The organism is Escherichia sp. Lx600-2 (genome assembly GCF_036662595.1).
GTDB lineage: Bacteria > Pseudomonadota > Gammaproteobacteria > Enterobacterales > Enterobacteriaceae > Escherichia > Escherichia coli.
Genome location: NZ_JAYQWM010000017.1, coordinates 1 through 56809, shown reverse-complemented (window position 1 = coordinate 56809; position 56809 = coordinate 1). Strand labels below are relative to the sequence as shown.

Genomic DNA, 56809 nt, shown 5'->3' with positions numbered 1-56809 from the left:
TGGCGGATGCACTGGCGAAATTCCTGAAAATTCATGCCCGTGAAGTCAGCTTTGCTGGGCAAAAAGACAAACATGCTGTTACAGAACAGTGGTTATGCGCTCGCGTGCCGGGCAAGGAAATGCCCGATCTGAGCGCCTTTCAATTGGAAGGCTGCCAGGTGCTGGAGTATACGCGGCACAAGCGCAAGCTGCGTTTAGGGGCGCTGAAAGGTAACGCCTTTACCCTGGTTCTGCGCGAAGTGAGCAATCGCGATGACGTTGAACAACGTCTGATCGATATTTGCGTAAAAGGTGTACCGAACTACTTCGGTGCCCAACGTTTTGGGATTGGCGGTAGCAACTTGCAGGGCGCGCTGCGCTGGGCGCAAACCAATACTCCGGTGCGCGATCGCAATAAACGGAGTTTTTGGTTGTCGGCAGCCCGCAGTGCGTTGTTTAATCAGATTGTTGCTGAGCGCCTCAAAAAAGCAGACGTTAATCAAGTTGTTGACGGCGATGCGCTACAATTAGCCGGACGTGGTAGCTGGTTTGTAGCAACCACCGAAGAACTGGCGGAATTACAGCGTCGCGTCAACGATAAAGAGCTGATGATAACAGCCGCATTGCCGGGCAGTGGCGAATGGGGAACTCAGCGTGAAGCGCTGGCATTCGAACAAGCAGCTGTCGCCGCAGAAACTGAATTACAAGCTTTACTGGTGCGCGAAAAAGTTGAAGCCGCGCGCAGAGCGATGCTGCTGTATCCGCAACAATTAAGCTGGAATTGGTGGGATGACGTCACCGTAGAGATCCGTTTCTGGCTTCCGGCGGGTAGTTTTGCAACCAGCGTTGTCAGGGAACTTATCAACACAACAGGTGATTATGCGCATATTGCTGAGTAATGATGACGGGGTACATGCACCCGGTATACAAACGCTGGCGAAAGCCTTGCGTGAGTTTGCTGACGTTCAGGTGGTCGCCCCCGATCGTAACCGCAGCGGCGCTTCAAATTCTCTGACACTGGAATCCTCCCTGCGCACGTTTACCTTTGAAAATGGTGATATTGCTGTGCAAATGGGAACCCCGACCGATTGTGTCTATCTTGGCGTGAATGCTCTGATGCGTCCGCGCCCGGACATTGTTGTGTCCGGAATTAACGCCGGGCCGAATCTGGGGGATGATGTTATTTATTCCGGTACGGTAGCCGCCGCGATGGAAGGCCGTCATTTAGGTTTTCCGGCGCTTGCCGTCTCGCTTGACGGGCATAAACATTACGACACTGCCGCGGCGGTAACCTGTTCAATTTTGCGCGCACTGTGTAAAGAGCCGCTGCGCACCGGACGTATTCTTAATATTAACGTTCCGGATTTACCATTGGATCAAATCAAAGGTATTCGCGTGACGCGCTGCGGTACACGACATCCGGCAGATCAGGTGATCCCGCAGCAAGATCCGCGCGGCAATACGCTGTACTGGATTGGCCCGCCGGGCGGTAAATGTGATGCCGGTCCGGGGACCGATTTTGCTGCGGTAGATGAGGGCTATGTTTCCATCACGCCGCTGCATGTGGATTTAACTGCGCATAGCGCGCAAGATGTGGTTTCAGACTGGTTAAACAGCGTGGGAGTTGGCACGCAATGGTAAGCAGACGCGTACAAGCACTTCTGGATCAATTACGTGCGCAAGGTATTCAGGATGAGCAGGTGCTGAATGCACTTGCTGCCGTGCCGCGTGAAAAATTCGTTGATGAAGCGTTTGAACAAAAAGCCTGGGACAATATCGCCTTGCCGATAGGTCAGGGGCAGACAATTTCGCAGCCGTATATGGTGGCGCGAATGACCGAATTACTCGAGCTGACGCCGCAGTCGCGGGTGCTGGAAATTGGCACCGGTTCGGGATATCAAACGGCAATCCTGGCGCATCTTGTCCAGCATGTTTGCTCGGTCGAACGGATTAAAGGTTTGCAGTGGCAGGCGCGTCGCCGCCTGAAAAATCTTGATTTACATAATGTTTCAACCCGTCATGGCGATGGATGGCAAGGTTGGCAGGCACGTGCGCCGTTTGACGCTATCATTGTTACGGCGGCACCGCCGGAAATTCCAACTGCGCTAATGACGCAGCTGGACGAAGGCGGGATTCTCGTCTTACCCGTAGGGGAGGAGCACCAGTATTTGAAACGGGTGCGTCGTCGGGGAGGCGAATTTATTATCGATACCGTGGAGGCCGTGCGCTTTGTCCCTTTAGTGAAGGGTGAGCTGGCTTAAAACGTGAGGAAATACCTGGATTTTTCCTGGTTATTTTGCCGCAGGTCAGCGTATCGTGAACATCTTTTCCAGTGTTCAGTATGGTGCCTTGCACGGTAATTATGTCACTGGTTATTAACCAATTTTTCCTGGGGGATAAATGAGCGCGGGAAGCCCAAAATTCACCGTTCGCCGCATTGCGGCTTTGTCACTGGTTTCGCTATGGCTGGCAGGCTGTTCTGACACTTCAAATCCACCGGCACCGGTCAGCTCCGTTAATGGCAATGCGCCTGCAAATACCAATTCTGGTATGTTGATTACGCCGCCGCCGAAAATGGGGACGACGTCTACAGCCCAGCAACCGCAAATTCAGCCGGTACAGCAGCCACAAATTCAGGCTACTCAACAACCGCAAATCCAGCCAGTGCAGCCAGTAGCTCAGCAGCCGGTACAGATGGAAAACGGACGCATCGTCTATAACCGTCAGTATGGGAACATTCCGAAAGGCAGTTATAGCGGCAGTACCTATACCGTGAAAAAAGGCGACACACTTTTCTATATCGCCTGGATTACTGGCAACGATTTCCGTGACCTTGCTCAGCGCAACAATATTCAGGCACCATACGCGCTGAACGTCGGTCAGACCTTACAGGTGGGTAATGCTTCCGGTACGCCAATCACTGGCGGAAATGCCATTACCCAGGCCGACGCAGCAGAGCAAGGAGTTGTGATCAAGCCTGCACAAAATTCCACCGTTGCTGTTGCGTCGCAACCGACAATTACGTATTCTGAGTCTTCGGGTGAACAGAGTGCTAACAAAATGTTGCCGAACAACAAGCCAACTGCGACCACGGTCACAGCGCCTGTAACGGTACCAACAGCAAGCACAACCGAGCCGACTGTCAGCAGTACATCAACCAGTACGCCTATCTCCACCTGGCGCTGGCCGACTGAGGGCAAAGTGATCGAAACCTTTGGCGCTTCTGAGGGGGGCAACAAGGGGATTGATATCGCAGGCAGCAAAGGACAGGCAATTATCGCGACCGCAGATGGCCGCGTTGTTTATGCCGGTAACGCGCTGCGCGGCTACGGTAATCTGATTATCATCAAACATAATGATGATTACCTGAGTGCCTACGCCCATAACGACACAATGCTGGTCCGGGAACAACAAGAAGTGAAGGCGGGGCAAAAAATAGCAACCATGGGTAGCACCGGAACCAGTTCAACACGCTTGCATTTTGAAATTCGTTACAAGGGGAAATCCGTAAACCCGCTGCGTTATTTGCCGCAGCGATAAATCGGCGGAACCAGGCTTTTGCTTGAATGTTCCGTCAAGGGATCACGGGTAGGAGCCACCTTATGAGTCAGAATACGCTGAAAGTTCATGATTTAAATGAAGATGCGGAATTTGATGAGAACGGAGTTGAGGTTTTTGACGAAAAGGCCTTAGTAGAAGAGGAACCCAGTGATAACGATTTGGCCGAAGAGGAACTGTTATCGCAGGGAGCCACACAGCGTGTGTTGGACGCGACTCAGCTTTACCTTGGTGAGATTGGTTATTCACCACTGTTAACGGCCGAAGAAGAAGTTTATTTTGCGCGTCGCGCACTGCGTGGAGATGTCGCCTCTCGCCGCCGGATGATCGAGAGTAACTTGCGTCTGGTGGTAAAAATTGCCCGCCGTTATGGCAATCGTGGTCTGGCGTTGCTGGACCTTATCGAAGAGGGCAACCTGGGGCTGATCCGCGCGGTAGAGAAGTTTGACCCGGAACGTGGTTTCCGCTTCTCAACATACGCAACCTGGTGGATTCGCCAGACGATTGAACGGGCGATTATGAACCAAACCCGTACTATTCGTTTGCCGATTCACATCGTAAAGGAGCTGAACGTTTACCTGCGAACCGCACGTGAGTTGTCCCATAAGCTGGACCATGAACCAAGTGCGGAAGAGATCGCAGAGCAACTGGATAAGCCAGTTGATGACGTCAGCCGTATGCTTCGTCTTAACGAGCGCATTACCTCGGTAGACACCCCGCTGGGTGGTGATTCCGAAAAAGCGTTGCTGGACATCCTGGCCGATGAAAAAGAGAACGGTCCGGAAGATACCACGCAAGATGACGATATGAAGCAGAGCATCGTCAAATGGCTGTTCGAACTGAACGCCAAACAGCGTGAAGTGCTGGCACGTCGATTCGGTTTGCTTGGGTACGAAGCGGCAACACTGGAAGATGTAGGTCGTGAAATTGGCCTCACCCGTGAACGTGTTCGCCAGATTCAGGTTGAAGGCCTGCGCCGTTTGCGCGAAATCCTGCAAACGCAGGGGCTGAATATCGAAGCGCTGTTCCGCGAATAAGTAAGCATCTGTCAGAAAGGCCAGTCTCAAGCGAGGCTGGCCTTTTTTCTTTTGTTTGGGAAGCATGTGTTTTTGTCGCCTGGATAAGACACGTCAGCGTCCTACCCGGCAATTTGCATCCTATGTGTTCATCATCTTGCGCACCAGCTGCATAAACAGCTCCTGCTCTTCTGCACTCAAACGCCCCAAAAATTCCTCATCCACGCTGTCACCAATCGGTATCGCCGCAGCAAGTATCTTTTCTCCTTCGGCAGTCAGCCAGACAAAGCGTCGCCGCTTATCAGCGGCGTCATGTTCACGTCTGACTAAGCCACGATTTTCCATTCTTGCCAACATTTCTGCCAGCGTTGCTTTGGTGCTGACTGCTGCTTCTATCAGTGCCACCTGTTCGATACCAGGCTTATCAGCAATGGCACGCATCACCGCATACTGTGGTTTGGTCAGGTCAGGTAACTCGTGCTGCCAGCGAGATGTGTGCTGCTGAAAAAGCTGTCGTAACTGATGGAACGCTTTATTTCGTAACGCCATGTAAACTCCGGGCAAACTATCTGCCGCTATCATAGCGGTTTTTCAGTGACGAAGGGGATGTTGTTACTTTTCAGTGCTTGCCGCAATGAGAACAGAGGCGTATTTTAATAATAACGTTCGTATACGAACAATTAAGAGAGTAAGCAATGAAACTGATCGTCGGGATGACAGGGGCTACCGGTGCGCCTCTTGGTGTGGCATTACTGCAAGCGCTGCAGGAGATGCCGAATATCGAGACTCATCTGGTGATGTCGAAGTGGGCGAAAACCACCATTGAACTGGAAACGCCTTACAGCGCCCGCGATGTTGCTGCCCTCGCTGACTTCAGCCATAACCCGGCGGATCAGGCGGCGACCATCTCCTCAGGTTCCTTTCGTACCGACGGCATGATCGTTATTCCGTGCAGTATGAAAACGCTCGCCGGTATCCGCGCTGGTTACGCCGATGGCCTGGTAGGGCGCGCGGCGGACGTCGTGCTCAAAGAAGGCCGCAAACTGGTACTGGTGCCGCGTGAAATGCCGCTTAACACCATCCATCTCGAAAATATGCTCGCACTTTCACGCATGGGCGTGGCGATGGTGCCGCCGATGCCTGCCTTTTATAACCATCCCGAAACGGTAGATGACATTGTCCACCACGTGGTAGCCCGCGTGCTGGATCAATTTGGCCTTGAACATCCCTACGCCAGGCGCTGGCAAGGATTGCCGCAGGCCCGGAATTTTTCTCAGGAGAATGAATAATGGCATTTGATGATTTACGCAGCTTTTTACAGGCGCTTGATGACCACGGCCAGTTACTGAAAATCAGCGAAGAGGTGAACGCGGAACCGGATCTGGCTGCCGCTGCCAACGCCACCGGGCGTATCGGCGATGGTGCACCGGCGCTGTGGTTTGATAATATTCGCGGTTTTACCGATGCCCGCGTGGCGATGAATACCATCGGTTCCTGGCAGAACCACGCGATTTCCTTGGGCCTGCCGCCAAACACCCCGGTTAAAAAACAGATTGATGAGTTTATCCGCCGCTGGGATAACTTCCCGATTGCCCCGGAGCGCCGCGCCAATCCAGCCTGGGCGCAGAACACCGTCGATGGTGACGAGATTAATCTGTTCGATATCCTGCCGCTGTTTCGTTTAAACGACGGTGATGGCGGTTTCTATCTCGACAAAGCGTGCGTGGTTTCCCGCGATCCGCTCGACCCGGATAACTTCGGCAAGCAGAACGTCGGCATCTACCGCATGGAAGTGAAGGGCAAGCGTAAGCTCGGCCTGCAACCGGTGCCGATGCACGATATCGCCCTGCATCTGCATAAAGCAGAAGAGCGCGGTGAAGATCTGCCGATTGCGATCACGCTCGGTAACGATCCGATCATCACGCTGATGGGGGCCACGCCGCTGAAATACGATCAGTCTGAGTATGAAATGGCAGGCGCGCTGCGTGAAAGCTCGTACCCGATCGCCACCGCCCCGCTGACCGGTTTTGATGTGCCGTGGGGTTCAGAAGCGATCCTCGAAGGGGTCATCGAAAGCCGTAAACGCGAAATCGAAGGGCCGTTCGGTGAGTTTACCGGACACTACTCCGGCGGGCGTAACATGACCGTGGTGCGCATCGATAAAGTCTCTTACCGCACCAGGCCGATTTTCGAATCGCTGTACCTCGGCATGCCGTGGACCGAAATCGACTACCTGATGGGGCCAGCCACCTGCGTACCGCTATATCAACAACTGAAAGCCGAGTTCCCGGAAGTGCAGGCGGTAAACGCCATGTACACCCACGGCCTGCTGGCGATTATCTCCACCAAAAAACGCTACGGCGGCTTTGCCCGCGCGGTGGGCCTGCGCGCGATGACCACGCCGCACGGTCTGGGCTACGTGAAGATGGTGATTATGGTCGATGAAGACGTTGATCCGTTCAACCTGCCGCAGGTGATGTGGGCGCTCTCCTCGAAAGTGAACCCGGCAGGGGATTTGGTGCAGTTGCCGAATATGTCCGTGCTGGAACTCGACCCTGGCTCAAGCCCGGCGGGGATCACCGACAAGCTGATTATCGACGCCACCACGCCTGTCGCCCCGGACAACCGTGGTCACTACAGCCAGCCGGTGGTGGATTTGCCGGAAACCAAAGCCTGGGCTGAAAAACTGACCGCTATGCTGGCTGCACGTAAATAAGGAGAAGAAGATGATTTGTCCACGTTGTGCCGATGAACAGATTGAAGTGATGGCGAAATCGCCGGTGAAAGATGTCTGGACGGTATATCAGTGCCAGCATTGCCTTTATACCTGGCGCGATACCGAACCGCTGCGCCGTACCAGCCGCGAACATTATCCCGAAGCGTTCCGCATGACGCAGAAAGATATTGATGACGCGCCAATGGTGCCGAGCATTCCGCCGCTGCTGGCGGCAGATAAGCGCTAAATAAAAGGTCCGATGCTCATCGGACCTTTTTATTAAGGTCAAATTACCGCCCATACGCACCAGGTAATTAAGAATCCGGTAAAACCGAGAATGGTCGTTAACACTGTCTAGGTTTTCAGACCGTCTGCTACCGACAATCCCAGATATTTGGTCACAATCCAGAACCCTGAGTCATTAATATGTGACGCACCAAGCCCACCAAAGCAGGCTGCCAGCGTCACCAATACGCACTGAATCGGATTCAATCCCATCACCGCTTCTGAGAGTAACCCGCCGGTTGTCAGTATTGCTACGGTTGCTGACCCCTGCGATGCACGCAGCGCCAGTGAAATAATAAATGCGGCTGGTAACAGAGGCAGGTCAATCATTTGTAACATGTTGGCAAGGGCTTTGCCGACGCCCGATTCCACCAGCACTTTGCCAAATACCCCTCCAGCACCAGTAACCAAAATCACTACCGCCGCAGTAGGAAGCGCTGAGCCCATAATGTCGCTGGTGTGTTGTAAGCTCCAGCCGCGACGTAAAGCCAATAACCAGAATGCCAGCACCAGCGCAATCATTAGAGCTACCATTGGTGAGCCGATCAGCTGTAGCGTACCAAGCAGGGGATGCGAAGGCGGCATCAGTGTTGCGGAAACCGTACCCGCCATGATAATCGCGATAGGAATAACAATTAGCGAGGTGACCAGCGCGACGCCCGGTGGATTTATTTTATCGCTTAATTTTGTCGCGCCTTCCTCACTGGCCGGAGCCAGTTGCATCTGTTCCAGTACTTCCACCGACATCGCATATTGGCGCTTATTGATTATTTTCGCTGCAAAGTAGCCAACAATCCCTACGGGAATAGAAATCGCAATACCGATGATGGTTAGCCAGCCGATGTCTGCGTGGAGTAACCCTGCTGCGGCGACAGGGCCTGGATGCGGCGGTACCGCCACATGTACAGTTAGCATGATCCCAGCGACAGGCAGGCCAAATTTGAGTGGCGATATTTTGGCAACCTTGGCAAAACCGTAAATGATTGGCGCAAGAATAATAAAGCCGACATCAAAGAAGACGGGAATACCGAGGAAGAACGCTGCCAGAGTCAGCGCAGCGATAGTTCGTTTGTCACCTAACTTGCGACTGAAATAATTAGCCAGTGACTCTGCACCACCAGAGTGTTCGATCATACGCCCCAGCATAGCGCCCAGACCAATAATAATAGTGACGGAACCAAGCACACCGCCCATCCCGGCGATCATCACTTTACCCACTTCGCCCGCCGGTATACCCGCCGCAAGTGCGACTAACAGGCTGACGAGGAGCAGAGCAACGAATGGTTGTACCTTTGCCTTGATGACCAGCAGCAACAGCATGATTACGCCAGTTAACGCAATGCATAACAATGTAATTGTGGACATGGGAAACCCTGTCTGAAAGTTATAGTTAACCTACCCCATCCGTAGATGGGGGGATGTATGGGTACGTTGTAATTAGGGATTTAACGAATTAGCGCCAGGCGTCAAACCAGCCAAGTCCTTCTTCGGTGAGGCCACGAGGTTTATATTCACAACCGATCCAGCCCTGATATCCCACCTCATCGAACAGGCGGAACAGCCACGGATAGTTGATTTCTCCATCGTCCGGTTCATGTCGATCAGGTAGTCCGGCAATTTGTACGTGCGCATATTTCCCGGCGTAGTCGCGGATTAAATGCGTCAGGTTGCCATCTACTTTTTGCGCATGAAAAGTATCTAGTTGAATAAACACGTTATCTCGCGCAACTTCTTCAACAATAGCCAGTGCCTGATACTGGCTGGAGAAGAGATAATGAGGCTTAATGCCGGGGCTGAGTGCTTCAACTAATATTCGCTTGCCGTGTGGCGCAAAGCGGTCGGCAGCGTAGCGGAGATTATCGATAAATACTGCCCGGTACCGTTCAGCATCTTCGGCAGCGGGCACGACGCCTGCCATTACATGGACTTGTTCACAATTGAGCGCCAATGCATATTCCAGTGCCAGGTCGATGTCTGCGTGTGCTTCGTGCTCACGTCCGGGAAGGGCGGATAATCCCCATTCCCCCGCATTAATATCTCCGGGAGCGGTATTGAACAGCGCCAGTGTCAGATGGTTTTGCTCCAGTTGCTTTTGGATTTGCAGGGTGGAGTAGTTATAGGGAAACAGAAATTCCACAGCATCGAACCCGGCTTTTCGCGCTGCGGCGAAGCGTTCAATAAAAGGCACTTCGGTGAACATCATGGATAAATTAGCTGCAAAACGAGGCATTGCATTAATTCCTTAATTCCGCAATTTCACCTGCGGTCAGATAACGGATCGGGCGGTCACCGAGAATAAAAATCAGCTTTGCCGTTTCCTCCAGCTCTTCCATATTGTTGGCGGCTTCTTGCAGGCTTTCACCGCAAACCACTGGGCCATGATTTGCCAGTAAAAAAGCCTGATTGTCTGCTGCCAGTTCCGCCAGATCCTGTGCGATGCGTTTATCGCCCGGTCGGTAATAAGGCACCAGCGGGACATTTCCCATCCGCATCACCACGTATGGTGTGAACGGACGAATAACGTTGCTGCTGTCCAGCCCTTGCAGGCAGGAAAGCGCCGTCGACCATGTGCTGTGCAAATGCACCACCGCTTTACAGCGCGGATTGTTGCGATACAGCGCCAGATGAAAGAGCACCTCTTTCGAGGGTTTGTCACCACTTAACCATTCGCCATCCGCGGCGACTTTGGAAAGCCGCTGCGGCTCGAGATTGCCCAGGCATGAACCTGTCGGTGTCGCCAGTAAATTCCCGTCAGGTAAAAGCAGCGACAGATTGCCAGCCGAACCGGTTGCATAGCCGCGCTGAAAGAATGAACTGGCAATCCGCGTCATCTCCTCTCGCAAAGACTGCTCTACTTTTGCGAAATCGCTCATGATAAAAACTCTCTTTGGGCTCGTGAAAAAAAGGCTTCATCACCGAAGTTGCCAGATTTAAGGGCGAGTGAGACAGGCTTATCCAGTGCGTTTACCCACGGCACGCCGGGGGAAATGGTTGGGCCAATATGAAACCCTTTTATTCCCAGGCTCTGTGTGACTACGCCGGAGGTCTCACCGCCTGCGACAATAAAGCGTGTCACGCCTTCCGCTGCTAACCGCGCCGCTAGTTGAGAAAACAGTGTTTCTACTGCCTGACTGGCTTTTTGTGCACCGTATTGCTGTTGAATTGCTGCCAATGCGTCAGTGCTGGCGGTGGCAAAAACCAGTGGAGCAAGTACACTTTCCTGGCCCAGAACCCACTCTGCCAGTTCGTGTGCATAAGCGGCCAGAGTTTCAATTGAGAGGCAGCGTGCCACATCAACTTCACGGGCTGGTGCAATTTGACGGTAATGTGCCACCTGGCGGTTGGTCATTTGAGAGCATGAACCGGAGAGCACTACGCCGCGCCCAGCGAGCGGATGCCCTGCTTTGCGAGCCTGGTTACCGTTTTCTTGCGCCCACTGCCGGGCCAGGCCAATCGCCAGACCAGAACCGCCCGTTACCAGTGGGGCATCGCGCAAGGCTTCTCCCTGAATTTCCAGATGGTGTTCGGCCAGCGCATCAAGCACCGCGTAGCGGTAGCCCTCTTGCTGTAAGCGAGCCAGCTCTTGACGAACGGCATCCACACCTTGTTCGAAAACATGTGCCGAAACGACGCCGCAGCGCCCTGTGGATTGCGCTTCAACCAGACGGGGAAGATAGCTGTCGGTCATGGGATTTACCGGGTGATGGCGCATCCCGGATTCGGCCAGCAGTTGATTCATTACGAACAAATACCCCTGATAAACCGTACGTCCGTTGACCGGCAGGGCCGGAGAGAAGACCGTAAACGGCGTGTCGAGAGCATCCATTAATGCATCGGTAACCGGGCCGATATTACCTTTAGCCGTACTGTCGAAAGTAGAGCAGTATTTGAAATAGATCTGTTTGCAACCTTGCTGTTGCAACCAGCTCAGAGCCGCCAGCGATTGCTGTGTGGCTTCAACCACCGGACAGGAACGCGTTTTCAGGCTGATCACCAGTGCGTCGATTGCTTCCGGCATTTTACCTGTTGGAACACCGTTAATTTGTACCGTTGGTAGACCGTTTTCCACCAGAAAACTGGCGATATCCGTCGCGCCGGTAAAATCATCGGCGATAACGCCAATCTTGATCATGATTTCGCTCCCGGTAGAGTGATGCCAGAGAAAATCTTGATAACTGCGCTATCGTCTTCTTTCCCGTAACCCGCGTTACTGGCGCTGGTGAACATATTCAATGCTGTTGAGGCCAATGGCAGCGGGAAGTGCAGGGCTTTGGCTGTATCGGCAACCAGACCAAGATCCTTAACAAAAATATCGACGGCTGAATGCGGGGTGTAATCGCCATCCACCACATGACGCATCCGGTTTTCGAACATCCAGGAATTTCCGGCGGCATTGGTCACGACGTCATACATCACATCCAGCGGGATCCCCGCACGGGCTGCAAGTGCCATCGCTTCGGCTCCGGCAGCAATATGTACGCCCGCTAACAACTGGTGAATAATTTTTACGGTCGAACCTAGTCCCGGTTCTGCACCTATGCGATAAACTTTTCCGGCAACGGCTTCCAGCACGGGTGCCAGTCGTTCAAAGGCAATATCGCTACCGGAGGCCATGACAGTCATTTCACCGTTAGCGGCTTTTACTGCACCACCAGAAACTGGCGCATCCAGCATTTCCAGATCGAATCCAGCCAGAGCGGTAGCAATTTCTTGCGCATCAGCACTAGCGATAGTGGAAGAAACCATTACTGCCGTACCGGGTTTCAGATGTTGTGCAACGCCTGTTTCACCAAACAGCACCTGTTTAACCTGGGCCGCATTGACCACCAGCACCAGCAGAGCGTCCAGTTTTTCGGCAAACGTCGCGGCGTTATCAGAAACCCCGCAAGCACCTGCCTCTTTCAACGTAGCGCAGGCATTGCTGTTCAGGTCTGCGCCCCAGGTAGAAAGACCTGCGCGGACACATGACAGTGCTGCTCCCATTCCCATTGACCCTAAGCCAACGATACCGACATGAAACTCAGATCCCGTTTTCATCTGCTCTCATTGTTAATTTAAGTGATATTTTGTTTGATATTGTGAATATAAGCGCTGGAAGATAACGATATGGTGAGCTGATTCACAAAAATTAACATTGTGTGTTATTTTATGTGAACTAAGCGTTAGTTGCGCCGCGCACGTTTCGCAGGCAAATAGCGTAGAATGTCAGCAGGACAAAGGAAGGAGCAAAAGTTGATACCCGTAGAGCGTCGCCAAATCATCCTTGAGATGGTAGCTGAAAAAGGCATTGTCAGTATTGCTGAACTAACGGACAGAATGAATGTGTCACATATGACCATTCGTCGGGATTTACAAAAACTGGAGCAGCAGGGAGCCGTTGTGCTGGTATCCGGAGGCGTCCAGTCTCCGGGACGCGTGGCGCATGAACCTTCTCATCAGGTAAAAACTGCGCTGGCAATGACGCAAAAAGCGGCTATTGGCAAGCTGGCGGCAAGTCTTGTTCAGCCGGGAAGTTGTATCTATCTGGATGCGGGAACGACCACGTTAGCGATAGCACAGCATCTGATTCACATGGAGTCACTGACTGTGGTCACAAACGATTTCGTTATTGCGGACTACTTGCTCGACAACAGTAATTGCACAATTATTCACACTGGCGGTGCAGTGTGTCGGGAAAACCGTTCCTGTGTCGGGGAAGCCGCTGCGACCATGCTGCGCAGCCTGATGATTGATCAGGCTTTTATTTCTGCATCGTCATGGAGTTTGCGGGGGATTTCTACGCCAGCGGAAGATAAAGTCACGGTGAAACGGGCGATTGCCAGTGCCAGCCGCCAGCGAGTTTTGGTCTGTGATGCGACGAAATATGGTCAGGTGGCGACATGGCTGGCGTTACCATTAAGCGAGTTTGATCAGATTATTACAGACGACGGTTTGCCGGAGAGTGCCAGTCGCGCGCTGGCGAAGCAGGATCTCTCTTTGCTGGTAGCGAAAAATGAATAATGGCCTGCAATAACACCGGGTTACTCATGCTTCACAGAAGAAGCATGAGACTACTTTATTTTATAAAATGACAGCCGCCCGCTTTTCGGCGATCCGGTATCAATATAAATCTGGTTAGCGAACGTCTGAATGTTATCAAGCATCATATGTCCAAATATAAAATAATCAGCGCCGTTTATTTGTTGTAACTCGCCATTAAGAGATTTCTGCACACGATCAACAGGCCAAAGTAATTCGCTCTCCGCTATTTGTCCGCCAAAGAGATATTCATTGCCCGGATAATCCGCATGTGCGATGACATATTTTATAATGTCGTTGGTAATTTCAATAATATGTGGAAGTTGATGAAATTTCAGCAATAGACCTATAGCTTCTTTTTGTTCCATATCATTTAACTCAAAGAACCAGTCACCACCGCTGGCAAGCCACATATTGCCATCGCCGGTCGCGAACGCATCCAGCGCCATTGCTTCGTGGTTGCCTTTAACGGAGATAAACCAGGGCTGGTTTAGCAGGCGCAGGACGTCAAGACTCTCCGGCCCACGATCAATATTATCGCCGACAGAAATAAGTAAGTCGGTTTCGGGGAAAAAAGAGAGTTGATGTAAGCGGGATTGTAATAACTGATATTCACCATGAATATCACCAACGACCCATATATGGCGATAGTGATGGGCATTGATTTTTTGATAGCGTGTAGATGGCATGGTTTTACCCTGTAAAATAAACTTTCCTATTATACAGGGTATTTTTATTTGATTCGTCAGCTGTAGATAATATTCCCGATAGTATTTTTCTATCGGGAATTGTTATTACACCAGACTCTTCAAGCGATAAATCCATTCCAGCGCCTGACGCGGAGTTAGTGAATCCGGGTCGAGATTTTCCAGAGCTTCGACCGCTGGCGAGGTTTCTTCCGGTACTGACAGCAAAGACATTTGCGTACCATCCACTTGTGTAGCGGCGGCGTTCGGCGAAATACTTTCCAGCTCACGCAGTTTTTGCCGTGCGCGCTTAATCACCTCTTTTGGCACGCCCGCCAGAGCTGCAACCGCCAGGCCGTAGCTTTTGCTCGCCGCGCCATCCTGCACGCTATGCATAAAGGCAATGGTGTCGCCGTGCTCCAGTGCATCGAGATGCACGTTGGCGACGCCTTCCATTTTCTCCGGTAACTGGGTCAGCTCGAAATAGTGGGTAGCAAACAGCGTCAATGCCTTAATCTTATTCGCCAGATTTTCCGCGCACGCCCATGCCAGTGACAGACCATCGTAAGTGGACGTTCCACGCCCGATCTCATCCATTAACACCAGACTGTATTCGGTGGCGTTATGTAAAATATTGGCGGTTTCGGTCATTTCCACCATAAAGGTTGAACGCCCGGATGCCAGATCATCCGCTGCCCCTACGCGGGTAAAGATGCGATCGATAGGTCCAATCTCAACTTTTTGTGCCGGTACATAGCTGCCGATGTAGGCCATCAGCGCAATCAGTGCGGTCTGGCGCATATAGGTACTTTTACCGCCCATATTCGGACCGGTAATGATCAACATGCGACGCTGTGGCGACAGGTTCAGCGGGTTGGCGATAAACGGCTCATTCAGCACCTGTTCAACCACCGGATGGCGGCCTTCGGTGATGCGAATACCCGGTTTATCAATAAAAGTCGGGCAGGTGTAGTTCAGGGTATAGGCCCGCTCCGCCAGGTTAACCAGCACATCAAGTTCTGCCAGCGCGCTTGCGCTCTGTTGCAACGCTTCCAGATGCGGCAACAGCAGGTCGAACAGCTCTTCATAAAGCTGTTTTTCCAGTGCCAGTGCTTTGCCTTTTGAGGTGAGAACTTTATCTTCGTACTCTTTTAGCTCTGGAATAATGTAGCGCTCGGCATTTTTCAGCGTCTGGCGACGCATGTAGTTGATGGGGGCCAGATGGCTTTGTCCACGGCTGATCTGAATGTAATAACCATGCACCGCGTTAAATCCGACTTTCAGCGTGTCCAGGCCGGTACGTTCACGCTCGCGGATTTCCAGACGCTCCAGATAATCGGTCGCGCCGTCAGCCAGCGCCCGCCACTCATCCAGCTCTTCGTTATAGCCCGGTGCGATAACACCACCGTCGCGTACCAGCACTGGTGGTGTGTCGATGATTGCCCGCTCCAGCAGATCGCGCAGTTCGGCAAACTCGCCCATCTTCTCACGCAGCGCCTGTACCGGTGCACTATCGACATTTTCTAACTGCGCGCGCAGTTCCGGCAGTTGCTGGAAAGCATGGCGCATACGGGCCAGATCGCGCGGGCGAGCAGTACGCAACGCCAGACGCGCCAGAATACGTTCCAGATCGCCCACCTGACGCAGTACCGGCTGTAACTCGGCGGTGAAATCCTGCAATGCGCCAATAGTTTGCTGGCGCTCAAGCAACACGCGGGTATCGCGCACTGGCATATGCAGCCAGCGTTTCAGCATACGGCTGCCCATCGGCGTGACGGTGCAGTCGAGCACAGAAGCCAGCGTATTTTCCGCACCACCCGCCAGGTTCTGGGTGATTTCCAGATTACGACGCGTCGCGGCATCCATAATGATGCTGTCCTGCTCACGTTCCATGGTGATGGAACGAATATGCGGCAGAGTCGTACGTTGGGTATCTTTCGCATACTGCAACAGACAACCGGCAGCACAAAGTCCGCGCGGCGCGTTCTCGACGCCAAAACCGACCAGATCGCGGGTCCCAAATTGCAGATTCAACTGCTGGCGCGCGGTGTCGATTTCAAACTCCCACAGCGGGCGACGGCGCAGGCCGCGACGGCCTTCAATTAACGACATTTCAGCAAAATCTTCTGCATACAGCAATTCCGCAGGATTAGTGCGTTGCAGTTCTGCCGCCATCGTTTCCCGGTCAGCCGGTTCGCTCAGGCGAAAACGCCCGGAGCTGATATCCAGCGTCGCGTAGCCGAAACCTTTGCTGTCCTGCCAGATAGCCGCCAGCAGGTTGTCCTGACGCTCCTGCAACAGGGCTTCATCGCTGATGGTGCCTGGCGTAACGATACGCACAACTTTGCGCTCAACCGGACCTTTGCTGGTCGCCGGATCGCCAATTTGTTCGCAGATGGCAACGGACTCGCCCTGATTCACCAGTTTGGCGAGGTAGTTTTCCACCGCATGGTAGGGAATCCCCGCCATCGGGATCGGCTCTCCCGCCGAAGCACCGCGTTTGGTCAGTGAAATATCCAGCAGTTGCGACGCGCGTTTTGCGTCGTCATAAAACAGTTCATAAAAATCACCCATCCGGTAAAACAGCAGGATCTCGGGATGCTGGGCTTTCAGCTTGAGATACTGCTGCATCATGGGCGTATGGGCGTCGAAATTTTCTATTGCACTCATGGGGTTATGTCCGGTTCCCTGATATTAAATGGGGTGTGATGGTTTTTATTTTCGTTGTAATCACATAAGGCGCACATGATACCGGAGTTAATCATTTCAGGGGAAGAAGCGAACGGCGAGTTCTTGATGCTGGTTCCGGGAAAGATGCTGTTTTGCAGCTTTTGCGTGATGCTTATGAAGCAAGTACGCAAAATTGTATCGGTTGGCTAACCCTTCTTCTTTAGAGTCATAGTGCCCTTTAAGATTAAGTTGTAATATAAATGCATCTTAATGAGGTGGAGGCAGTATGTCCGGCAAGCGTATCTCTCGTGAAAAACTGACGATTAAAAAAATGATCGATCTTTATCAAGCGAAATGCCCGCAGGCGTCAGCGGAGCCGGAGCATTACGAGGCGTTGTTTGTTTACGCGCAAAAGCGGCTGGATAAATGTGTGTTCGGCGAAGAGAAGCCAGCCTGTAAGCAGTGTCCGGTGCACTGTTACCAGCCTGCAAAGCGTGAAGAGATGAAACAGATTATGCGTTGGGCCGGGCCGAGAATGCTGTGGCGTCATCCGATCTTAACCGTGCGTCATCTCATCGATGACAAGCGTCCGGTGCCGGAGTTGCCAGAAAAATATCGTCCAAAGAAATAAATCTGCCGGAGAGCCATACTCTCCGGCAAATAAGGCGCTTACGCTTTGGTAGCAATCAGGATTGCTGATGCTTTGATCAACGCAATAACGCGTGAGCCAGTGGTAAGTTTCATTTCATCCTGACTTTCATTTGTTACCACTGCCACAATTTCAAAACCCGCATCCGTTTTGATATGGACAGTGGCGTTCACTGCGCCTTCGGTGATTGTCGACACGCTGCCAGCAAACTGGTTGCGAGCAGAGAATTTCAGTCCACAGTCTTCCGTGGCCAGCGTTACCCACGGGGCTTTAATCAGGGCAATCGCTTCTTTCCCTTTTGCCAGCCCCAGAGCCTGTTGGCTGCTGTGTGTAACAATCGCCACCAGTTTTGCACCACCTGCCAGCGTCAGTTCTACTTCGTCATTCACCGCGCCCATTGCTACTGCGCTAACTGTTCCGGTTAATTGATTTCTTGCTGAAACTGCCATACTGCCTCCTTTCATTGAATGTTGATCGAGTATAACCACATCTGTTAAATCAATGCCGATTTATCAATTCCCAGTCGCTTCATCCGTGACAGCAGGGTCGTGCGTTTCAGCCCCAGACGTTGCGCAGCGCCTTTAGGCCCGGCAACCACGCCGTTAGTTTCTTTCAGCACGCGAACAATCAACTGATATTCATCTTCGCCCTCCTGAGCGACAACCGTTGCGGCAGGCGGCGTTTCAGGCTCCGGTAAAGCAATATCTGGCAATGACAGCTGCAGCACGTTGCCGCGTGTTAGCAATACCGCGCGCTCAATGACGTTTTCCAGTTCGCGTACGTTACCCGGCCACTCCATGTTGCTCAAGGTGCGCAGCGTCTCGGCAGGAATGCTGTCGATATTGCGCCCCAGACGACGGGCAATTTTGAAGGTAAAGGCTTTCGCCAGCAGCGGAATATCTTCCGGACGCTCGCGTAGTGGCGGCAGGTGGATCGGAAATACGTTCAGGCGGTAATAGAGATCGCTACGGAACTCTCGGTCGGCGACCATTTTTTTCAGATCGCGGTTAGTCGCGGCGATTAGACGCACGTCCGTCTGAATGATTTTGTTGCTGCCGAGGCGTTCAAACTCCTGTTCCTGCAATACACGCAGCAACTTCGGCTGTAACTCCAGTGGCATATCGCCCACTTCGTCGAGGAACAGGGAGCTTTTATCCGCCAGTTCAAAACGACCGATACGCTGGACGCTGGCACCAGTAAAAGCCCCACGTTCATGACCAAACAGATCGCTCTCCAGCAATCCGGCAGGCATCGCCGCGCAGTTCATTTTGACCATGCGGCGATTATTACGCCCACTGAGATTATGGATAGCACGGGCAATCAGCTCTTTACCCGTGCCAGTTTCACCGAGGATCAGCACGGTACTGTCACTTTGCGCCACCATTTCAACTTGTTTAAGCACGCTGTACATGGCTTCGCTGCGGCCAATAATCTCGCCAAATTCACTATCAACATTGTTGAGCTGCTCGGTCAGGGCGAGGTTTTCATCAACCAGCCGTTCTTTCAGACGATGGATTTCCTGATAGGCGAGGGCGTTATCGACAGCGATTGCCACACGTTCGGCAATCTGGCGCAGTAAATTCAGATTGGTAGTGGTAAACACTTTCTCTTCACATTGCGCCAGTTTCAGCACGCCCAGCATGGTGTCGCCAGACATCAGCGGTAACAGGCACAAGGTTTGAATCTGGTTGCCCCAGGTATCGAACAACATGCGTTCATAGGGGGCTAAATCATCCCGCTCGTGGAGATTAATCAGCAGCATCTCTTTACTTTTGAACACGCGTTCGGTGAGGGTTCCGGCTTCATCGACTTCGCTCTGTTCGTGGGCGGGATGCTGTTTATCAAGATAGTGAGTGGAGTAGATGTTGAGTTTGTTTTTACGGTGGCTGCGTAAGACGATACTGATATCGTCAATATCGAAATAGTAATGGATTTCTTTGGCGACTTCGCTGACCAGTTCGTCCATATCCAGGCGGGAAAGCACCGCGTTGGTGATGGCGACCAGGATGCGGAAGTTATCGCGTTCCCGGCATAACAACTCATAGTCGACATTGTTAACGACGCGACTCTGGATTTGTTCGGTGACGACAGAAACGATCTGCGTAAATGTTTGCAGACGATTGAACTCTTTTTCGCTCCAGGGGCGATCGTCATAACGAATAAATTCACAGCCACCAAAAATATGCCCTTCCGCCGCCAGTGGCATCAGGCAATAGTGAGCAAATTTTGGGTATAGCCCACCTGCGGCCAGCTGCGGCCAGGTTTCACAAAATTCTTCGTAACTGCAATGCAGCGTATCAGGGCGCGACAAAATGCTGCGTACCGGACCGTGTGCCAGAACAGTTTCGTCTTCATATTTAATGGGGGTGTCTTTTTCACGCGATGCGTAATAAGACGCACGTTGAGTCTGCGCTTGCCACAACACAATAGCCGCGTTGTCGGCGAGCGCAGAACGCTTTACCAGTTGCGAAAGAGCCTCACACAGCGAGGCCAGATCGGGCTGCTGCAATAGTGTCCGAGTGATGTCGAACAACCCTTGCTGTCCGAGATCACTCATCGGTGTATATGACATTTTGTTCTTCCAGGAAAGCACCGCAAAGCGGTGCAAAAGGTCATTGACTAACTATAGGAGATTTAGAATTTTATTAGCATATACGCGGAAGCGGTTCGGCGTGTGGTAAATCGAGGGTTCGTTTCACGCCATACAGACCGGCAAGACGAACACCTTTACGTTCCACCACTTCACCAATCAGCGCCGCGTCTTTCCCCAGTGGATGGGAATGTAACGCTGCCAGCACTTGCTCTGCCGCGTTGCGTTCAACGGCGATCACCAGTTTGCCTTCGTTGGCAAAGTTCAGGGCGTCCAGTCCCAGCAATTCGCAAACGCCGCGCACGGCAGGTTTAACCGGCAGCGCTGATTCAGAAATTTCAATACCGCAACCGCAGGCTGCCGCGAACTCATGAACCACCGCGTTTACACCACCACGGGTGGCATCACGCAGCGCTTTCACGCCGGGAATGTCACGCAGCGTCTGAATAAGGGGCGTCAGCACCGCGCAGTCGCTGACCAGTTCGCCATCCAGCCCCAGCTGCTCACGCAGGTTAAGGATAGTCGCCCCGTGGTCGCCGAGTGTACCGCTAACCAGCAATACATCGCCTGCGGTTAGCGTCTGTGCGCCCCAGTGAATATTCACCGGAATTGCGCCCATGCCCGCGGTGTTGATAAACAGTTTATCTGCCGCGCCGCGCTGCACCACTTTAGTATCGCCAGTAACGATGGCAATGCCTGCCGTGCGGGCGGTTTCTGCCATGCTGGTCACTACGGCTTTCAGTGTCTCCATCGGCAATCCTTCTTCGAGGATAAAGCCACAGGAGAGATAGCGCGGAATGGCACCACTGACCGCAACGTCATTGGCTGTGCCGCAAATCGCCAGCTTGCCGATATTACCGCCAGGGAAGAACAGCGGGTCAATAACGTAACTGTCGGTGGAGAACGCCAGACGGTCGCCTTCCGCTATCAGTTGCGCCAGATCAAGACGTGCCTGATCTTCCTGCTCTGCCAGCCACGGGTTGGCAAAGGCTTCCAAAAACAGGCTGTTGATTAATTGCTGCATCGCCTGGCCGCCGCTGCCGTGGGCGAGTTGGATATTATTCACGCTTCACTCTCCTGCTGACGATACTGATACCACGCGGCGCACGCTCCTTCGGAGGAGACCATCAGTGCACCAAATGCGGTTTGAGGATTACAGGTGTTACCAAACAGCGGGCATTGATGCGGCTTACATTTGCCCGTTAATACCTCACCACAACGCGCGCGCGGGTCATCGCAGACCTGCTGCGGTGCCGGGCGGAAATGTGCTTCGGCATCGAATCGTTGATAATCCGGCGTCAGGTGCACGCCAGAAGATTCAATCACGCCTAAGCCGCGCCATTCGCTGTCGCCGTTGACACAGAACACATCGGCAATCGCCTGTTGCGCCAGCAGGTTACCGGCATCCGGTACCACCCGACGATACTGATTCTCTACCTTGCTGTGGGCCGCTATTTTCTGCTCCACCAGCATCACCACGCCTTGCAGTAGATCAAGGGGTTCGAAACCAGCGACCACCAGCGGACGATGAAAATCGCTGGCGATAAAATTATAGGCATCAGTGCCGATAACCATACTAACGTGCCCCGGCGCGAGGAACGCGTCGATACCGTTATTCGGCTGTTCCAGCAAACTGCGAAGCGTCGGGATAAGCGTAATGTGCTGGCAGAAGAAGTAAAAATTCTGCACATCACGCGCTTTCGCCTGTTGCAGAGTGATAGCGGTGGTCGGCATGGTGGTTTCAAAACCTAAGCCGAAGAACACCACTTTGCGGGTTGGATTCTCCTGCGCCAGTTTCAACGCATCCATCGGCGAGTAAACGATACGCACATCGGCACCGCGTGCTTTTGCCTGCAACAGCGATCCCTGTTTCCCTGGTACGCGCATGGCGTCGCCAAAGGTACAGAAGATGACTTCCGGATGGCTGGCAATCTCCACGCAGGTGTCGATTCTACCCATCGGCAGTACGCACACCGGGCAACCCGGACCGTGGATAAACTCAACGTTTTCCGGCAGTAACTGGTCGAGGCCGAATTTAAAGATAGCGTGAGTATGACCGCCACACACTTCCATAATCCGCAGAGGGCGTTCGGCTGTGTAAGAGAGATGTGAAGCACGTTCGCGCAGATGCTCAATTAACTGCATCACCTGTTCCGGCGCGCGATATTCATCAACAAAACGCATTATTTTTCCTCGCCATACAACAGCGCGCCGACATCCGGCTCAACGTCAAACATGTTTTGTAAGGCGTCGAGAGTGTCGCGTGCTTCGGCTTCATTAATTACGCTCATGGCAAAGCCAACGTGAACCAGTACCCACTGGCCCACGCGCGGCTGACCGTTTTCATCGCAGCTGCCGACTAACGTTAAATCGACATCGCGCTGAATGCCGCAGACGTCGACTTTCGCCTGGTTACCGTCAATGGTGCGGATCTGGCCGGGAACGCCTATGCACATCGCTGTGTCTCCAGCCAGTTCAGCCACTGGTCCATCCCTTCGCCGCTGGTGGCGGAAATAAGGATGATTTCAATTTCTGGATTGACTTCGCGGGCGCAGGCGATGCACTTCTCAACGTCAAAGTTGAGATACGGCAACAGGTCAACTTTGTTGAGCAGCATCAGCGAGGCGGCGGCAAACATATGCGGATATTTCAGCGGTTTGTCTTCACCTTCGGTAACGGAAAGCACCGCCACTTTGTGTTTTTCACCGAGATCGAAGCTCGCCGGGCATACGAGGTTGCCAACGTTTTCGATAAACAGAATACCGTTATCGTCCAGTGGCAGGCGCGGTGCGGCGTCAGCAATCATCTGTGCGTCAAGATGGCAGCCTTTACCGGTATTCACCTGAATCGCTGGTGTGCCGGTAGCGCGAATGCGTGCGGCATCGTTCACGGTTTGCTGGTCACCTTCAATAACCGCGCACGGAACACTGTCTTTCAGGCGCATTAAGGTTTCCGTCAGCAGGGTGGTTTTACCGGAACCAGGGCTGGAAACCAGGTTGAGCACCAGTTGCTTGCGGGCAGCAAAGCGCGCGCGGTTGCGTTCAGCCAGACGGTTGTTTTTGTCCAGCACGTCAATTTCGACTTCCAGCATCCGGCGCTGGCTCATGCCCGGTGCGTGAGTGCCCGCTTCGCCATGACCGTAATGCAGGTCGCCTTCTTCAGTCTGGCTGGGGATAAATTCAGGCGCTTTAATGCCGGTGATTTTCATCTTCGGGCGTGCCGCCGGGGCAAATGGCGCGCTACGAAACGCGGAATGAGGGTTATGTTCATCACCCTCGATATACAGGTTGCCTTCACCGCAACCGCATGTTGTACACATCGCTCACTCCTGGTCTATTTCTATCCGCCGAATCTGTAAACCGTCGTCTGCCACAATCTGTAGCATGTCACCATGACACTGTGGACAGCGGCGGACGCGCTGGGTCAGTAGCGTCACATACTGTTGGCATGTTTCACACCAGCATTCGGCCTCTTGTTCTTCGAGGTGCAGTTTACAACCTTCCGCCACGCTGCCGCGGCAAACCAGATCAAAACAAAAGGCAAGAGAGCTGGTTTCGACACAAGAAAATGCGCCAATTTTGAGCCAGACCCCAGTTACGCGTTTTGCGCCGTGTTTTGCGGCCTGCTGTTCGATCAATTCCAGTGCCCGTTGGCAGAGGGTTATTTCGTGCATATCGCCTCCCATTAACTATTGCCAGCTACAAGCAATAATTGTGCCAGTGTTGATTATCCCTGCAGTGAATAATGTCGATGATGTCGAAATGACACGTCGACACGGCGACGAAATTCACCAAAATCTTAAAAATCGCTTTAATAACAATAAATTAAAAGTTGGCACAAAAAATGCTTAAAGCTGGCATCTCTGTTAAACGGGTAACCTGACAATGACTATTTGGGAAATAAGCGAGAAAGCCGATTACATCGCACAGCGGCATCGTCGCCTACAGGACCAGTGGCACATCTACTGCAATTCGCTGGTTCAGGGGATCACGTTATCGAAAGCGCGCCTGCATCACGCCATGAGCTGCGCGCCGGACAAAGAACTCTGTTTCGTCCTTTTTGAACATTTTCGTATTTACGTCACCCTGGCGGATGGCTTTAACAGCCACACCATCGAGTATTACGTCGAAACAAAAGATGGCGAAGACAAACAGCGGATTGCGCAGGCGCAACTGAGCATTGACGGCATGATTGATGGCAAGGTCAACATCCGCGATCGCGAACAGGTTCTGGAACACTATCTCGAAAAAATCGCTGGCGTTTACGACAGCTTATACACCGCCATTGAAAACAATGTGCCGGTGAATTTAAGCCAACTGGTAAAGGGACAAAGCCCGGCAGCATGAGCTGAGGCTTTGCCCGTTTTGCAGGCGTTACGCCTGTTTGGGGATGGGCGTGTCGATGAGTGTCGAAAATGACATTTCATCGGCATGTTTTCGTCAAAAATGACAATCACCTGAGGAATGCCTGGTGAATCGTTTTGTAATTGCTGACTCCACGCTCTGTATCGGTTGCCACACTTGTGAGGCCGCCTGTTCAGAGACGCATCGCCAGCACGGCCTGCAATCAATGCCGCGCCTGAGAGTGATGCTCAATGAAAAAGAATCTGCGCCGCAGCTCTGTCACCACTGTGAAGATGCACCCTGCGCGGTGGTCTGCCCGGTTAACGCCATCACCCGCGTTGATGGGGCCGTGCAGTTGAATGAAAGTCTGTGCGTAAGCTGCAAACTGTGCGGCATCGCCTGCCCGTTTGGCGCAATCGAATTTTCCGGCAGCCGTCCGCTGGATATTCCGGCAAACGCCAATACCCCGAAAGCGCCACCGGCACCGCCTGCTCCGGCGCGTGTCAGCACATTGCTTGACTGGGTGCCAGGTATTCGCGCGATCGCCGTCAAATGTGACCTTTGTAGCTTTGATGAACAAGGTCCGGCCTGCGTGCGGATGTGCCCGACTAAAGCCCTGCATCTGGTGGATAACACCGATATCGCCCGCGTCAGCAAACGTAAGCGTGAGCTGACCTTTAACACGGACTTTGGCGATCTCACCTTGTTTCAGCAGGCTCAAAGTGGAGAGGCTAAATGAGCGCAATTTCCCTGATCAATAGCGGCGTGGCGTGGTTTGTCGCCGCCGCTGTTCTGGCATTTCTCTTTTCTTTTCAAAAGGCGCTAAGCGGCTGGATAGCCGGAATTGGCGGCGCGGTTGGTAGTCTGTATACGGCAGCAGCGGGCTTCACAGTACTGACTGGCGCGGTTGGCGTGAGCGGTGCGCTGTCGCTGGTAAGCTACGATGTGCAAATCTCTCCGCTTAACGCGATTTGGCTGATTACGCTCGGTCTGTGCGGTCTGTTTGTCAGCCTCTACAACATTGACTGGCATCGCCACGCGCAGGTGAAGTGCAACGGCTTGCAGATCAATATGTTGATGGCTGCCGCCGTCTGCGCCGTCATCGCCAGCAACCTCGGCATGTTCGTGGTAATGGCTGAAGTCATGGCCTTGTGTGCGGTGTTCCTCACCAACAACAGCAAAGAGGGCAAACTGTGGTTTGCGCTGGGGCGTCTTGGCACTCTGCTGCTGGCGATTGCTTGCTGGCTGCTGTGGCAGCGTTACGGCACGCTGGATCTGCGCCTGCTGGATATGCGTATGCAACAGCTGCCGCTCGGTTCCGATATCTGGCTGCTCGGTGTGATTGGCTTTGGCCTGCTGGCCGGGATTATTCCGCTGCACGGCTGGGTGCCGCAGGCACATGCGAACGCCTCTGCGCCAGCTGCCGCGTTGTTTTCTACGGTAGTCATGAAAATTGGCCTGCTGGGCATTTTAACCCTGTCGCTGCTGGGTGGTAATGCACCGCTGTGGTGGGGGATCGCGCTGCTGGTGCTCGGTATGATCACCGCGTTCGTCGGTGGTCTGTATGCGCTGATGGAGCATAACATCCAGCGTCTACTGGCTTACCACACCCTGGAAAATATCGGCATTATCCTGCTGGGGCTGGGCGCTGGCGTAACGGGTATCGCGCTCGAACAACCGGCGCTGATTGCTCTTGGCCTGGTCGGTGGTCTGTACCATCTGCTTAACCATAGCCTGTTCAAAAGCGTACTGTTCCTCGGGGCGGGGAGCGTCTGGTTCCGTACCGGTCATCGCGATATCGAAAAACTCGGTGGTATTGGCAAGAAAATGCCGGTTATCTCCATCGCCATGTTAGTCGGGTTGATGGCAATGGCTGCGCTGCCGCCGCTGAACGGGTTTGCCGGGGAATGGGTTATCTATCAATCCTTTTTCAAACTGAGCAATAGTGGCGCGTTTGTTGCACGTCTGCTGGGGCCGCTGCTCGCTGTGGGGCTGGCAATTACCGGTGCGCTGGCGGTTATGTGTATGGCGAAAGTCTATGGCGTCACGTTCCTCGGCGCGCCGCGTACCAAAGAAGCCGAAAACGCCACCTGTGCGCCGCTCCTGATGAGCGTAAGCGTAGTGGCACTGGCGATTTGCTGCGTAATTGGCGGTGTTGCTGCGCCGTGGCTGCTGCCGATGCTGTCTGCTGCTGTACCTCTGCCGCTGGAGCCTGCTAACACCACCGTTTCTCAACCGATGATCACGTTGCTGCTGATTGCCTGCCCGCTGCTGCCATTCATCATTATGGCGATTTGCAAAGGCGATCGTTTGCCATCGCGTTCCCGCGGTGCGGCCTGGGTGTGCGGTTACGACCACGAAAAATCAATGGTGATTACCGCTCACGGTTTTGCCATGCCGGTGAAACAGGCGTTTGCGCCGGTGCTGAAACTGCGCAAATGGCTGAATCCGGTGTCGCTGGTGCCGGGCTGGCAGTGCGAGGGGAGTGCGTTGCTGTTCCGCCGGATGGCGCTGGTTGAACTGGCGGTACTGGTGGTGATTATTGTTTCACGAGGAGCCTGAGAATGAGTGTTTTATATCCGTTAATTCAGGCGCTGGTGTTATTTGCCGTTGCGCCGCTGCTCTCCGGTATAACCCGCGTGGCGCGCGCCCGCTTGCATAACCGTCGCGGGCCGGGCGTGTTGCAGGAGTATCGCGACATTATCAAACTGCTGGGGCGTCAGAGCGTTGGCCCGGATGCCTCCGGCTGGGTGTTCCGCCTGACGCCGTATGTGATGGTGGGCGTCATGCTGACTATCGCTACTGCGCTGCCGGTGGTGACCGTTGGTTCTCCGCTGCCGCAACTGGGCGATTTGATCACCTTACTGTATCTCTTTGCCATCGCGCGTTTCTTCTTTGCCATTTCCGGTCTGGATACCGGTAGCCCGTTTACTGCTATCGGCGCGAGCCGTGAAGCGATGCTTGGCGTGCTGGTCGAACCGATGCTGCTGCTTGGTCTGTGGGTTGCCGCACAGGTTGCCGGTTCCACCAACATCAGCAACATCACCGACACCGTTTATCACTGGCCGCTGAGCCAGAGCATCCCGCTGGTGCTGGCGCTTTGTGCCTGTGCGTTCGCCACTTTTATCGAAATGGGAAAACTGCCGTTCGACCTGGCGGAAGCCGAGCAGGAGTTGCAGGAAGGTCCGCTCTCTGAGTACAGCGGCAGCGGCTTTGGCGTCATGAAATGGGGTATCAGCCTGAAACAGTTGGTGGTGCTGCAGATGTTCGTCGGGGTGTTTATTCCGTGGGGACAAATGGAAACCTTCACCGTCGGTGGGCTGCTGCTGGCGTTGGTGATTGCCATCGTCAAACTGGTGGTCGGCGTCCTGGTTATCGCGCTGTTCGAAAACAGCATGGCCCGTCTGCGTCTTGATATTACTCCGCGCATTACCTGGGCTGGGTTTGGCTTTGCATTTTTAGCGTTCGTCTCCTTGCTGGCGGCGTGATTAAAGAGAGTTTGAGCATGTCTGAAGAAAAATTAGGTCAACATTATCTCGCCGCGCTGAATGAGGCATTTCCGGGCGTCGTGCTGGACCACGCCTGGCAGACCAAAGATCAGCTGACTGTCACCGTAAAGGTGAACTACCTGCCGGAAGTGGTGGAGTTTCTTTACTACAAACAGGGTGGCTGGCTGTCGGTACTGTTTGGTAACGACGAACGCAAACTGAATGGTCATTACGCCGTTTATTACGTGCTGTCGATGGAGAAGGGCACCAAGTGTTGGGTAACGGTTCGCGTCGAAGTTGATGCCAACAAACCGGAGTATCCGTCCGTGACGCCGCGCGTTCCGGCGGCGGTGTGGGGCGAGCGCGAAGTGCGCGATATGTACGGTTTGATTCCGGTAGGGCTGCCGGATGAACGCCGTCTGGTGCTGCCGGATGACTGGCCGGATGAACTTTATCCGCTGCGTAAAGACAGCATGGATTATCGTCAACGTCCGGCACCGACCACCGATGCTGAAACCTACGAGTTCATCAACGAACTGGGCGACAAGAAAAACAACGTCGTGCCGATTGGTCCGCTGCACGTCACTTCTGACGAACCGGGTCACTTCCGTCTGTTCGTCGATGGCGAAAACATTATCGACGCCGACTACCGTCTGTTCTACGTCCATCGCGGCATGGAAAAACTGGCGGAAACCCGCATGGGTTATAACGAAGTGACCTTCCTCTCTGACCGTGTGTGCGGGATCTGCGGCTTTGCTCACAGCACCGCCTACACCACGTCGGTGGAAAACGCGATGGGTATTCAGGTGCCAGAACGTGCGCAGATGATCCGCGCCATTCTGCTGGAGGTGGAACGCCTGCACTCGCATCTGCTCAACCTCGGCCTCGCCTGCCACTTTACCGGCTTCGACTCCGGCTTTATGCAGTTCTTCCGCGTGCGTGAAACCTCCATGAAAATGGCAGAGATCCTTACCGGTGCGCGTAAAACCTACGGCCTGAACCTGATCGGCGGGATTCGTCGCGATCTGCTGAAAGATGACATGATCCAGACCCGTCAACTGGCGCAACAGATGCGTCGTGAAGTGCAGGAGCTGGTGGATGTGCTGCTGAGTACGCCGAACATGGAACAGCGCACTGTCGGCATTGGTCGTCTGGACCCGGAAATCGCTCGCGACTTCAGTAACGTTGGCCCGATGGTCCGCGCCAGCGGTCACGCCCGCGATACTCGCGCCGATCACCCGTTTGTTGGTTATGGCTTGCTGCCAATGGAAGTCCACAGCGAGCAGGGCTGCGACGTTATTTCCCGTCTGAAAGTGCGTATCAACGAAGTCTATACCGCGCTGAACATGATCGACTACGGTCTGGATAACCTGCCGGGTGACCCGCTGATGGTGGAAGGCTTTACCTACATTCCGCACCGCTTTGCGCTGGGCTTTGCCGAAGCGCCGCGCGGCGACGATATCCACTGGAGCATGACCGGCGACAACCAGAAGCTGTACCGCTGGCGCTGCCGTGCCGCGACTTACGCGAACTGGCCGACCCTGCGCTACATGCTGCGTGGCAATACCGTTTCCGATGCGCCGCTGATTATCGGTAGCCTCGACCCTTGCTACTCCTGTACCGACCGCATGACCGTGGTCGATGTGCGTAAGAAGAAGAGCAAAGTGGTGCCGTACAAAGAACTCGAGCGTTACAGCATTGAGCGTAAAAACTCGCCGCTGAAATAAGGAATCGCCATGTTTACCTTTATCAAAAAAGTCATCAAAACCGGCACGGCGACCTCGTCTTATCCGCTGGAGCCGATTGCGGTTGATAAAAACTTCCGTGGTAAGCCAGAGCAGAACCCGCAGCAGTGCATCGGCTGCGCGGCCTGCGTCAATGCCTGCCCGTCAAACGCCTTAACGGTTGAAACTGATCTCGCCACAGGAGAGCTTGCGTGGGAGTTTAATCTCGGGCGTTGCATCTTCTGTGGACGCTGCGAAGAAGTTTGCCCGACGGCGGCGATCAAACTGTCGCAAGAGTACGAACTGGCGGTGTGGAAGAAAGAAGACTTCCTGCAACAGTCCCGCTTCGCGCTGTGTAACTGCCGCGTCTGCAATCGTCCTTTCGCCGTTCAGAAAGAGATCGACTACGCCATTGCGCTGCTTAAGCACAACGGCGACAGCCGCGCGGAAAACCACCGCGAAAGCTTTGAGACTTGCCCGGAATGTAAGCGCCAGAAATGCCTAGTGCCGTCCGACCGTATTGAACTGACTCGCCATATGAAAGAGGCCATCTGATGAGCAATTTATTAGGCCCCCGTGACGCCAACGGCATTCCGGTCCCGATGACGGTGGATGAATCCATCGCCAGTATGAAGGCGTCGTTACTGAAAAAAATCAAACGCTCTGCCTACGTTTACCGCGTGGACTGCGGCGGCTGCAACGGCTGCGAAATCGAAATTTTCGCCACGCTTTCGCCGCTGTTTGATGCAGAACGCTTCGGCATTAAAGTCGTTCCTTCACCGCGTCATGCGGATATTTTACTGTTTACCGGCGCGGTCACCCGTGCAATGCGATCCCCTGCGCTGCGTGCGTGGCAGTCCGCGCCGGACCCGAAAATCTGTATCTCCTACGGTGCCTGCGGTAACAGTGGCGGGATCTTCCACGATCTCTACTGCGTGTGGGGCGGTACGGATAAAATCGTCCCGGTGGATGTTTATATCCCTGGCTGCCCGCCAACGCCAGCGGCCACGCTGTACGGCTTTGCAATGGCGCTCGGCCTGCTGGAGCAGAAAATTCACGCCCGTGGCCCGGGTGAGCAGGATGAACAACCGGCAGAAATTCTGCATGGCGATATGGTGCAGCCGCTGCGTGTGAAAGTGGATCGCGAAGCACGTCGACTGGCGGGTTATCGTTACGGTCGTCAGATTGCCGATGACTTCCTGACACAGTTAGGGCAGGGCGAAGAACAGGTTGCACGCTGGCTGGAAGCGGAAAACGATCCGCGTCTGAACGAGATTGTCAGCCATCTGAATCATGTTGTTGAAGAGGCGCGTATCCGATGAGTGAAAAGGTGGTGTTCAGTCAACTGAGCCGTAAATTTATTGATGAGAACGATGCCACGCCCGCCGAGGCGCAGCAGGTGGTCTATTACAGCCTGGCGATTGGTCACCACCTTGGGGTTATCGATTGCCTGGAAGCGGCGCTCACCTGCCCGTGGGATGACTATCTGGCATGGATTGCCACTCTGGAGGCGGGCAGCGAAGCCCGCCGCAAAATGGAAGGCGTGCCGAAATATGGTGAGATCGTCATCGACATTAACCATGTGCCGATGCTGGCTAATGCATTCGATAAAGCCCGGGCAGCGCAAACTTCGCAGCAGAAGGAATGGAGTACAATGCTGTTAAGTATGCTGCATGATATTCATCAGGAAAACGCCATCTATTTGATGGTGAGGAGACTGCGTGACTGACGTTTTACTCTGTGTTGGCAATAGCATGATGGGCGATGATGGCGCAGGCCCGCTGCTGGCGGAAAAGTGCGCTGCCGCGCCGAAAGGTAACTGGGTGGTGATTGACGGCGGTAGCGCACCGGAAAACGACATCGTCGCTATCCGTGAACTGCGCCCGACACGACTGCTGATTGTCGACGCCACGGATATGGGGCTAAACCCCGGCGAAATCCGCATCATCGACCCGGATGATATCGCCGAGATGTTTATGATGACTACCCATAACATGCCGTTGAACTACCTTATCGATCAGTTGAAAGAAGATATTGGCGAAGTGATTTTCCTCGGCATCCAGCCGGATATCGTCGGCTTTTACTACCCGATGACACAGCCGATTAAAGATGCGGTAGAAACCGTTTATCAACGACTGGAAGGCTGGGAAGGGAACGGCGGCTTCGCGCAGTTAGCGGTGGAAGAATAATTCTTCATTAGGGAATTCAGGGAATTGAACATCAGAACAGGGATGTGCGCTTTTTTATTGAGCTTAGTGCTGCCTGCACAGGCCACCAGCTTTACCGAATATCTGCCAATGAGTGACAGCGAATATGCGCAAAAGCGGGCGCTGAAACCTCTCCTGACCATGCCTTATGATGCCGAGCAAACCTGGCATTTTAGAAAAGTGGGCGTCTGACACGATACTACAGAGAGAACAAAGAATGACTGCTAATGCTGCACGCGCTGTTAAAGCAACAAGAGAACTGGTCAATGCAGTCCCCTTTCTGGGAGGCAGTGACTCAGAAGATGATTATCGTGAAGCACTGGAACTGGTCGAATATTGATTGAAGAAGATGACACCAATCCACTTATCGACTTTCTGGCGAGCCGCATTGCAGAATATGAAAACAACAACGAAAAGTTTGCAGAGTTCGACAAAGCCGTTGCGGCAATGCCGGTTGGCGTAGCGTTACTTCGTACGCTGATTGATCAACATAATCTGACCTATGCGGATTTGAAGAACGAAATCGGTTCTAAATCCCTGGTCAGCCAGATCTTGTCTGGACAACGATCCCTGACGATATCCCACATTAAGGCACTTTCAGCCCGATTTGGCGTTAAGCCTGAATGGTTTCTTTGATTTTTGACTGATGCCAATCCACAGATTGCCCGATGCGCTGCGCTTATCGGGCCTACATGTCGCACGAACTATGTAGGCCGGATAAGGCGTTCACGCCGCATCCGGCACGGTTGCTTACTCTAAATCTTCCCCATTACTGGCAATCACTTTTTTATACCACCAGAACGATTTCTTACGCGTGCGCGTCAGCGTGCCGTTGCCTGCGTCGTCACGGTCTACGTAGACAAAACCGTAGCGTTTGCTCATTTCACCCGTAGAGGCGGAAACTAAATCAATACAGCCCCAGGTGGTGTAGCCCATCAGCGGAATGCCGTCTGCAATCGCTTCGCCCATTGCGCGGATATGTTCGCGTAAATAGCTGATGCGATAGTCATCGTTAATCTCACCATTGGCAGCAAATTCATCTTTTGCGCCCAGGCCGTTTTCCACCAGAAACAGCGGCTTCTGATAGCGGTCGTACATCATGTTCATGGTGATACGCAGACCGAGTGGATCAATTCCCCAGCCCCAGTCACTTACCTGTAAATATGGGTTACGCAGCGATTTCACCACGTTCGCCGCACTGCTGTTGTTGGCGTTCATCTCCGCCGAGGCGCATCGCGAGGCGTAATAGCTGAAGGAGACAAAATCGACGGTGTTTTTCAGGATTTCATCATCGCCCGGTGCTTTGTCGATGGTTACCCCTTTTTCGCGGAATACGCGGGCAGAGTAAGCCGGATACGCGCCCCGCGCCTGCACATCGATAAAAAACAGGTTTTCCCGGTCTTTCTCCAGCGCCGCCCAGACATCTTCCGGCTTGCAACTGTAAGGGTAGAAGTTACCGCCCGCCAGCATACAGCCCACCTGATTTTGCGGGTTAACCTCATGGGCGATTTTGGTGGCTAGCGCACTGGCAACCAGCTGGTGATGCGCGGCCTGATATTTCACCTGATCCTGATTTTCACCTTCTTCAAACACCAGACCCGCGCCGGAGAACGGGCTATGCAACATAATGTTGATTTCATTGAAGGTTAGCCAGTATTTCACCAGACCATCAAATGCTTCAAAGCAGGTTCTGGCGTAGCGGCTGAAAAACTCCACCAGCTTGCGGTTACGCCAGGAGCCATATTCGGTGACCAGATGCATCGGCACATCGAAGTGGCACAACGTGACCAGCGGTTCGATACCGTACTTTTTACACTCTTCAAAGACAGAACGATAAAAAGCAATGCCCTGCTGATTGGGCGTGATTTCATCGCCCTGCGGAAAGAGACGGCTCCAGGCAATTGAGGTACGGAAAACCTTGAATCCCATCTCTGCCATCAGGGCGATATCTTCTTTATAACGATGATAAAAATCCGTCGCCTCATGGCTGGGATAAAACTCGTCATCGCGCAACTGAAAACGTTTTTCCAGCCCCAGTTTCACCGCCATTCGATGCTCGCCGTGTGGGATCATATCGACCGTTGTCAGTCCTTTGCCACCTTCACGGAACGCACCTTCAGACTGGTTGGCGGCAAGCGCGCCGCCCCATAAAAAACCTTCTGGAAATACTGACATTTTCATCCTCAATTAAGACTTACTTCTTTGGCGACGGTCGGTTGTACGCTCTGATGCTTTCGCGCCTCGGCAGCCGCTTCCTCAACAGGAATATCCTCAAAGCCGAGCAACAGTGTGAGGATAAACGACAGCACGACCGCCAGCGCCATGACCGCGAACACCCAGACGATGCTCATTGGATTCGCCGGATCGAAGAACTGCACGCTGGTAAATAGCCCCGGCGCTGCCATTGAGTGGCTGGCAAGCCCCGCCATACCGGCAACTGCGCCGCAAATAAAACCGCTGATAAGACTGGCGATAAGCGGACGTTTCAGGCGGATCGCCACGCCGTATAACGCCGGTTCGGAAATCCCCGCCATAATGGCTGATGCCGCCGCAGCCAGCGCCGTCTGGCGCAGTTCCGGGTTTTTCGTTTTCCACGCCACCGCCAGTGATGAACCGCCCAGCGACAGGTTAGCGCCGATCTCTGACGGCATGACCATCCCTTCTTTGCCGGTTTCGGCAATGGTCTGAATGATGGTTGGCGTAAAGACGCGGTGCATCCCGGTCATTACCAGCAGAGGCCACAGCGCGCCCATAATGGCGACTGAAAGCCAGCCCAGATAACCATGAATGGTGTAAACCAGCGCCGAAATGGCGCTACCGATCCAGATACCAATCGGGCCAATCAGCAGGATTGCCAGCGGTGCGGCAATCAACACAATCAGCATTGGCTTGAGGAAGTTTTTGGTCACCGCCGGTGTAATGCTGTCCACCCAGCGTTCGATATATGACAGGCACCAGGTCATCACCAGCGCCGGGATCACCGTGTAGGTGTATTTCACCGCGGTGACCGGGATCAGGGCAAATTCGACATGTTCACCCTGGGCCGCTTTCGCCATTAATTCAATAAAACTCGGATGTACCAGCACACCCGCGATGGCAATCGCCAGCGACATATTGGTTTTAAATTTGATGGCGGCAGATGCCGCGACCATTAGCGGCAGGAAGAAGAAAGCACCGTCACCAATCACATTCAGAATGGTTAAGGTCGGCGATCCTTTTGTCAGCACGCCGCTCATCTCGAGGATCATCGCCAGCAGTTTGACCATCGATCCGCCGATAATCGCCGGGATCAGCGGTGACATGGTGCCGATCAGCGCATCGAGGATCCCCGCACCAATGCGACGTAGCGTGAGTTTGGGTTTACCTACGGGCTGTGCGGGCTGCATATCTCCCGGCAGCAGGCTGACGATTTCCTGAAAGGCTTGTGAAACGGTATTGCCGATAATCACCTGACACTGGTTGTCACTACGTACCACGCCGAGCACGCCGGGGATGGTTTTTAACGTCGGGCTGTCGATAAGCGCATCATCTTTGATAACAAAGCGCAAACGCGTCATACAGTGCGTGACCGCCGAGATGTTATCAACGCCGCCCAGTGCCGCTATCACCGAGCGTGCCAGCGCCGCATAATTTTTGGCCATCGGATTTTATCCTGTTATCAGTAGGGAAGATGTAGTTGTTATCAGTCGACGTGACGGAAAAATGCCGATGCTGAAACGGAATTAAGAAACCGGTTTCACAAAATCATGAATAGTTGTAACCAAATAAGCAAGAGAGTTAATTGTTCATTTTTTATATTTGTGAAACCGGTCACCTGAATATTTTTCCCGCCGATTGCGCAAGGACAATCGGTAAACGGTGCAGTACACTGCGTTGATTGCGTGTAAAGGGATGAAAATGATGACGACGATGCTGGAAGTGGCGAAGCGCGCCGGGGTTTCAAAAGCGACCGTTTCCCGCGTGCTTTCAGGTAATGGCTACGTCAGCCAGGAGACTAAAGATCGCGTGTTTCAGGCGGTAGAAGAGAGCGGTTACCGTCCAAACTTGCTGGCGCGCAATCTGTCGGCGAAAAGTACCCAGACGCTGGGGCTGGTAGTGACTAACACGCTTTACCACGGCATTTATTTTAGTGAATTACTGTTTCATGCCGCGCGAATGGCGGAAGAGAAAGGGCGGCAGTTGCTATTGGCAGATGGTAAACACAGCGCCGAAGAAGAGCGCCAGGCGATTCAGTATCTGCTGGATTTGCGCTGCGACGCCATTATGATTTACCCGCGTTTTTTAAGTGTGGATGAGATCGATGACATCATTGACGCGCACAGTCAGCCGATAATGGTGCTTAATCGCCGCCTGCGCAAAAATAGCAGCCATAGCGTCTGGTGCGATCATAAACAGACCAGCTTTAACGCCGTGGCAGAGTTGATAAACGCCGGGCATCAGGAGATTGCTTTTCTTACCGGCTCGATGGATTCCCCCACCAGCGTTGAACGTCTTGCCGGATATAAAGACGCGCTGGCGCAGCATGGTATTGCGCTCAATGAAAAACTTATCGCTAACGGTAAATGGACGCCCGCCAGCGGGGCCGAAGGGGTAGAAACGTTGCTCGAACGTGGGGCTAAATTTAGCGCGTTAGTTGCCAGTAACGACGATATGGCGATAGGTGCGATGAAAGCGTTACACGAGCGCGGCGTAGCGGTGCCAGAGCAGGTGTCAGTTATCGGATTCGATGATATCGCAATTGCCCCCTATATCGTTCCGGCGCTCTCCAGCGTAAAAATTCCGGTGACTGAGATGATTCAGGAAATTATTGGACGGCTGATTTTTATGCTCGATGGCGGGGATTTCTCACCGCCGAAAACCTTCAGCGGAAAACTGATCTGCCGCGACTCACTCATTGCTCTTTCGCGATAAACATTGTCATCACATGTCATCGTCACTAGTGTCGATGACATCTTTTTTTCCTGCATTACAGAAATTAATTTCCTTAAATAACAGTTAATTAAAAACTGGCATGATTTGTGAATGTATCGGCGCATTAACTGTCATAGCTGGAGAATTTGATGAACCGTTTCATCATTGCTGACGCGAGTAAATGTATTGGTTGCCGTACCTGTGAAGTGGCGTGCGTGGTTTCTCATCAGGAAAATCAGGACTGTGCATCGCTGACCCCGGAAACATTTTTACCGCGTATCCATGTCATTAAAGGTGTGAACATTTCCACGGCGACAGTTTGCCGTCAGTGTGAAGATGCACCGTGCGCTAACGTCTGCCCGAATGGTGCTATCAGCCGTGATAAAGGGTTTGTTCATGTGATGCAGGAACGTTGCATTGGTTGCAAAACCTGCGTTGTGGCTTGCCCGTATGGCGCGATGGAAGTGGTGGTACGTCCGGTGATCCGCAACAGCGGCGCGGGTCTGAATGTACGGGCTGACAAAGCCGAAGCCAATAAATGCGACCTGTGCAACCATCGTGAAGACGGCCCGGCGTGTATGGCGGCTTGCCCGACTCATGCGCTAATTTGTGTCGATCGTAATAAACTTGAACAACTGAGCGCAGAAAAACGCCGCCGTACGGCGCTGATGTTCTAAAAATCTTACAGAACTGTTCTGGCATCAAAGGAATTCCCGGAAATATTCGTAGAATACCGAGCGGGCGGTATCGCCGACCTGTGACTGCCGGATGCGACGCTGTCGTGTCCGGCTGGACGGGTTACGCAATTCATGATGGCGGGAATAACTCAATGGCAAAAAACACATCTTGCGGTGTCCAACTGCGTATTCGTGGCAAAGTGCAGGGCGTCGGTTTTCGTCCGTTTGTCTGGCAACTGGCACAGCAATTAAATCTTCACGGCGATGTCTGTAATGACGGCGATGGCGTAGAAGTCCGGCTGCTGGAAGACCCGGAAACGTTTCTTGTTCAATTGCATCAGCACTGCCCGCCGCTGGCGCGTATTGATAGCGTTGAGCGTGAACCGTTTATCTGGTCACAACTGCCCACTGAGTTCACCATCCGCCAGAGCGCGGGCGGCGCCATGAATACGCAAATTGTTCCCGATGCCGCTACTTGCCCTGCTTGCCTTGCCGAAATGAATACCCCAGGCGAACGGCGTTATCGTTATCCGTTTATCAACTGTACCCACTGCGGCCCGCGTTTCACCATTATTCGCGCGATGCCTTACGACCGCCCGTTTACCGTGATGGCGGCGTTTCCGCTGTGTCCAGCCTGTGATAAAGAGTACCGCGACCCGCTCGATCGTCGCTTCCACGCCCAGCCGGTGGCCTGCCCGGAGTGTGGCCCGCATCTTGAATGGGTAAGTCATGGTGAACATGCAGAACAAGAGGCGGCATTACAGGCGGCTATCGCACAGTTAAAAATGGGCAACATTGTCGCCACCAAAGGGATTGGCGGATTTCATCTTGCCTGCGATGCACGTAACAGTAACGCGGTGGCGACACTTCGGGCGCGCAAACATCGCCCGGCGAAACCGCTGGCAGTCATGTTGCCAGTGGCTGACGGTTTACCAGACGCTGCGCGCCAGTTGCTTACCACGCCCGCTGCGCCGATTGTGCTGGTGGATAAAAAATACGTACCTGAGATTTGTGATGATATCGCCCCTGGCCTTAACGAAGTCGGGGTAATGTTGCCTGCGAATCCGCTTCAGCATTTGCTGTTACAGGAACTGCAATGCCCGCTGGTGATGACCTCTGGCAACCTGAGCGGTAAACCACCGGCTATCAGCAACGAACAGGCGCTGGAGGATTTGCAGGGCATTGCCGACGGATTCTTAATACATAACCGCGACATCGTGCAGCGGATGGATGATTCAGTGGTGCGCGAAAGCGGCGAAATGATGCGCCGTTCGCGGGGGTATGTGCCGGATGCGCTGGCTTTGCCTCCGGGCTTTAAAAATGTTCCGCCTGTGCTGTGTCTCGGCGCGGATCTGAAAAATACCTTCTGCCTGGTGCGCGGTGAACAAGCGGTGTTGAGCCAGCATCTGGGCGATTTAAGTGACGATGGCATCCAGATGCAGTGGCGCGAAGCGTTACGCCTGATGCAAAACATCTACGATTTCACCCCGCAATACGTTGTGCATGACGTGCATCCGGGCTATGTCTCCAGCCAGTGGGCGAGCGAAATGAATCTGCCGACGCAAACGGTACTGCATCATCATGCCCATGCAGCGGCGTGTCTGGCAGAGCATCAGTGGCCACTGGAGGGCGGTGATGTCATTGCTTTGACGCTCGACGGTATCGGTATGGGGGAGAACGGCGCTTTGTGGGGCGGCGAGTGCCTGCGGGTGAACTATCGCGAATGTGAGCACCTGGGCGGCTTGCCTGCAGTGGCGCTTCCGGGTGGCGATTTGGCGGCGAAGCAGCCGTGGCGTAACCTGCTGGCGCAGTGCCTGCGCTTTGTGCCGGAGTGGCAGAATTACCCTGAAACGGCAAGTGTGCAACAGCAAAACTGGAGCGTACTGGCGCGGGCCATTGAGCGTGGAATTAACGCGCCGCTGGCGTCATCGTGTGGGCGGGTGTTCGATGCAGTGGCGGCGGCACTGGGCTGTGCGCCAGCCACGTTAAGTTATGAAGGTGAAGCGGCTTGTGCTCTGGAGGCGCTCGCAGCCTCATGCCACGGAGTGACGCATCCGGTGACAATGCCGCGGGTGGACAATCAACTGGATCTCGCCACTTTCTGGCAGCAGTGGCTGAACTGGCAGGCACCGGTTAATCAACGCGCGTGGGCGTTTCATGATGCGCTGGCGCAGGGTTTTGCCGCGTTGATGCGTGAGCAGGCCACGATGCGTGGTATCACTACGCTGGTATTTAGCGGCGGGGTTATTCATAACCGTTTGCTGCGTGCACGTCTGGCGCATTATCTCGCTGATTTCACATTGCTCTTTCCACAGAGTTTACCGGCGGGTGATGGCGGTTTGTCTCTGGGGCAGGGGGTTATTGCTGCGGCGCGTTGGTTAGCGGGTGAAGTCCAGAACGGATAAAACGTGTTGCATTTGGACACCCTTGCCGGATGCGGCGTAAACGCCTTATCCGGCCTACACATGCGTCCCCGTAGGTCGGATAAGACGCGCCAGCGTCGCATCCGACATTTTAGGCACAGTAGCCCACCTACATCGGCAACGTTTTCAACAATCCAAATGCCTCTTTCATCCGATCCTCACTGACCACAAAGGCGCGAAGCAGGTCAGCATCGTCAACGCCGCGCGCCACCATTCCCTGGCGTTCGGTATTAATTTGCCAGCGTAAATCCTGACGCTGGGTTTCGCCTGCCAGATGCAGCGGTAATTCCGGCGTTTTGATTTTCACCAGCATCGCCGGTAGTTTAAGCGGCGTGTTATTGCCGAGAAGATTTTTTGCCAGCACCATCGCGCTAAGTTGAATCGGCTGCAGGAACGGCAGTACCTGACCGTTAATTTCCGCGCAATCGCCCAGCGCGTAAATATCGGCATTACTGGTTTGCAGATAACTATCGACGCAAACGCCGCGATTAATCGTCAGCCCAGCGCGTCGTGCCAGGGCGGTTTCCGGGCGCAGTCCGGTGGCGGCAATTACCGCATCCACTTCGATACTACGCTGGCGGTCCAGCGTTGCCACAATGCCAGAATCCGTTTTTTCCAGCCCCTGCAACTGAGATTTCAACAGCAGATGAACGCCCATCTCCGTCAACCGATGCTGCAAGCGGCTGCTTACTTCCGGTGGCATTAACGACGCCAGAATACTGGTAGCGTTGTCGATTAGCGTGACCGCTTTGCCTGCACGACAAAAATCCATCGCCAGTTCGCTACCAATCAAACCACCGCCAACAATCAACACGCGTCGGGCATCCCGCAGTTGCGTTTCACAGGCGCGATACTCTTGCTGACTATTTAACGTCAGCATTAACTCACGCCCAGGCACTGGCGGGACAAAGGCGCTGGCACCGGTTGCCAGCACTAGCTTGTCGTATCGCCACTGATTATTCTGGCTTTTCACCACACGGGCTTCGGCATCGATATCCGTCACCCAGGTTTGCGGAAACAGGTGCAGATTAAACTGCTCGGCAAATTCACCCGCCGTCTGGCGGGTAAGGTCGTCGGCACGTTGCCCCTGACTGATAACATGGCTGAGGTCAGGTTTGTTGTACTCATCCATGCTGTCGGCGGCAATCAGGGTTAATGGAATACTGGCGTCCTGTTTGCGAATATTTTTCACCAGTTGGCGGGCGGCGAAGCCCGAACCAATGATCACAATGCCGTTGCTCATTTTGCCTCCGATGCCAGTTCGTCAAAGACGTCTTTGCCGAGGGAGCATTCCGGGCACAGGAAGTTATCCGGGACTTCACTCCACGGCGTTCCTGGCGCAACGTCCTGCATTGGCTCGCCTTTTGCCGGATCGTAAATCCACTGGCAGACGCTGCACTGCATCCGTGGGCCGAGGTCAGCCGTCGTGGTGGCAGAGGTTTCTTCTTTAACTACCGCATTCACCGTGCTCTGCGGCAGCGGCGCGAGCGCCCACTGACGGGCGATTTCGCGACCGTGTTCACGGCATAACTCCAGAGCGTCCTGGTCTGGTCGCCATTTCGCTTTCAGGCTAAGCGACATTTCGAAACCCGCATCCTGCAGGCGCGTGGAAAGACGATCCACCGCACCGCCGCTCCAGCCGTGAGAGCCGAAAGCACTGGCGCGTTTGTTACGGAAGCGTAATCCGGTCATCTCCTCCACCAGCCCGGCGATTTTCGGCATCATCACGTTATTCATCGTCGAAGTGCCGACCAGTACGCCTTTTGAGCGGAAGACATTGGTCAGGATTTCGTTTTTATCGCTTCGGGCGACGTTGAAAATTTTCACCGCCACGCGTGGGTCGGTTTCCGCAATCCCCTGGGCGATAGCGTCAGCCATCATGCGGGTGTTATTCGACATGGTGTCGTAGAAAATGGTGATTCTGTCTTCCTGATAATCAGCCGCCCATTTCAGGTACAGCTCGACAATTTGCGTCGGGTTATCGCGCCATACCACGCCGTGGGAAGTGGCTATCATATCGACTGGTAAGTTAAAGCCTAGGATCTCGGTAATTTTCGGCGTTACCAGGCGGCTGAACGGCGTCAGGATATTGGCGTAGTAACGCTGGCACTGCTCGAAAAGCTCCGTCTGATCCACTTCATCGTTGAACAGATGCTCGTCACAGTAGTGCTGACCGAAAGCATCGTTACTGAACAGCACCGCGTCGCCTGTCAGGTAAGTCATCATGCTGTCCGGCCAGTGCAGCATTGGTGTTTCGACAAAAATGAGCTGTTTGCCGTTGCCGATATCCAGCGTGTCGCCAGTTTTCACCACATTAAAATTCCACTCCGGATGATGGTGATGACCATTTATCGAGTCGATAGCGTTGGCAGTACAGTAGATCGGCGTATCGGGAATTTGTGCCATCAGTTCGGTCAGCGCCCCGGCGTGGTCCTCTTCCGCATGGTTAATCACGATGTAATCGATATCCGCCAGATCGATTTCATTACGCAGGTTCTGCACAAATTCGCGGCTGAATTTATGGTCGACGGTGTCGATCAGCACGTTTTTTTCTTCGCGGATGAGGTAGCTGTTGTAGCTGCTGCCGCGCAGCGTTTTATATTCCGTGCCGTGAAAATCACGCACTTCCCAGTCACGTTGACCCACCCAATGAATGTTATTTTTCACCACAATAGACATAGCAACCTCAATTTATTCAGCGTGTTCTAAAAAGATGTCTTGCTAATTGCAGATTGCGTGCCAGTTTTTTATCTAATTGTTTTTACTCTATAAATAAAATTATGCTCATTAGTGAGTAGTCAAAATGACTATCAATCAAATGGTCGATATGACAATATCTATAGTCAAATTGACAGTGAGGCAAAGATGAGTTTTTCCGTTGATGTGCTGGCGAATATCGCCATCGAATTGCAGCGTGGGATTGGTCATCAGGATCGTTTTCAGCGCCTGATCACCACGCTGCGTCAGGTGCTGGAGTGCGATGCGTCTGCGTTGCTACGTTACGACTCGCGGCAGTTTATTCCGCTTGCCATCGACGGGCTGGCGAAGGATGTACTCGGTAGACGCTTTGCGCTGGAAGGTCATCCACGGCTGGAAGCGATTGCCCGCGCGGGTGATGTGGTGCGCTTTCCCGCAGACAGCGAATTGCCCGATCCCTATGACGGTTTGATTCCAGGGCAGGAGAGTCTGAAGGTTCACGCCTGCGTTGGTCTGCCGCTGTTTGCCGGGCAAAACCTGATCGGCGCATTGACGCTCGACGGGATGCAGCCCGATCAGTTCGATGTTTTCAGCGACGAAGAGTTACGCCTGATTGCCGCGCTGGCGGCGGGAGCGTTAAGCAATGCGTTGCTGATTGAGCAACTGGAAAGCCAGAATATGTTGCCGGGCGATGCCGCTCCATTTGAAGCGGTGAAACAGACGCAGATGATTGGCTTGTCCCCTGGCATGACGCAACTGAAAAAAGAGATTGAGATTGTGGCGGCGTCCGATCTCAACGTCCTGATCAGCGGTGAGACGGGAACCGGTAAGGAGCTGGTGGCGAAAGCGATTCATGAGGCCTCGCCACGGGCGGTGAATCCGCTGGTCTATCTCAACTGTGCCGCACTGCCGGAAAGTGTGGCGGAAAGTGAGTTGTTCGGGCATGTGAAAGGAGCGTTTACTGGCGCTATCAGTAACCGCAGTGGGAAGTTTGAAATGGCGGATAACGGCACGCTGTTTCTGGATGAGATCGGCGAGTTGTCGTTGGCATTGCAGGCCAAGCTGCTGAGGGTGTTGCAGTATGGCGATATTCAGCGCGTTGGCGATGACCGTAGTTTGCGGGTCGATGTGCGCGTGCTGGCGGCGACTAACCGCGACTTACGCGAAGAGGTGCTGGCAGGGCGATTTCGCGCTGACTTGTTCCACCGCCTGAGCGTGTTTCCACTTTCGGTGCCGCCGCTGCGTGAGCGGGGCGATGATGTCATTCTGCTGGCGGGGTATTTCTGCGAGCAGTGTCGTTTGCGGCAGGGGCTCTCCCGCGTGGTATTAAGTGCCGGAGCGCGAAATTTACTGCAACACTACAGTTTTCCGGGAAACGTGCGCGAACTGGAACATGCTATTCATCGGGCGGTAGTTCTGGCGAGAGCCACCCGCAACGGCGATGAAGTGATTCTTGAGGCGCAACATTTTGCTTTTCCTGAGGTGACGTTACCGCCGCCAGAAGCGGCGGCGGTGCCCGTTGTTAAGCAAAACCTGCGTGAAGCGACAGAAGCGTTCCAGCGTGAAACTATTCGTCAGGCACTGGCACAAAATCATCACAACTGGGCAGCCTGCGCGCGAATGCTGGAAACCGACGTCGCCAACCTGCATCGGCTGGCGAAACGTCTGGGATTGAAGGATTAAATAATCCCGGCCTGATAGAAATCCTGCAGGTTAATTGCGCCGACGAGTTTGCCGTTTTCATCTACCACCGGTGCGGCAGTGATTTTGCGCTTCATCAGGATCTCTTTGGCGTCGATGGCGCGGCTTTGTGCCTGTAATGTGGTACCGCCTGTCGTCATCGCTTCATTAACTGGCGTGGTGAGTGCGCCGCCGCCAACCAGCCAGCGACGTAAATCGCCGTCGGTAAAGACGCCTTGTACCTGTTGTTGAGCGTCACATACCGCCACCAGCCCCAGACCGGTGCGGCTGAGTTCCAGCATCGCATCCATCACGCTGGCGGTTAACGCTACCTGCGGGATAGCGTCATCACGGCGCATCAGATGATGCACTTTATTCAGCAAGCGAGCGCCCAGTGCCCCGGCTGGGTGGGAGCGGGCAAAATCTTCTTCATTAAATCCGCGCGCCTGCATGACCGCCATCGCCAGCGCGTCACCCATCATCAGGGTATTGACGGTGCTGGAGGTCGGCGCAAGGTGCATCGGGCAGGCTTCGCGTTCTACGGAGATATCCAGCACCGCTTTCGCCGCCAGGCCCAGCGGTGACGTCGGTTTGCCGGTCATCGCCAGCAGCGCGATAGATTTATCTTCCAGACGCGGAATAATCAGATCCAGTTCCTTCGCGCCACCGGAGTAAGAAATAAACAGCATCACATCGCGGCTTTCGATCATCCCCAGATCGCCGTGCAGTGCTTCTGCCGGATGGACAAAAAAAGCCGGTGTGCCAGTACTGGCAAGCGTTGCGGCGATTTTCTTACCAATGTGGCCCGATTTGCCAATTCCCGAAATCACCACTTTGCCTTCGCAGTGCAGGATGATATTGGCGGCGCGAACAAAATCATCGCCCAGACGTTCCGGTAAGCGGCTTGCTTCCTGCAACTCCAGCATTAACGTCTGACGTCCCGCGTTCAGTAGTGCTTCACTCATTGCTCTCTCCGGTTATGATCACATCGATCCCTTTCTCTTCCAGCGCCTGACGAAACGCCGGATCGATATCTGCGTCGGTAATCAGCTTATCGACGCTTTCAAGACTGCAAACTACGTTGGGGCTTTTACGGCCAAACTTTGATGAGTCCGCCATCAAAATCACTTCGCGCGCGGCATTGCACATTGCCTTACTGACGGTATAGACCTCGTTGAAGGTGGTTACGCCCGCATTGAGATCGATGCCGTCAGTACCCATGAATAATTTGTCGAAGGTGAAATGCTCGAAGGCATTCTCTGCCAGCTGCCCGTGAAATGAGGCCGATTTTTTACGAAACGTTCCGCCTGGCATCAGGATAGTTTGTTCATTATCCAGTTCAGATAACGCATTGACGATATGCAGACTGTTGGTCATCACCGTGATGTTATTAAAGCGCGAGAGCAGAGGCACCATCTGCAAAACGGTGCTGCCAGCATCAAGAATGATCGAATCGCCATCATGAATAAAACCAACGGCAGCTTCTGCTATCAGCTCTTTCTTGTGGGTGTTGATGAGTGTTTTATGATCGATAGGCGGATCGGCTTCCTCTTTATTCAACACCACTCCGCCATAAGTACGAATGACGGTTCCGGCATGTTCCAGAATGACCAGATCTTTGCGAATGGTTGTGCCTGTGGTGTCAAAGTATTGCGCCAATTCTTCAACCGAGCATTTACCCTGCTTTTGCAGATACTCCAGAATGGCGGCTTGACGCTGACGAGGTTTCATGGGCGTGATTACCTGATTTAGGTTTCAAAATGATAACTTCGCAAGCAAGTAACATTCACAACGAAATTATCCACGTTTCAGTTTAAGCGCCAATGATAGAGCATTCTGTGATAGTGGATCATGGGGAAAGATCACATCGGGCTGTAAATCACCCGCATGCATACCGGTAATTGCGGGAATTTTTTGCGGTCGGGCGAAGACGGTCAGTCCTTTCATAAACAAGGTGTCGGCGATGCGCTGCTGATCGTCCAGGGCGATGGCGACCACGACCCGCGGTTTAAAGCGCCCGCTGGAACGGCCCACGCCAACCCGCCCTTGCTGGCATAGTGTGTCGAAGGCACGGTTAAAACGAGAAATTTGCCAGCCGCCTAAGGCCAGTTGCGCACACCAGGCGATAACGGCGACAGTGATGAGTGCGGATACCATAACTTTTCCTTAATGTAGTGGCGGAAGTCCTGTATGCCTGATGAGCGTAGCGCATCAGGCATTCTATTAGTCTCACGGAGATCCTTAACGGATCTCCGCTGTTGATCAGAACATCACCTGACCGCCGGTGACATTGATCGACTGACCAGTGCAGTACGATGCCTTAGGACTGGCGTAGAACAGCAGCATATTCAGCACATCCTGATAATCGCAGCCGCGTTTGAGCGGTACTTTATCGATGTAATACTGCTCGACTTGATCCGGTTTGATACCCAGCTTGGTCGCGTATTGTGGCAACAGCGACTGGAACATCGGCGATTTCAGCAGGTTACCGAGCATCAGTGAATGCACCGTAATGCCGTACTCCGCCAGATCCAGCGCCAGTGATTGAGTCAGCCCTACGCCACCAAATTTCGCGGCGCTATAACCAGAGTTGTGTTTGCTGCCCACTTTGCCGGATTTCGAGTTGATCTGAATAATGCGTCCCTGAATCCCATCGCGGATCATCAAACGCGAAAATTCACGCGCGCACAGGAAATAACCCACCAGATTCACTTGTAGTGAACGGTCAAAATCGCCGAGCTGGAAGTCGCTGATAAAGGCTGCTTTTGCTATTCCGGCGCTGTAGACCAGCAAATCCACGCGACCAAAGATTTCATCTACCCCACGAGAGAGCGCCAGAACGCTTTGCTCGCTAGTGGCGTCAGCACCAAAACCGTACGCCATACTTTCACCATATTCGGCGTTAATTTCTTGTGCCACATTTGCGGCTTTGTCGCTCTGAATATCGACAACCGCGACGCGATACCCCTCGGCAGCCAGACCGTGGCACAGGAACGCGCCTAAGGTTTGCCCACCACCGATGACAACGGCAACCTGATTCATTTTTTACTCCTTAACAGATTCAAACTTCAAAATCGATCCCGGCGCGATATCGTCGGGTACAGGGCCTGCCACATGGACAGTGCCCGGAAATTCCGCTTCGTTTAAACCATCGAAGCGCAGGGTGACATGACCCAGTTCGCGAAGGTTGTCTTCCGCCACGCTGCCAACGGCGGTCACCGGATAGCGATGCTGCCCGAGTGAAAATTGCAAACCGGGATGGAGTGCACCTTTCAACTCGCCGTGGCAATGAATGAAGCAATACTCTTCGAGATCCGCAGGCGCGCCTTCACGAAAGGTGATGAGCATCTGGTCGCTGAGGGCGTCAGTGGCACTCGCGCCGATACGGGTGATGGTGGTCTGATAAATAACGGTCATGTTTCAGCCTCTATTGATAGATAAAACCGGAGACAAACCAGGCGATCAGTACAGTCGGTGCGCCGGTTAAAAAGCGGCTCACCAGAACAGAAGGGACACCGACGCGAACCGTGTCCTGACGGGCTTCCGCCAGCGACAAACCGACCGGGATGAAGTCGCAGGCCGCCTGCGCGTTGATGGCAAACAGCGCAGGTAAAGCCAGATGCGGCGGAATATTGCCGAGACCAATCTGCACGCCAATCAATACGCCGATAACCTGTGCGATAACTGCGCCTGGGCCGAGGAAAGGTGAAAGCAGTGGGAAGGAGCAGATGAGCGCCAGCATCACCAGACCCAGTGGATGGCTCGCCAGCGGAGCAAGACCGTGGGCAATCCAGTCACCAAGGCCAGAAGCCATAATGATGCCAATGAGCGCCGAAACGAATGCCATAAACGGCAGAATGGTTTTTAATACAGTGTCGATGGTGTCACGACCAGATTGAAACAACACGGCAACGGCAGAACCCATACCCATTCCCACCTTCGCCAGTAAACCATCGCTTTGTTCAGTGATTTTCTTGCTGGTGTCATAGTCACGGCCCACGGAAGAGGGTTGTGGTGTCGCATCACCCACTACAGTGATGTTTTCTTCTTTTACGCCAGAGACATAAATATCTTCCACAATGTACTGCGCCAGCGGACCGGACTTGCCCGTCGAGTGGATATTAATGGTGGGAATACGTCGTTTCGGATAGATGCCGCAGCGTAATGTGCCGCCACAGTCGATTACCGCGACACCAATTTCCGCCTCCGCGGGTTCACCTTCTTTAAATCCGTCAATAGCCTGCCAGCCAGTAAGCTGTGCCAGTTTGTCGACAATCGCAGGCCGGGTACCGGCGGTGATATAGACGATTTTTTTGCCCGGCGTGGTTTCCAGCTCAAGCGGGCCGCCCCAGCCACCCGTTCCTTTTTCGATCCGAATATGCGTCATGATGTTGCTCCTGCCAGATGAACTTTTTGTTCAAGTTGAATGCCCATCTTTTTCTCAAAAATAGCGGTGGTCAGATCGGTCACCCAGCCGCGGAAGAAGTTGGTGACCAGACCAACCAGCAGATAGCTCACCGCCAGTGGGCCAAGTGGCAGGTTCAGCGTTGTTAGACCGCTGGCAATGCCAAGATAAACAAACAGTTCGCCAGGGTTGATATGGGGGAAGAGGCCATTCATTGAGTGGCAGCTATAAGAGGCCGCCGCGTAGTAGCTGGGTTTGTACTTTTCCGGCATAAAGCGACCCAGGCTTAAGGTCATCGGATTGCAAAAGACAAACGTGCCAATGCACGGTAACAGTAGGTAACGGGAAACAGGGTTACCGGCGCAACGTTGAGCAAAACGTTCAATACGATGCTGACCGATAAAATTAATCAGTGCGTTCATGATAACCAGCAGGCTAATCAACAGCGGAAGAATGCCGGTCACCATCCCGGTAAACACCTCTCCGCCCTTTTGGAACAGCCCGATAAACCACTCTGCACCATGAGTAATGGTTTCTATCATTGTTCTCTCCTTCAGGATTTATTGTTTTATTACCAAACGGCAACCTAATATAATCAGATTGAAAGATTTAAAAGTGTTATTTTGATCGCAAAATGAAAGATAAATATTTTAATTTGAAAGTTTGAGTAAAAGGATAGCGAGGAGAATGAGTTGAGTTATGTAAAGTCCGTATCGGGCAGTGACTACCGCTTCCTTGTGCGGGGCGTGATGCTTTACCATACTTGCCCCTGGTTGAATCTGTTAAATGGACCCCTCATGTTCAAGCGTCGTTATGTAACATTGCTTCCCCTTTTTGTGTTGCTTGCCGCCTGTAGCAGCAAGCCAAAACCTACTGAGACTGAAACGACCACCGGAACGCCGTCTGGCGGCTTCCTGCTTGAGCCGCAGCACAATGTGATGCAGATGGGCGGCGATTTCGCTAATAACCCGAATGCCCAGCAGTTCATCGACAGAATGGTGAACAAACACGGTTTCGATCGTCAGCAGTTGCAGGAAATTCTCTCCCAGGCGAAACGTCTGGATTCGGTACTGCGGCTGATGGATAACCAGGCACCAACCACATCGGTGAAACCGCCATCAGGTCCGAACGGCGCATGGCTGCGTTATCGCAAAAAATTTATTACGCCGGACAATGTGCAGAACGGTGTGGTTTTCTGGAATCAGTATGAAGATGCGTTGAATCGCGCGTGGCAGGTGTATGGCGTACCGCCGGAAATTATCGTCGGGATTATCGGCGTTGAAACCCGCTGGGGGCGCGTGATGGGGAAAACTCGCATCCTCGATGCGCTGGCAACGCTGTCATTTAACTACCCACGCCGCGCGGAGTATTTCTCTGGCGAGCTGGAAACCTTCCTGCTGATGGCGCGCGACGAGCAGGACGATCCGCTCAATCTGAAAGGTTCCTTTGCCGGGGCGATGGGCTACGGACAGTTTATGCCGTCGTCTTACAAACAATATGCAGTGGATTTCAGCGGCGACGGGCATATCAACCTGTGGGATCCGGTTGATGCGATCGGTAGCGTGGCGAACTATTTCAAAGCGCACGGCTGGGTGAAAGGCGATCAGGTCGCGGTAATGGCAAACGGTCAGGCTCCAGGCTTGCCAAATGGCTTCAAAACCAGGTACAGCATTTCGCAGCTTGCCGCGGCAGGTTTAACGCCACAGCAGCCGCTGGGCAACCATCAACAAGCCAGCCTGCTGCGTCTGGATGTCGGTACCGGTTACCAGTACTGGTACGGTCTGCCGAACTTCTACACCATTACCCGTTATAACCACAGCACCCATTACGCAATGGCGGTCTGGCAGTTAGGACAAGCCGTGGCGCTGGCGCGCGTGCAGTAACTATTTGCAAGAGGGGGGCGTGAGCTTCCCTCTGGCTAATCAGCTTTTTTCTGAATCCTCCTCGTAAAATTGCAACGCCAACACCATCTTCCTGACGAAAGTGCTATCTTGTCCGGCATAAATTTTTGACTGACAGAGGTTGTGATGACTGACAGTGAACTGATGCAGTTAAGCGAACAGGTTGGGCAGGCGCTGAAAGCCCGTGGCGCAACCGTAACAACTGCTGAGTCTTGTACCGGCGGTTGGGTAGCGAAAGTGATTACCGATATTGCCGGCAGTTCCGCCTGGTTTGAACGCGGATTTGTCACCTACAGTAACGAAGCCAAAGCGCAAATGATCGGCGTACGCGAAGAGACGCTGGCGCAGCATGGCGCGGTGAGCGAACCCGTCGTGGTGGAAATGGCGATAGGTGCACTGAAAGCGGCTCGTGCTGATTATGCCGTGTCTATTAGTGGTATCGCCGGGCCGGATGGCGGCAGTGAAGAGAAGCCTGTCGGCACCGTCTGGTTTGCTTTTGCCACTGCCCGCGGTGAAGGCATTACCCGGAGGGAATGCTTCAGCGGCGACCGTGATGCGGTGCGTCGTCAGGCTACTGCGTATGCATTGCAGACCTTGTGGCAACAATTTCTACAAAACACTTGATACTGTATGAGCATACAGTATAATTGCTTCAACAGAACATATTGACTATCCGGTATTACCCGGCATGACAGGAGTAAAAATGGCTATCGACGAAAACAAACAGAAAGCGTTGGCGGCAGCACTGGGCCAGATTGAGAAACAATTTGGTAAAGGCTCCATCATGCGCCTGGGTGAAGACCGTTCCATGGATGTGGAAACCATCTCTACCGGTTCGCTTTCACTGGATATCGCGCTTGGGGCAGGTGGTCTGCCGATGGGCCGTATCGTCGAAATCTACGGACCGGAATCTTCCGGTAAAACCACGCTGACGCTGCAGGTGATCGCCGCAGCGCAGCGTGAAGGTAAAACCTGTGCGTTTATCGATGCTGAACACGCGCTGGACCCAATCTACGCACGTAAACTGGGCGTCGATATCGACAACCTGCTGTGCTCCCAGCCGGACACCGGCGAGCAGGCACTGGAAATCTGTGACGCCCTGGCGCGTTCTGGCGCAGTAGACGTTATCGTCGTTGACTCCGTGGCGGCACTGACGCCGAAAGCGGAAATCGAAGGCGAAATCGGCGACTCTCACATGGGCCTTGCGGCACGTATGATGAGCCAGGCGATGCGTAAGCTGGCGGGTAACCTGAAGCAGTCCAACACGCTGCTGATCTTCATCAACCAGATCCGTATGAAAATTGGTGTGATGTTCGGTAACCCGGAAACCACTACCGGTGGTAACGCGCTGAAATTCTACGCCTCTGTTCGTCTCGACATCCGTCGTATCGGCGCGGTGAAAGAGGGCGAAAACGTGGTGGGTAGCGAAACCCGCGTGAAAGTGGTGAAGAACAAAATCGCTGCGCCGTTTAAACAGGCTGAATTCCAGATCCTCTACGGCGAAGGTATCAACTTCTACGGCGAACTGGTTGACCTGGGCGTAAAAGAGAAGCTGATCGAGAAAGCAGGCGCGTGGTACAGCTACAAAGGTGAGAAGATCGGTCAGGGTAAAGCGAATGCAACTGCCTGGCTGAAAGATAACCCGGAAACCGCGAAAGAGATCGAGAAGAAAGTACGTGAGTTGCTGCTGAGCAACCCGAACTCAACGCCGGATTTCTCTGTAGATGATAGCGAAGGCGTAGCAGAAACTAACGAAGATTTTTAATCGTTCGTTATTGATGATAATAGATAATGTGTGCACGGACGGTCCCCTCGCCCCTTTGGGGAGAGGGTTAGGGTGAGGGGGAGGGGGAGGGGAACAGGCCAGCACTGGCGTGAAAAATTACTCTCACCTCGATCCTCTAACGAATTGGGCCTGCGGGAACATTCTGCACACTCATTGACTATTAAATCTGTTTATCAGCAAAACTTGGGTCGCATCTGCGGCCCTTTTGCTTTTTTAAGTTGTAAGGATATGCCATGACAGAATCAACGTCCCGTCGCCCGGCATATGCTCGCCTGTTGGATCGTGCGGTACGCATTCTGGCGGTGCGCGATCACAGTGAGCAAGAACTGCGACGTAAACTCGCGGCACCGATTATGGGCAAAAATGGCCCAGAAGAGATTGATGCTACGGCAGAAGATTACGAGCGCGTTATTGCCTGGTGCCATGAACATGGCTATCTCGATGACAGCCGATTTGTTGCGCGCTTTATCGCCAGCCGTAGCCGCAAAGGTTATGGACCTGCGCGTATTCGCCAGGAACTGAATCAGAAAGGTATTTCCCGCGAAGCGACAGAAAAAGCGATGCGTGAATGTGACATCGACTGGTGCGCACTGGCGCGCGATCAGGCGACGCGAAAATATGGTGAACCTTTGCCAACTGTCTTTTCAGAAAAAGTTAAGATCCAGCGTTTTCTGCTCTATCGTGGCTATCTGATGGAAGATATCCAGGATATTTGGCGAAATTTTGCCGACTGAACGCATACGGTATTTTACTTCCCAGTCAAGAAAACTTATCTTATTCCCACTTTTCAGTTACCAGCCCGGCGGTTAAGACACGCTGGAGCTGGTGGCGATATTTCGTTAGCTTGATTTCAGGATAATTATGAGCAAGAGCACCGCTGAGATCCGTCAGGCGTTTCTCGACTTTTTCCATAGTAAGGGACATCAGGTAGTTGCCAGCAGCTCCCTGGTACCCCATAACGACCCAACTTTGTTGTTTACCAACGCCGGGATGAACCAGTTCAAGGATGTGTTCCTTGGGCTCGACAAGCGTAATTATTCCCGCGCTACCACTTCCCAACGCTGCGTGCGTGCGGGTGGTAAACACAACGACCTGGAAAACGTCGGTTACACCGCGCGTCACCATACCTTCTTCGAAATGCTGGGCAACTTCAGCTTCGGCGACTATTTCAAACACGATGCCATTCAGTTTGCATGGGAACTGCTGACCAGCGAAAAATGGTTTGCCCTGCCGAAAGAGCGTCTGTGGGTTACCGTCTATGAAAGCGACGACGAAGCCTACGAAATCTGGGAAAAAGAAGTCGGGATCCCGCGCGAACGTATTATTCGCATCGGCGATAACAAAGGTGCGCCATACGCATCTGACAACTTCTGGCAGATGGGTGACACTGGTCCGTGCGGCCCGTGCACCGAAATCTTCTACGATCACGGCGACCACATTTGGGGTGGCCCTCCGGGAAGTCCGGAAGAAGACGGCGACCGCTACATTGAGATCTGGAACATCGTCTTCATGCAGTTCAACCGCCAGGCCGATGGCACGATGGAACCGCTGCCGAAGCCGTCTGTAGATACCGGTATGGGTCTGGAGCGTATTGCTGCGGTGCTGCAACACGTTAACTCTAACTATGACATCGACCTGTTCCGCACGTTGATCCAGGCGGTAGCGAAAGTTACTGGCGCAACCGATCTGAGCAATAAATCGCTGCGCGTAATCGCTGACCACATTCGTTCTTGTGCGTTCCTGATCGCGGATGGCGTAATGCCGTCCAATGAAAACCGTGGTTATGTACTGCGTCGTATCATTCGTCGCGCAGTGCGTCACGGTAATATGCTCGGCGCGAAAGAAACCTTCTTCTACAAACTGGTTGGTCCGCTGATCGACGTTATGGGCTCTGCGGGTGAAGACCTAAAACGCCAGCAGGCGCAGGTTGAGCAGGTGCTGAAGACTGAAGAAGAGCAGTTTGCTCGTACTCTGGAGCGCGGTCTGGCGTTGCTGGATGAAGAGCTGGCAAAACTTTCTGGTGATACGCTGGATGGTGAAACTGCTTTCCGTCTGTACGACACCTATGGCTTCCCGGTTGACCTGACGGCTGATGTTTGTCGTGAGCGCAACATCAAAGTTGACGAAGCTGGTTTTGAAGCTGCAATGGAAGAGCAGCGTCGTCGCGCGCGCGAAGCCAGCGGCTTTGGTGCCGATTACAACGCAATGATCCGTGTTGACAGTGCATCTGAATTTAAAGGTTATGACCATCTGGAACTGAACGGCAAAGTGACTGCGCTGTTTGTTGATGGTAAAGCGGTTGATGCCATCAATGCAGGCCAGGAAGCTGTGGTCGTGCTGGATCAAACGCCATTCTATGCGGAATCCGGCGGTCAGGTTGGCGATAAAGGCGAACTGAAAGGCGCTAACTTCTCCTTTGCGGTGGAAGATACGCAGAAATACGGCCAGGCGATTGGTCACATCGGTAAACTTGCTGCGGGTTCTCTGAAAGTGGGCGACGCGGTGCAGGCTGATGTTGATGAGGCTCGTCGCGCCCGTATTCGTCTGAATCACTCCGCAACGCACCTGATGCACGCTGCGCTGCGCCAGGTTCTGGGTACTCATGTATCGCAGAAAGGTTCACTGGTTAACGACAAGGTGCTGCGCTTCGACTTCTCACACAACGAAGCGATGAAACCAGAAGAGATTCGTGCGGTCGAAGACCTGGTGAACGCACAGATTCGTCGCAATTTGCCGATCGAAACCAACATCATGGATCTCGAAGCGGCGAAAGCGAAAGGTGCGATGGCGCTGTTCGGCGAGAAGTATGATGAGCGCGTACGCGTGCTGAGCATGGGCGATTTCTCCACCGAGCTGTGTGGCGGTACTCACGCCAGCCGCACTGGTGATATTGGTCTGTTCCGCATCATCTCTGAATCGGGTACTGCTGCAGGCGTTCGTCGTATCGAAGCGGTAACCGGAGAAGGCGCTATCGCCACCGTTCATGCAGACAGCGATCGCTTAAGCGAAGTCGCGCATCTGCTGAAAGGCGATAGCAATAATCTGGCTGATAAAGTGCGCTCAGTACTGGAACGTACGCGTCAGTTAGAAAAAGAACTACAACAGCTTAAAGAACAAGCTGCCGCACAGGAGAGCGCAAATCTTTCCAGTAAGGCAATTGATGTTAATGGTGTTAAGCTGTTGGTTAGCGAGCTTAGCGGTGTTGAGCCGAAAATGTTGCGTACCATGGTTGACGATTTAAAAAATCAGCTGGGGTCGACAATTATCGTGCTGGCAACGGTAGCCGAAGGTAAGGTTTCTCTGATTGCAGGCGTATCTAAGGACGTCACAGATCGTGTGAAAGCAGGGGAACTGATTGGTATGGTCGCTCAGCAGGTGGGCGGCAAGGGGGGTGGACGTCCTGACATGGCGCAAGCCGGTGGTACGGATGCTGCGGCCTTACCTGCAGCGTTAGCCAGTGTGAAAGGCTGGGTCAGCGCGAAATTGCAATAATATAAGCGTCAGGCAATGCCGTGGACTCGCTTCACGGCATTCGCATTAACGCTATCGACAACGATAAAGTCAGGTTGAAGTTGTGTATATCGGCTAAACTTAGGTTTAACAGAATGTAATGCCATGACTGCTTAGATGTAATGTGTTTGTCATTGCTTACTTTTTGGCGTTATATGATGGATAATGCCGGGATACAGAGAGACCCGACTCTTTTAATCTTTCAAGGAGCAAAGAATGCTGATTCTGACTCGTCGAGTTGGTGAGACCCTCATGATTGGGGATGAGGTCACCGTGACAGTTTTAGGGGTAAAGGGCAACCAGGTACGTATTGGCGTAAATGCCCCGAAGGAAGTTTCTGTTCACCGTGAAGAGATCTACCAGCGTATCCAGGCTGAAAAATCCCAGCAGTCCAGTTACTAATCTTTCCGCGTCTCATCTTTATCGGTGAGACGCACCCTCAAAATTTCTCCTTCACTCTATAGTCTTTTCGCTTTACTCCCGTTCATTCAACTTAAGTCTCCATTTTTTTACATTACTGCTATCTGTCAGACTTCCGTTTTTTCTGTTGATAAAACACTCTTTTTGACGTTTTTACAGACTAATTGAGCGTGAAGTGTGCAAACGATAAAAGTGTGGGAAAAATTGTTTGACTTATAAGTCTCAGAAAGTAATATGTGCGCCACGCAGCGACGATGAGCGATAAACAAGTTCTTCGAAGCACTCGTAAGAGGCGTGTGGTGAGGTGGCCGAGAGGCTGAAGGCGCTCCCCTGCTAAGGGAGTATGCGGTCAAAAGCTGCATCCGGGGTTCGAATCCCCGCCTCACCGCCATTTGCATCCGTAGCTCAGCTGGATAGAGTACTCGGCTACGAACCGAGCGGTCGGAGGTTCGAATCCTCCCGGATGCACC

At 53.4% G+C, this 56809-nt stretch carries 56 protein-coding genes, 2 tRNA genes and 2 pseudogenes (1 of these 60 cut by a window edge); 34 read left to right on the top strand and 26 right to left on the bottom strand.

All coding sequences use genetic code 11. The features are described from left to right. The 5 genes from truD to rpoS all read left to right on the top strand — a co-directional run. Positions 1 to 878 carry the 3' portion of a tRNA pseudouridine(13) synthase TruD gene (truD, locus tag OQV04_RS08900; RefSeq protein ID WP_032281504.1) on the top strand. The gene continues 172 nt to the left of window position 1, outside the view, so the window shows 878 of its 1050 coding nt (coding positions 173–1050); its start codon lies beyond the left edge, outside the window; it ends in the stop codon at positions 876 to 878. Beyond that, complete coding sequence (gene surE / locus OQV04_RS08895) at positions 859 to 1620, top strand: 5'/3'-nucleotidase SurE (RefSeq protein ID WP_001295182.1); 762 nt, start codon at positions 859 to 861, stop codon at positions 1618 to 1620. Before truD ends, surE begins: the two co-directional genes overlap by 20 nt. Further along, on the top strand, positions 1614 to 2240 hold the full coding sequence (gene pcm, locus OQV04_RS08890; RefSeq protein ID WP_000254708.1) for a protein-L-isoaspartate O-methyltransferase: 627 nt from the start codon (positions 1614 to 1616) through the stop codon (positions 2238 to 2240). The genes surE and pcm overlap by 7 nt, the downstream gene beginning before the upstream one ends. 184 nt (positions 2241 to 2424) lie before the next feature. Beyond that, entirely contained in the window at positions 2425 to 3519 is a 1095-nt protein-coding gene (nlpD, locus tag OQV04_RS08885; RefSeq protein ID WP_306174120.1) for a murein hydrolase activator NlpD, read from the top strand. A gap of 62 nt (positions 3520 to 3581) precedes the next feature. Further along, a complete protein-coding gene (gene rpoS / locus OQV04_RS08880) occupies positions 3582 to 4574 on the top strand; it encodes an RNA polymerase sigma factor RpoS (protein ID WP_000081550.1) in 993 nt (330 codons plus the stop codon). Positions 4575 to 4694: 120 nt separating this feature from the next. Here rpoS and OQV04_RS08875 read toward each other — a convergent pair whose 3' ends face one another. After that, positions 4695 to 5102 carry a MarR family winged helix-turn-helix transcriptional regulator gene (locus OQV04_RS08875; RefSeq protein WP_032281501.1) on the bottom strand — a complete coding sequence of 136 codons (408 nt, stop codon included), beginning with the start codon at positions 5100 to 5102 and terminating at the stop codon, positions 4695 to 4697. A gap of 146 nt (positions 5103 to 5248) precedes the next feature. Between OQV04_RS08875 and OQV04_RS08870 the strand changes: the two genes are divergently transcribed. From OQV04_RS08870 to OQV04_RS08860, 3 genes are read left to right on the top strand one after another with little or no spacing between them, the layout of a single operon-like run. Then, complete coding sequence (locus OQV04_RS08870) at positions 5249 to 5842, top strand: non-oxidative hydroxyarylic acid decarboxylases subunit B (protein WP_032281500.1); 594 nt, start codon at positions 5249 to 5251, stop codon at positions 5840 to 5842. After that, on the top strand, positions 5842 to 7269 hold the full coding sequence (locus OQV04_RS08865) for a non-oxidative hydroxyarylic acid decarboxylases subunit C (protein WP_032281499.1): 1428 nt from the start codon (positions 5842 to 5844) through the stop codon (positions 7267 to 7269). The genes OQV04_RS08870 and OQV04_RS08865 overlap by 1 nt, the downstream gene beginning before the upstream one ends. 10 nt (positions 7270 to 7279) lie before the next feature. Beyond that, positions 7280 to 7516: a non-oxidative hydroxyarylic acid decarboxylases subunit D gene (locus OQV04_RS08860; RefSeq protein WP_000562980.1), complete on the top strand. Its 237-nt coding sequence runs from the start codon at positions 7280 to 7282 to the stop codon at positions 7514 to 7516. 38 nt (positions 7517 to 7554) lie between these two features. Here the strand turns inward: OQV04_RS08860 and OQV04_RS08855 are convergent. The 5 genes and pseudogenes from OQV04_RS08855 to ltnD form a co-directional block, all read right to left on the bottom strand. Then, positions 7555 to 8919, bottom strand: a pseudogene (locus OQV04_RS08855) (GntP family transporter). An 88-nt stretch (positions 8920 to 9007) separates the two neighbouring features. Next, positions 9008 to 9784, bottom strand: a complete 777-nt coding sequence (locus OQV04_RS08850) for an HPr family phosphocarrier protein (protein ID WP_032281498.1) — start codon at positions 9782 to 9784, stop codon at positions 9008 to 9010. Between the two features lie 4 nt (positions 9785 to 9788). Then, positions 9789 to 10427, bottom strand: coding sequence for a 3-oxo-tetronate 4-phosphate decarboxylase (otnC, locus tag OQV04_RS08845; RefSeq protein ID WP_032281497.1), 639 nt, complete (start codon positions 10425 to 10427; stop codon positions 9789 to 9791). After that, a complete protein-coding gene (gene otnK, locus OQV04_RS08840) occupies positions 10424 to 11686 on the bottom strand; it encodes a 3-oxo-tetronate kinase (protein ID WP_274446636.1) in 1263 nt (420 codons plus the stop codon). Before otnK ends, otnC begins: the two co-directional genes overlap by 4 nt. Continuing rightward, on the bottom strand, positions 11683 to 12591 hold the full coding sequence (gene ltnD / locus OQV04_RS08835; RefSeq protein ID WP_000847985.1) for an L-threonate dehydrogenase: 909 nt from the start codon (positions 12589 to 12591) through the stop codon (positions 11683 to 11685). The genes otnK and ltnD overlap by 4 nt, the downstream gene beginning before the upstream one ends. A gap of 195 nt (positions 12592 to 12786) precedes the next feature. Between ltnD and ygbI the strand changes: the two genes are divergently transcribed. Then, positions 12787 to 13554 carry a DNA-binding transcriptional repressor YgbI gene (gene ygbI, locus OQV04_RS08830; protein ID WP_032281496.1) on the top strand — a complete coding sequence of 256 codons (768 nt, stop codon included), beginning with the start codon at positions 12787 to 12789 and terminating at the stop codon, positions 13552 to 13554. A gap of 50 nt (positions 13555 to 13604) precedes the next feature. Here the strand turns inward: ygbI and pphB are convergent, their stop codons facing one another. Continuing rightward, positions 13605 to 14261, bottom strand: coding sequence for a protein-serine/threonine phosphatase (pphB, locus tag OQV04_RS08825; RefSeq protein ID WP_032281495.1), 657 nt, complete (start codon positions 14259 to 14261; stop codon positions 13605 to 13607). A 105-nt stretch (positions 14262 to 14366) separates the two neighbouring features. After that, on the bottom strand, positions 14367 to 16928 hold the full coding sequence (gene mutS / locus OQV04_RS08820) for a DNA mismatch repair protein MutS (protein ID WP_028132375.1): 2562 nt from the start codon (positions 16926 to 16928) through the stop codon (positions 14367 to 14369). Positions 16929 to 17003: 75 nt separating this feature from the next. On the opposite strand from mutS, the gene OQV04_RS08815 reads away from it, so the two are divergent. Beyond that, positions 17004 to 17138, top strand: coding sequence for a hypothetical protein (locus OQV04_RS08815; protein WP_000611932.1), 135 nt, complete (start codon positions 17004 to 17006; stop codon positions 17136 to 17138). Positions 17139 to 17214: 76 nt separating this feature from the next. Continuing rightward, positions 17215 to 17559, top strand: coding sequence for a nitrous oxide-stimulated promoter family protein (locus OQV04_RS08810; RefSeq protein ID WP_000015494.1), 345 nt, complete (start codon positions 17215 to 17217; stop codon positions 17557 to 17559). Between the two features lie 38 nt (positions 17560 to 17597). Here the strand turns inward: OQV04_RS08810 and OQV04_RS08805 are convergent, their stop codons facing one another. From OQV04_RS08805 to hypA, 7 genes are all read right to left on the bottom strand, one after another. Further along, entirely contained in the window at positions 17598 to 18026 is a 429-nt protein-coding gene (locus OQV04_RS08805) for a TOBE domain-containing protein (RefSeq protein ID WP_000301062.1), read from the bottom strand. Between the two features lie 44 nt (positions 18027 to 18070). Further along, on the bottom strand, positions 18071 to 20149 hold the full coding sequence (gene flhA, locus OQV04_RS08800; protein ID WP_032281494.1) for a formate hydrogenlyase transcriptional activator FlhA: 2079 nt from the start codon (positions 20147 to 20149) through the stop codon (positions 18071 to 18073). Between the two features lie 73 nt (positions 20150 to 20222). Further along, complete coding sequence (hypE, locus tag OQV04_RS08795) at positions 20223 to 21233, bottom strand: hydrogenase maturation carbamoyl dehydratase HypE (protein WP_032281493.1); 1011 nt, start codon at positions 21231 to 21233, stop codon at positions 20223 to 20225. Then, positions 21230 to 22351 (bottom strand): hydrogenase formation protein HypD, encoded by a 1122-nt coding sequence (gene hypD, locus OQV04_RS08790; protein ID WP_032281492.1) that lies wholly within the window; start codon positions 22349 to 22351, stop codon positions 21230 to 21232. The genes hypE and hypD overlap by 4 nt, the downstream gene beginning before the upstream one ends. Then, entirely contained in the window at positions 22351 to 22623 is a 273-nt protein-coding gene (hypC, locus tag OQV04_RS08785; protein WP_000334881.1) for a hydrogenase 3 maturation protein HypC, read from the bottom strand. The genes hypD and hypC overlap by 1 nt, the downstream gene beginning before the upstream one ends. After that, positions 22614 to 23486, bottom strand: a complete 873-nt coding sequence (hypB, locus tag OQV04_RS08780; protein ID WP_032281491.1) for a hydrogenase nickel incorporation protein HypB — start codon at positions 23484 to 23486, stop codon at positions 22614 to 22616. Before hypB ends, hypC begins: the two co-directional genes overlap by 10 nt. Before the next feature lie 3 nt (positions 23487 to 23489). Then, positions 23490 to 23840 carry a hydrogenase maturation nickel metallochaperone HypA gene (hypA, locus tag OQV04_RS08775; protein WP_001299100.1) on the bottom strand — a complete coding sequence of 117 codons (351 nt, stop codon included), beginning with the start codon at positions 23838 to 23840 and terminating at the stop codon, positions 23490 to 23492. Between the two features lie 211 nt (positions 23841 to 24051). Between hypA and hycA the strand changes: the two genes are divergently transcribed. From hycA to OQV04_RS08720, 11 genes and pseudogenes are all read left to right on the top strand, one after another. Then, complete coding sequence (gene hycA / locus OQV04_RS08770) at positions 24052 to 24513, top strand: formate hydrogenlyase regulator HycA (RefSeq protein WP_000158056.1); 462 nt, start codon at positions 24052 to 24054, stop codon at positions 24511 to 24513. Positions 24514 to 24637: 124 nt separating this feature from the next. Then, complete coding sequence (gene hycB / locus OQV04_RS08765; protein WP_001079186.1) at positions 24638 to 25249, top strand: formate hydrogenlyase subunit HycB; 612 nt, start codon at positions 24638 to 24640, stop codon at positions 25247 to 25249. Further along, complete coding sequence (gene hycC, locus OQV04_RS08760; RefSeq protein WP_032281490.1) at positions 25246 to 27072, top strand: formate hydrogenlyase subunit 3; 1827 nt, start codon at positions 25246 to 25248, stop codon at positions 27070 to 27072. The genes hycB and hycC overlap by 4 nt, the downstream gene beginning before the upstream one ends. Before the next feature lie 2 nt (positions 27073 to 27074). Further along, the gene (hycD, locus tag OQV04_RS08755; RefSeq protein WP_000115226.1) at positions 27075 to 27998 is read left to right on the top strand and encodes a formate hydrogenlyase subunit HycD; all 924 of its coding nucleotides are present in this window, start codon (positions 27075 to 27077) and stop codon (positions 27996 to 27998) included. Positions 27999 to 28015: 17 nt separating this feature from the next. Next, on the top strand, positions 28016 to 29725 hold the full coding sequence (hycE, locus tag OQV04_RS08750) for a formate hydrogenlyase subunit HycE (protein ID WP_247806625.1): 1710 nt from the start codon (positions 28016 to 28018) through the stop codon (positions 29723 to 29725). Positions 29726 to 29734: 9 nt separating this feature from the next. Next, positions 29735 to 30277, top strand: a complete 543-nt coding sequence (gene hycF, locus OQV04_RS08745) for a formate hydrogenlyase subunit HycF (RefSeq protein ID WP_000493785.1) — start codon at positions 29735 to 29737, stop codon at positions 30275 to 30277. Next, the gene (hycG, locus tag OQV04_RS08740) at positions 30277 to 31044 is read left to right on the top strand and encodes a formate hydrogenlyase subunit HycG (RefSeq protein WP_000067399.1); all 768 of its coding nucleotides are present in this window, start codon (positions 30277 to 30279) and stop codon (positions 31042 to 31044) included. The genes hycF and hycG overlap by 1 nt, the downstream gene beginning before the upstream one ends. Continuing rightward, positions 31041 to 31451, top strand: a complete 411-nt coding sequence (gene hycH, locus OQV04_RS08735) for a formate hydrogenlyase assembly protein HycH (RefSeq protein WP_001291913.1) — start codon at positions 31041 to 31043, stop codon at positions 31449 to 31451. Before hycG ends, hycH begins: the two co-directional genes overlap by 4 nt. Then, positions 31444 to 31911 (top strand): hydrogenase maturation peptidase HycI, encoded by a 468-nt coding sequence (gene hycI, locus OQV04_RS08730; RefSeq protein ID WP_000132960.1) that lies wholly within the window; start codon positions 31444 to 31446, stop codon positions 31909 to 31911. Before hycH ends, hycI begins: the two co-directional genes overlap by 8 nt. 24 nt (positions 31912 to 31935) lie before the next feature. Further along, on the top strand, positions 31936 to 32121 hold the full coding sequence (locus tag OQV04_RS08725) for a hypothetical protein (protein WP_023601759.1): 186 nt from the start codon (positions 31936 to 31938) through the stop codon (positions 32119 to 32121). A gap of 25 nt (positions 32122 to 32146) precedes the next feature. Further along, positions 32147 to 32565: pseudogene (locus OQV04_RS08720) on the top strand (helix-turn-helix domain-containing protein). Positions 32566 to 32679: 114 nt separating this feature from the next. Here OQV04_RS08720 and ascB read toward each other — a convergent pair. Both ascB and ascF read right to left on the bottom strand, forming a co-directional pair. After that, the gene (gene ascB, locus OQV04_RS08715) at positions 32680 to 34104 is read right to left on the bottom strand and encodes a 6-phospho-beta-glucosidase AscB (protein WP_032281506.1); all 1425 of its coding nucleotides are present in this window, start codon (positions 34102 to 34104) and stop codon (positions 32680 to 32682) included. Positions 34105 to 34112: 8 nt separating this feature from the next. Next, the gene (gene ascF, locus OQV04_RS08710; RefSeq protein ID WP_032281489.1) at positions 34113 to 35570 is read right to left on the bottom strand and encodes a PTS cellobiose/arbutin/salicin transporter subunit IIBC; all 1458 of its coding nucleotides are present in this window, start codon (positions 35568 to 35570) and stop codon (positions 34113 to 34115) included. A gap of 259 nt (positions 35571 to 35829) precedes the next feature. Between ascF and ascG the strand changes: the two genes are divergently transcribed. The 3 genes from ascG to hypF all read left to right on the top strand — a co-directional run bounded on the left by ascG (position 35830) and on the right by hypF (position 39922). Continuing rightward, on the top strand, positions 35830 to 36840 hold the full coding sequence (gene ascG, locus OQV04_RS08705) for a DNA-binding transcriptional regulator AscG (RefSeq protein ID WP_024262311.1): 1011 nt from the start codon (positions 35830 to 35832) through the stop codon (positions 36838 to 36840). Positions 36841 to 36989: 149 nt separating this feature from the next. After that, positions 36990 to 37517, top strand: coding sequence for an electron transport protein HydN (hydN, locus tag OQV04_RS08700; protein WP_001078777.1), 528 nt, complete (start codon positions 36990 to 36992; stop codon positions 37515 to 37517). Positions 37518 to 37669: 152 nt separating this feature from the next. Then, positions 37670 to 39922 carry a carbamoyltransferase HypF gene (gene hypF, locus OQV04_RS08695; protein WP_274446637.1) on the top strand — a complete coding sequence of 751 codons (2253 nt, stop codon included), beginning with the start codon at positions 37670 to 37672 and terminating at the stop codon, positions 39920 to 39922. Positions 39923 to 40049: 127 nt separating this feature from the next. On the opposite strand, the gene norW is transcribed toward hypF, so the two are convergent. Both norW and norV read right to left on the bottom strand, forming a co-directional pair. Then, the gene (gene norW / locus OQV04_RS08690) at positions 40050 to 41183 is read right to left on the bottom strand and encodes an NADH:flavorubredoxin reductase NorW (RefSeq protein WP_032281488.1); all 1134 of its coding nucleotides are present in this window, start codon (positions 41181 to 41183) and stop codon (positions 40050 to 40052) included. Beyond that, positions 41180 to 42619 carry an anaerobic nitric oxide reductase flavorubredoxin gene (norV, locus tag OQV04_RS08685; protein WP_032281487.1) on the bottom strand — a complete coding sequence of 480 codons (1440 nt, stop codon included), beginning with the start codon at positions 42617 to 42619 and terminating at the stop codon, positions 41180 to 41182. The genes norW and norV overlap by 4 nt, the downstream gene beginning before the upstream one ends. A 186-nt stretch (positions 42620 to 42805) precedes the next feature. Between norV and norR the strand changes: the two genes are divergently transcribed. Further along, a complete protein-coding gene (gene norR / locus OQV04_RS08680; RefSeq protein ID WP_032281486.1) occupies positions 42806 to 44320 on the top strand; it encodes a nitric oxide reductase transcriptional regulator NorR in 1515 nt (504 codons plus the stop codon). On the opposite strand, the gene gutQ is transcribed toward norR, so the two are convergent. The 7 genes from gutQ to srlA all read right to left on the bottom strand — a co-directional run bounded on the left by gutQ (position 44317) and on the right by srlA (position 49264). Beyond that, entirely contained in the window at positions 44317 to 45282 is a 966-nt protein-coding gene (gutQ, locus tag OQV04_RS08675; protein ID WP_032281485.1) for an arabinose-5-phosphate isomerase GutQ, read from the bottom strand. The genes norR and gutQ overlap by 4 nt on opposite strands. Continuing rightward, complete coding sequence (srlR, locus tag OQV04_RS08670) at positions 45275 to 46048, bottom strand: glucitol operon DNA-binding transcriptional repressor SrlR (RefSeq protein ID WP_032281484.1); 774 nt, start codon at positions 46046 to 46048, stop codon at positions 45275 to 45277. The genes gutQ and srlR overlap by 8 nt, the downstream gene beginning before the upstream one ends. Before the next feature lie 66 nt (positions 46049 to 46114). After that, entirely contained in the window at positions 46115 to 46474 is a 360-nt protein-coding gene (gene gutM / locus OQV04_RS08665) for a transcriptional regulator GutM (protein WP_000252905.1), read from the bottom strand. Between the two features lie 105 nt (positions 46475 to 46579). Next, complete coding sequence (srlD, locus tag OQV04_RS08660; protein WP_001077358.1) at positions 46580 to 47359, bottom strand: sorbitol-6-phosphate dehydrogenase; 780 nt, start codon at positions 47357 to 47359, stop codon at positions 46580 to 46582. Between the two features lie 3 nt (positions 47360 to 47362). Then, positions 47363 to 47734: a PTS glucitol/sorbitol transporter subunit IIA gene (srlB, locus tag OQV04_RS08655; protein WP_000216200.1), complete on the bottom strand. Its 372-nt coding sequence runs from the start codon at positions 47732 to 47734 to the stop codon at positions 47363 to 47365. 10 nt (positions 47735 to 47744) lie between these two features. Continuing rightward, entirely contained in the window at positions 47745 to 48704 is a 960-nt protein-coding gene (gene srlE / locus OQV04_RS08650) for a PTS glucitol/sorbitol transporter subunit IIB (protein ID WP_000148867.1), read from the bottom strand. After that, entirely contained in the window at positions 48701 to 49264 is a 564-nt protein-coding gene (gene srlA / locus OQV04_RS08645) for a PTS glucitol/sorbitol transporter subunit IIC (RefSeq protein WP_000573321.1), read from the bottom strand. The genes srlE and srlA overlap by 4 nt, the downstream gene beginning before the upstream one ends. A gap of 255 nt (positions 49265 to 49519) precedes the next feature. Here srlA and mltB point away from each other — a divergent pair, with 255 nt between their 5' ends. The 8 genes from mltB (at position 49520) to OQV04_RS08605 (ending at position 56807) form a co-directional block, all read left to right on the top strand. Beyond that, the gene (mltB, locus tag OQV04_RS08640) at positions 49520 to 50605 is read left to right on the top strand and encodes a lytic murein transglycosylase B (protein ID WP_001301333.1); all 1086 of its coding nucleotides are present in this window, start codon (positions 49520 to 49522) and stop codon (positions 50603 to 50605) included. Positions 50606 to 50749: 144 nt separating this feature from the next. Further along, positions 50750 to 51247 (top strand): nicotinamide-nucleotide amidase, encoded by a 498-nt coding sequence (gene pncC, locus OQV04_RS08635; protein ID WP_000132231.1) that lies wholly within the window; start codon positions 50750 to 50752, stop codon positions 51245 to 51247. Between the two features lie 79 nt (positions 51248 to 51326). Beyond that, a complete protein-coding gene (recA, locus tag OQV04_RS08630) occupies positions 51327 to 52388 on the top strand; it encodes a recombinase RecA (RefSeq protein WP_000963143.1) in 1062 nt (353 codons plus the stop codon). 254 nt (positions 52389 to 52642) lie between these two features. Beyond that, positions 52643 to 53143 (top strand): recombination regulator RecX, encoded by a 501-nt coding sequence (gene recX, locus OQV04_RS08625; protein ID WP_000140506.1) that lies wholly within the window; start codon positions 52643 to 52645, stop codon positions 53141 to 53143. 127 nt (positions 53144 to 53270) lie between these two features. Then, the gene (alaS, locus tag OQV04_RS08620; RefSeq protein WP_000047170.1) at positions 53271 to 55901 is read left to right on the top strand and encodes an alanine--tRNA ligase; all 2631 of its coding nucleotides are present in this window, start codon (positions 53271 to 53273) and stop codon (positions 55899 to 55901) included. 234 nt (positions 55902 to 56135) lie between these two features. Then, the gene (csrA, locus tag OQV04_RS08615) at positions 56136 to 56321 is read left to right on the top strand and encodes a carbon storage regulator CsrA (protein ID WP_000906486.1); all 186 of its coding nucleotides are present in this window, start codon (positions 56136 to 56138) and stop codon (positions 56319 to 56321) included. 316 nt (positions 56322 to 56637) lie between these two features. After that, a tRNA-Ser gene (locus OQV04_RS08610) sits at positions 56638 to 56730 on the top strand. Between the two features lie 3 nt (positions 56731 to 56733). Further along, a tRNA-Arg gene (locus OQV04_RS08605) sits at positions 56734 to 56807 on the top strand. Positions 56808 to 56809 lie beyond the last annotated feature (2 nt).

Excerpts from the sequence above, each read along its gene's own strand:
- OQV04_RS08815 (WP_000611932.1), top strand. The coding sequence starts at position 17,004 with ATGATACCGGAGTTAATCATTTCAGGGGAAGAAGCGAACGGCGAGTTC.
- recX (WP_000140506.1), top strand. The coding sequence starts at position 52,643 with ATGACAGAATCAACGTCCCGTCGCCCGGCATATGCTCGCCTGTTGGAT.
- norW (WP_032281488.1), bottom strand. The coding sequence starts at position 41,183 with ATGAGCAACGGCATTGTGATCATTGGTTCGGGCTTCGCCGCCCGCCAA.
- hypD (WP_032281492.1), bottom strand. The coding sequence starts at position 22,351 with ATGCGTTTTGTTGATGAATATCGCGCGCCGGAACAGGTGATGCAGTTA.
- hycF (WP_000493785.1), top strand. The coding sequence starts at position 29,735 with ATGTTTACCTTTATCAAAAAAGTCATCAAAACCGGCACGGCGACCTCG.
- pphB (WP_032281495.1), bottom strand. The coding sequence starts at position 14,261 with ATGCCATCTACACGCTATCAAAAAATCAATGCCCATCACTATCGCCAT.
- csrA (WP_000906486.1), top strand. The coding sequence starts at position 56,136 with ATGCTGATTCTGACTCGTCGAGTTGGTGAGACCCTCATGATTGGGGAT.
- surE (WP_001295182.1), top strand. The coding sequence starts at position 859 with ATGCGCATATTGCTGAGTAATGATGACGGGGTACATGCACCCGGTATA.
- hycG (WP_000067399.1), top strand. The coding sequence starts at position 30,277 with ATGAGCAATTTATTAGGCCCCCGTGACGCCAACGGCATTCCGGTCCCG.
- hypA (WP_001299100.1), bottom strand. The coding sequence starts at position 23,840 with ATGCACGAAATAACCCTCTGCCAACGGGCACTGGAATTGATCGAACAG.
- ascF (WP_032281489.1), bottom strand. The coding sequence starts at position 35,570 with ATGGCCAAAAATTATGCGGCGCTGGCACGCTCGGTGATAGCGGCACTG.
- gutQ (WP_032281485.1), bottom strand. The coding sequence starts at position 45,282 with ATGAGTGAAGCACTACTGAACGCGGGACGTCAGACGTTAATGCTGGAG.
- alaS (WP_000047170.1), top strand. The coding sequence starts at position 53,271 with ATGAGCAAGAGCACCGCTGAGATCCGTCAGGCGTTTCTCGACTTTTTC.
- norV (WP_032281487.1), bottom strand. The coding sequence starts at position 42,619 with ATGTCTATTGTGGTGAAAAATAACATTCATTGGGTGGGTCAACGTGAC.
- OQV04_RS08810 (WP_000015494.1), top strand. The coding sequence starts at position 17,215 with ATGTCCGGCAAGCGTATCTCTCGTGAAAAACTGACGATTAAAAAAATG.
- srlR (WP_032281484.1), bottom strand. The coding sequence starts at position 46,048 with ATGAAACCTCGTCAGCGTCAAGCCGCCATTCTGGAGTATCTGCAAAAG.
- rpoS (WP_000081550.1), top strand. The coding sequence starts at position 3,582 with ATGAGTCAGAATACGCTGAAAGTTCATGATTTAAATGAAGATGCGGAA.
- hycH (WP_001291913.1), top strand. The coding sequence starts at position 31,041 with ATGAGTGAAAAGGTGGTGTTCAGTCAACTGAGCCGTAAATTTATTGAT.
- hycC (WP_032281490.1), top strand. The coding sequence starts at position 25,246 with ATGAGCGCAATTTCCCTGATCAATAGCGGCGTGGCGTGGTTTGTCGCC.
- hypF (WP_274446637.1), top strand. The coding sequence starts at position 37,670 with ATGGCAAAAAACACATCTTGCGGTGTCCAACTGCGTATTCGTGGCAAA.
- ascB (WP_032281506.1), bottom strand. The coding sequence starts at position 34,104 with ATGTCAGTATTTCCAGAAGGTTTTTTATGGGGCGGCGCGCTTGCCGCC.
- hycD (WP_000115226.1), top strand. The coding sequence starts at position 27,075 with ATGAGTGTTTTATATCCGTTAATTCAGGCGCTGGTGTTATTTGCCGTT.
- mltB (WP_001301333.1), top strand. The coding sequence starts at position 49,520 with ATGTTCAAGCGTCGTTATGTAACATTGCTTCCCCTTTTTGTGTTGCTT.
- mutS (WP_028132375.1), bottom strand. The coding sequence starts at position 16,928 with ATGAGTGCAATAGAAAATTTCGACGCCCATACGCCCATGATGCAGCAG.
- otnC (WP_032281497.1), bottom strand. The coding sequence starts at position 10,427 with ATGAGCGATTTCGCAAAAGTAGAGCAGTCTTTGCGAGAGGAGATGACG.
- srlE (WP_000148867.1), bottom strand. The coding sequence starts at position 48,704 with ATGACGCATATTCGGATCGAAAAAGGAACGGGTGGCTGGGGCGGCCCG.
- ltnD (WP_000847985.1), bottom strand. The coding sequence starts at position 12,591 with ATGAAAACGGGATCTGAGTTTCATGTCGGTATCGTTGGCTTAGGGTCA.
- srlB (WP_000216200.1), bottom strand. The coding sequence starts at position 47,734 with ATGACCGTTATTTATCAGACCACCATCACCCGTATCGGCGCGAGTGCC.
- OQV04_RS08875 (WP_032281501.1), bottom strand. The coding sequence starts at position 5,102 with ATGGCGTTACGAAATAAAGCGTTCCATCAGTTACGACAGCTTTTTCAG.
- gutM (WP_000252905.1), bottom strand. The coding sequence starts at position 46,474 with ATGGTATCCGCACTCATCACTGTCGCCGTTATCGCCTGGTGTGCGCAA.
- hypB (WP_032281491.1), bottom strand. The coding sequence starts at position 23,486 with ATGTGTACAACATGCGGTTGCGGTGAAGGCAACCTGTATATCGAGGGT.
- hycA (WP_000158056.1), top strand. The coding sequence starts at position 24,052 with ATGACTATTTGGGAAATAAGCGAGAAAGCCGATTACATCGCACAGCGG.
- pcm (WP_000254708.1), top strand. The coding sequence starts at position 1,614 with ATGGTAAGCAGACGCGTACAAGCACTTCTGGATCAATTACGTGCGCAA.
- OQV04_RS08870 (WP_032281500.1), top strand. The coding sequence starts at position 5,249 with ATGAAACTGATCGTCGGGATGACAGGGGCTACCGGTGCGCCTCTTGGT.
- flhA (WP_032281494.1), bottom strand. The coding sequence starts at position 20,149 with ATGTCATATACACCGATGAGTGATCTCGGACAGCAAGGGTTGTTCGAC.
- hypC (WP_000334881.1), bottom strand. The coding sequence starts at position 22,623 with ATGTGCATAGGCGTTCCCGGCCAGATCCGCACCATTGACGGTAACCAG.
- OQV04_RS08805 (WP_000301062.1), bottom strand. The coding sequence starts at position 18,026 with ATGGCAGTTTCAGCAAGAAATCAATTAACCGGAACAGTTAGCGCAGTA.
- pncC (WP_000132231.1), top strand. The coding sequence starts at position 50,750 with ATGACTGACAGTGAACTGATGCAGTTAAGCGAACAGGTTGGGCAGGCG.
- hydN (WP_001078777.1), top strand. The coding sequence starts at position 36,990 with ATGAACCGTTTCATCATTGCTGACGCGAGTAAATGTATTGGTTGCCGT.
- OQV04_RS08850 (WP_032281498.1), bottom strand. The coding sequence starts at position 9,784 with ATGCCTCGTTTTGCAGCTAATTTATCCATGATGTTCACCGAAGTGCCT.
- OQV04_RS08865 (WP_032281499.1), top strand. The coding sequence starts at position 5,842 with ATGGCATTTGATGATTTACGCAGCTTTTTACAGGCGCTTGATGACCAC.
- hycE (WP_247806625.1), top strand. The coding sequence starts at position 28,016 with ATGTCTGAAGAAAAATTAGGTCAACATTATCTCGCCGCGCTGAATGAG.
- OQV04_RS08860 (WP_000562980.1), top strand. The coding sequence starts at position 7,280 with ATGATTTGTCCACGTTGTGCCGATGAACAGATTGAAGTGATGGCGAAA.
- norR (WP_032281486.1), top strand. The coding sequence starts at position 42,806 with ATGAGTTTTTCCGTTGATGTGCTGGCGAATATCGCCATCGAATTGCAG.
- srlA (WP_000573321.1), bottom strand. The coding sequence starts at position 49,264 with ATGATAGAAACCATTACTCATGGTGCAGAGTGGTTTATCGGGCTGTTC.
- otnK (WP_274446636.1), bottom strand. The coding sequence starts at position 11,686 with ATGATCAAGATTGGCGTTATCGCCGATGATTTTACCGGCGCGACGGAT.
- srlD (WP_001077358.1), bottom strand. The coding sequence starts at position 47,359 with ATGAATCAGGTTGCCGTTGTCATCGGTGGTGGGCAAACCTTAGGCGCG.
- recA (WP_000963143.1), top strand. The coding sequence starts at position 51,327 with ATGGCTATCGACGAAAACAAACAGAAAGCGTTGGCGGCAGCACTGGGC.
- ascG (WP_024262311.1), top strand. The coding sequence starts at position 35,830 with ATGACGACGATGCTGGAAGTGGCGAAGCGCGCCGGGGTTTCAAAAGCG.